The 55,461-nt window shown below is 71.5% G+C and carries 53 protein-coding genes (1 of these 53 only partly in view); 18 read left to right on the top strand and 35 right to left on the bottom strand.

The genetic code is table 11. The annotated features are described in order from the left end of the window. Positions 1-237 carry the beginning of a nicotinate phosphoribosyltransferase gene (gene pncB / locus N5D62_RS21565; protein ID WP_279759949.1) on the bottom strand. 999 nt of this gene lie to the left of the window's left edge, so only the first 237 of its 1,236 coding nucleotides appear in the window; its start codon is at positions 235-237; the stop codon falls past the left edge of the window. Positions 238-252: 15 nt separating this feature from the next. Further along, positions 253-1,086, bottom strand: coding sequence for a cysteine hydrolase (locus N5D62_RS21560; protein WP_279759948.1), 834 nt, complete (start codon positions 1,084-1,086; stop codon positions 253-255). Positions 1,087-1,293: 207 nt separating this feature from the next. On the opposite strand from N5D62_RS21560, the gene N5D62_RS21555 reads away from it, so the two are divergent. Beyond that, positions 1,294-1,965, top strand: coding sequence for an NUDIX domain-containing protein (locus tag N5D62_RS21555; RefSeq protein ID WP_279759947.1), 672 nt, complete (start codon positions 1,294-1,296; stop codon positions 1,963-1,965). A gap of 69 nt (positions 1,966-2,034) precedes the next feature. Here the strand turns inward: N5D62_RS21555 and N5D62_RS21550 are convergent, their stop codons facing one another. Both N5D62_RS21550 and N5D62_RS21545 read right to left on the bottom strand, forming a co-directional pair. Then, positions 2,035-2,406, bottom strand: coding sequence for a YciI family protein (locus N5D62_RS21550; protein ID WP_279759946.1), 372 nt, complete (start codon positions 2,404-2,406; stop codon positions 2,035-2,037). Further along, positions 2,403-5,165, bottom strand: a complete 2,763-nt coding sequence (locus tag N5D62_RS21545) for a GAF domain-containing protein (protein WP_279759945.1) — start codon at positions 5,163-5,165, stop codon at positions 2,403-2,405. Before N5D62_RS21545 ends, N5D62_RS21550 begins: the two co-directional genes overlap by 4 nt. A 167-nt stretch (positions 5,166-5,332) precedes the next feature. Here N5D62_RS21545 and N5D62_RS21540 point away from each other — a divergent pair, with 167 nt between their 5' ends. The 3 genes from N5D62_RS21540 to N5D62_RS21530 all read left to right on the top strand — a co-directional run bounded on the left by N5D62_RS21540 (position 5,333) and on the right by N5D62_RS21530 (position 8,423). Beyond that, positions 5,333-5,683, top strand: coding sequence for a VOC family protein (locus N5D62_RS21540; protein ID WP_279759944.1), 351 nt, complete (start codon positions 5,333-5,335; stop codon positions 5,681-5,683). A gap of 9 nt (positions 5,684-5,692) precedes the next feature. After that, the gene (locus tag N5D62_RS21535) at positions 5,693-6,193 is read left to right on the top strand and encodes an endonuclease V (protein ID WP_279759943.1); all 501 of its coding nucleotides are present in this window, start codon (positions 5,693-5,695) and stop codon (positions 6,191-6,193) included. 85 nt (positions 6,194-6,278) lie between these two features. Continuing rightward, positions 6,279-8,423, top strand: coding sequence for an acyl-CoA dehydrogenase (locus N5D62_RS21530; RefSeq protein ID WP_279759942.1), 2,145 nt, complete (start codon positions 6,279-6,281; stop codon positions 8,421-8,423). 43 nt (positions 8,424-8,466) lie between these two features. Here N5D62_RS21530 and N5D62_RS21525 read toward each other — a convergent pair whose 3' ends face one another. Beyond that, entirely contained in the window at positions 8,467-8,799 is a 333-nt protein-coding gene (locus tag N5D62_RS21525; RefSeq protein ID WP_279759941.1) for a YciI family protein, read from the bottom strand. 241 nt (positions 8,800-9,040) lie between these two features. On the opposite strand from N5D62_RS21525, the gene N5D62_RS21520 reads away from it, so the two are divergent. The 3 genes from N5D62_RS21520 to N5D62_RS21510 all read left to right on the top strand — a co-directional run bounded on the left by N5D62_RS21520 (position 9,041) and on the right by N5D62_RS21510 (position 10,674). Then, the gene (locus tag N5D62_RS21520) at positions 9,041-9,304 is read left to right on the top strand and encodes a hypothetical protein (protein WP_279759940.1); all 264 of its coding nucleotides are present in this window, start codon (positions 9,041-9,043) and stop codon (positions 9,302-9,304) included. A 6-nt stretch (positions 9,305-9,310) separates the two neighbouring features. Further along, positions 9,311-9,745, top strand: a complete 435-nt coding sequence (locus N5D62_RS21515; RefSeq protein ID WP_279759939.1) for a hypothetical protein — start codon at positions 9,311-9,313, stop codon at positions 9,743-9,745. A 233-nt stretch (positions 9,746-9,978) separates the two neighbouring features. Continuing rightward, positions 9,979-10,674, top strand: a complete 696-nt coding sequence (locus tag N5D62_RS21510) for an alpha/beta hydrolase (RefSeq protein WP_279759938.1) — start codon at positions 9,979-9,981, stop codon at positions 10,672-10,674. Positions 10,675-10,719: 45 nt separating this feature from the next. On the opposite strand, the gene N5D62_RS21505 is transcribed toward N5D62_RS21510, so the two are convergent. Both N5D62_RS21505 and N5D62_RS21500 read right to left on the bottom strand, forming a co-directional pair. Continuing rightward, complete coding sequence (locus N5D62_RS21505) at positions 10,720-11,289, bottom strand: YceI family protein (protein WP_279759937.1); 570 nt, start codon at positions 11,287-11,289, stop codon at positions 10,720-10,722. An 89-nt stretch (positions 11,290-11,378) separates the two neighbouring features. Next, the gene (locus tag N5D62_RS21500) at positions 11,379-12,170 is read right to left on the bottom strand and encodes an isocitrate lyase/phosphoenolpyruvate mutase family protein (protein ID WP_279759936.1); all 792 of its coding nucleotides are present in this window, start codon (positions 12,168-12,170) and stop codon (positions 11,379-11,381) included. 400 nt (positions 12,171-12,570) lie between these two features. Here N5D62_RS21500 and N5D62_RS21495 point away from each other — a divergent pair, with 400 nt between their 5' ends. Next, positions 12,571-14,730, top strand: a complete 2,160-nt coding sequence (locus N5D62_RS21495) for a TonB-dependent siderophore receptor (RefSeq protein WP_279759935.1) — start codon at positions 12,571-12,573, stop codon at positions 14,728-14,730. 25 nt (positions 14,731-14,755) lie between these two features. Further along, positions 14,756-15,880: a PepSY-associated TM helix domain-containing protein gene (locus N5D62_RS21490; protein WP_279759934.1), complete on the top strand. Its 1,125-nt coding sequence runs from the start codon at positions 14,756-14,758 to the stop codon at positions 15,878-15,880. 15 nt (positions 15,881-15,895) lie between these two features. Here the strand turns inward: N5D62_RS21490 and N5D62_RS21485 are convergent, their stop codons facing one another. Beyond that, positions 15,896-18,553: a hypothetical protein gene (locus N5D62_RS21485; RefSeq protein WP_279759933.1), complete on the bottom strand. Its 2,658-nt coding sequence runs from the start codon at positions 18,551-18,553 to the stop codon at positions 15,896-15,898. A 307-nt stretch (positions 18,554-18,860) separates the two neighbouring features. Between N5D62_RS21485 and N5D62_RS21480 the strand changes: the two genes are divergently transcribed. Then, the gene (locus tag N5D62_RS21480; RefSeq protein ID WP_279759932.1) at positions 18,861-19,949 is read left to right on the top strand and encodes a hypothetical protein; all 1,089 of its coding nucleotides are present in this window, start codon (positions 18,861-18,863) and stop codon (positions 19,947-19,949) included. A gap of 188 nt (positions 19,950-20,137) precedes the next feature. Then, complete coding sequence (locus N5D62_RS21475) at positions 20,138-21,202, top strand: tartrate dehydrogenase (RefSeq protein ID WP_279759931.1); 1,065 nt, start codon at positions 20,138-20,140, stop codon at positions 21,200-21,202. A gap of 76 nt (positions 21,203-21,278) precedes the next feature. On the opposite strand, the gene corA is transcribed toward N5D62_RS21475, so the two are convergent. The 7 genes from corA to N5D62_RS21440 form a co-directional block, all read right to left on the bottom strand. Next, a complete protein-coding gene (gene corA, locus N5D62_RS21470; protein ID WP_279759930.1) occupies positions 21,279-22,247 on the bottom strand; it encodes a magnesium/cobalt transporter CorA in 969 nt (322 codons plus the stop codon). A 59-nt stretch (positions 22,248-22,306) separates the two neighbouring features. After that, a complete protein-coding gene (locus tag N5D62_RS21465; RefSeq protein ID WP_279759929.1) occupies positions 22,307-22,762 on the bottom strand; it encodes a GNAT family N-acetyltransferase in 456 nt (151 codons plus the stop codon). Then, positions 22,759-23,850, bottom strand: a complete 1,092-nt coding sequence (locus N5D62_RS21460) for a Fic/DOC family N-terminal domain-containing protein (RefSeq protein WP_279759928.1) — start codon at positions 23,848-23,850, stop codon at positions 22,759-22,761. Before N5D62_RS21460 ends, N5D62_RS21465 begins: the two co-directional genes overlap by 4 nt. Before the next feature lie 135 nt (positions 23,851-23,985). Beyond that, positions 23,986-24,663 (bottom strand): ABC transporter ATP-binding protein, encoded by a 678-nt coding sequence (locus N5D62_RS21455; RefSeq protein WP_279759927.1) that lies wholly within the window; start codon positions 24,661-24,663, stop codon positions 23,986-23,988. Beyond that, positions 24,660-26,540, bottom strand: coding sequence for an iron ABC transporter permease (locus tag N5D62_RS21450; RefSeq protein WP_279759950.1), 1,881 nt, complete (start codon positions 26,538-26,540; stop codon positions 24,660-24,662). The genes N5D62_RS21455 and N5D62_RS21450 overlap by 4 nt, the downstream gene beginning before the upstream one ends. 13 nt (positions 26,541-26,553) lie before the next feature. Continuing rightward, on the bottom strand, positions 26,554-27,618 hold the full coding sequence (locus N5D62_RS21445) for an extracellular solute-binding protein (RefSeq protein ID WP_279759926.1): 1,065 nt from the start codon (positions 27,616-27,618) through the stop codon (positions 26,554-26,556). Positions 27,619-27,788: 170 nt separating this feature from the next. After that, positions 27,789-28,784, bottom strand: a complete 996-nt coding sequence (locus tag N5D62_RS21440; protein ID WP_279759925.1) for a LysR family transcriptional regulator — start codon at positions 28,782-28,784, stop codon at positions 27,789-27,791. A 150-nt stretch (positions 28,785-28,934) separates the two neighbouring features. On the opposite strand from N5D62_RS21440, the gene N5D62_RS21435 reads away from it, so the two are divergent. The 3 genes from N5D62_RS21435 to N5D62_RS21425 all read left to right on the top strand — a co-directional run bounded on the left by N5D62_RS21435 (position 28,935) and on the right by N5D62_RS21425 (position 31,662). After that, the gene (locus N5D62_RS21435; protein ID WP_279759924.1) at positions 28,935-29,189 is read left to right on the top strand and encodes a hypothetical protein; all 255 of its coding nucleotides are present in this window, start codon (positions 28,935-28,937) and stop codon (positions 29,187-29,189) included. A gap of 299 nt (positions 29,190-29,488) precedes the next feature. Further along, positions 29,489-30,739 carry a Fic family protein gene (locus N5D62_RS21430; protein ID WP_279759923.1) on the top strand — a complete coding sequence of 417 codons (1,251 nt, stop codon included), beginning with the start codon at positions 29,489-29,491 and terminating at the stop codon, positions 30,737-30,739. 77 nt (positions 30,740-30,816) lie between these two features. Continuing rightward, the gene (locus N5D62_RS21425) at positions 30,817-31,662 is read left to right on the top strand and encodes a phosphatase PAP2 family protein (RefSeq protein ID WP_279759922.1); all 846 of its coding nucleotides are present in this window, start codon (positions 30,817-30,819) and stop codon (positions 31,660-31,662) included. Here N5D62_RS21425 and N5D62_RS21420 read toward each other — a convergent pair. The 4 genes from N5D62_RS21420 to N5D62_RS21405 form a co-directional block, all read right to left on the bottom strand. Next, the gene (locus tag N5D62_RS21420) at positions 31,632-32,423 is read right to left on the bottom strand and encodes a metallophosphoesterase (RefSeq protein WP_279759921.1); all 792 of its coding nucleotides are present in this window, start codon (positions 32,421-32,423) and stop codon (positions 31,632-31,634) included. The two genes, N5D62_RS21425 and N5D62_RS21420, sit on opposite strands and share 31 nt — an antisense overlap. Continuing rightward, positions 32,420-33,412, bottom strand: a complete 993-nt coding sequence (locus N5D62_RS21415; RefSeq protein ID WP_279759920.1) for a diacylglycerol kinase family protein — start codon at positions 33,410-33,412, stop codon at positions 32,420-32,422. Before N5D62_RS21415 ends, N5D62_RS21420 begins: the two co-directional genes overlap by 4 nt. A gap of 102 nt (positions 33,413-33,514) precedes the next feature. Then, a complete protein-coding gene (locus tag N5D62_RS21410; protein ID WP_279759919.1) occupies positions 33,515-33,751 on the bottom strand; it encodes a type II toxin-antitoxin system HicB family antitoxin in 237 nt (78 codons plus the stop codon). Positions 33,752-33,889: 138 nt separating this feature from the next. Beyond that, positions 33,890-34,846 carry a LysR family transcriptional regulator gene (locus N5D62_RS21405; RefSeq protein WP_279759918.1) on the bottom strand — a complete coding sequence of 319 codons (957 nt, stop codon included), beginning with the start codon at positions 34,844-34,846 and terminating at the stop codon, positions 33,890-33,892. Between the two features lie 85 nt (positions 34,847-34,931). On the opposite strand from N5D62_RS21405, the gene N5D62_RS21400 reads away from it, so the two are divergent. Continuing rightward, positions 34,932-35,678, top strand: coding sequence for a sulfite exporter TauE/SafE family protein (locus N5D62_RS21400; RefSeq protein WP_279759917.1), 747 nt, complete (start codon positions 34,932-34,934; stop codon positions 35,676-35,678). Continuing rightward, positions 35,675-35,998, top strand: a complete 324-nt coding sequence (locus N5D62_RS21395; protein ID WP_279759916.1) for a hypothetical protein — start codon at positions 35,675-35,677, stop codon at positions 35,996-35,998. Before N5D62_RS21400 ends, N5D62_RS21395 begins: the two co-directional genes overlap by 4 nt. On the opposite strand, the gene N5D62_RS21390 is transcribed toward N5D62_RS21395, so the two are convergent. Beyond that, complete coding sequence (locus tag N5D62_RS21390; protein WP_279759915.1) at positions 35,943-37,814, bottom strand: methyl-accepting chemotaxis protein; 1,872 nt, start codon at positions 37,812-37,814, stop codon at positions 35,943-35,945. The two genes, N5D62_RS21395 and N5D62_RS21390, sit on opposite strands and share 56 nt — an antisense overlap. A 323-nt stretch (positions 37,815-38,137) precedes the next feature. Here N5D62_RS21390 and N5D62_RS21385 point away from each other — a divergent pair, with 323 nt between their 5' ends. Next, the gene (locus N5D62_RS21385) at positions 38,138-38,809 is read left to right on the top strand and encodes a PEP-CTERM sorting domain-containing protein (protein WP_279759914.1); all 672 of its coding nucleotides are present in this window, start codon (positions 38,138-38,140) and stop codon (positions 38,807-38,809) included. Here the strand turns inward: N5D62_RS21385 and N5D62_RS21380 are convergent. From N5D62_RS21380 to N5D62_RS21355, 6 genes are all read right to left on the bottom strand, one after another. Further along, the gene (locus N5D62_RS21380; RefSeq protein WP_279759913.1) at positions 38,778-39,593 is read right to left on the bottom strand and encodes a hypothetical protein; all 816 of its coding nucleotides are present in this window, start codon (positions 39,591-39,593) and stop codon (positions 38,778-38,780) included. The two genes, N5D62_RS21385 and N5D62_RS21380, sit on opposite strands and share 32 nt — an antisense overlap. 73 nt (positions 39,594-39,666) lie before the next feature. Next, positions 39,667-39,993, bottom strand: a complete 327-nt coding sequence (locus N5D62_RS21375) for a hypothetical protein (RefSeq protein WP_279759912.1) — start codon at positions 39,991-39,993, stop codon at positions 39,667-39,669. A gap of 75 nt (positions 39,994-40,068) precedes the next feature. Further along, on the bottom strand, positions 40,069-40,428 hold the full coding sequence (locus tag N5D62_RS21370; RefSeq protein ID WP_279759911.1) for a hypothetical protein: 360 nt from the start codon (positions 40,426-40,428) through the stop codon (positions 40,069-40,071). A 69-nt stretch (positions 40,429-40,497) separates the two neighbouring features. Next, a complete protein-coding gene (locus N5D62_RS21365; protein WP_279759910.1) occupies positions 40,498-40,818 on the bottom strand; it encodes a hypothetical protein in 321 nt (106 codons plus the stop codon). Further along, on the bottom strand, positions 40,815-44,822 hold the full coding sequence (locus N5D62_RS21360; RefSeq protein ID WP_279759909.1) for an RHS repeat-associated core domain-containing protein: 4,008 nt from the start codon (positions 44,820-44,822) through the stop codon (positions 40,815-40,817). The genes N5D62_RS21365 and N5D62_RS21360 overlap by 4 nt, the downstream gene beginning before the upstream one ends. 74 nt (positions 44,823-44,896) lie before the next feature. Further along, positions 44,897-48,331, bottom strand: coding sequence for an FG-GAP-like repeat-containing protein (locus N5D62_RS21355; RefSeq protein ID WP_279759908.1), 3,435 nt, complete (start codon positions 48,329-48,331; stop codon positions 44,897-44,899). Between the two features lie 234 nt (positions 48,332-48,565). Between N5D62_RS21355 and N5D62_RS21350 the strand changes: the two genes are divergently transcribed. Then, positions 48,566-48,901: a hypothetical protein gene (locus tag N5D62_RS21350; protein ID WP_279759907.1), complete on the top strand. Its 336-nt coding sequence runs from the start codon at positions 48,566-48,568 to the stop codon at positions 48,899-48,901. 39 nt (positions 48,902-48,940) lie between these two features. Here N5D62_RS21350 and N5D62_RS21345 read toward each other — a convergent pair whose 3' ends face one another. From N5D62_RS21345 to N5D62_RS21305, 9 genes are all read right to left on the bottom strand, one after another. Further along, positions 48,941-49,462 (bottom strand): hypothetical protein, encoded by a 522-nt coding sequence (locus N5D62_RS21345; RefSeq protein WP_279759906.1) that lies wholly within the window; start codon positions 49,460-49,462, stop codon positions 48,941-48,943. Continuing rightward, entirely contained in the window at positions 49,459-50,184 is a 726-nt protein-coding gene (locus N5D62_RS21340; RefSeq protein WP_279759905.1) for a hypothetical protein, read from the bottom strand. The genes N5D62_RS21345 and N5D62_RS21340 overlap by 4 nt, the downstream gene beginning before the upstream one ends. A 10-nt stretch (positions 50,185-50,194) precedes the next feature. Then, the gene (locus N5D62_RS21335) at positions 50,195-51,808 is read right to left on the bottom strand and encodes a GspE/PulE family protein (RefSeq protein WP_279759904.1); all 1,614 of its coding nucleotides are present in this window, start codon (positions 51,806-51,808) and stop codon (positions 50,195-50,197) included. Between the two features lie 38 nt (positions 51,809-51,846). Then, positions 51,847-53,067, bottom strand: coding sequence for a type II secretion system F family protein (locus N5D62_RS21330; protein ID WP_279759903.1), 1,221 nt, complete (start codon positions 53,065-53,067; stop codon positions 51,847-51,849). Between the two features lie 43 nt (positions 53,068-53,110). Then, complete coding sequence (gspG, locus tag N5D62_RS21325) at positions 53,111-53,560, bottom strand: type II secretion system major pseudopilin GspG (protein WP_279759902.1); 450 nt, start codon at positions 53,558-53,560, stop codon at positions 53,111-53,113. Positions 53,561-53,574: 14 nt separating this feature from the next. Then, positions 53,575-54,036 (bottom strand): type II secretion system protein, encoded by a 462-nt coding sequence (locus N5D62_RS21320; protein ID WP_279759901.1) that lies wholly within the window; start codon positions 54,034-54,036, stop codon positions 53,575-53,577. Next, a complete protein-coding gene (locus tag N5D62_RS21315; RefSeq protein WP_279759900.1) occupies positions 54,023-54,481 on the bottom strand; it encodes a prepilin-type N-terminal cleavage/methylation domain-containing protein in 459 nt (152 codons plus the stop codon). The genes N5D62_RS21320 and N5D62_RS21315 overlap by 14 nt, the downstream gene beginning before the upstream one ends. An 8-nt stretch (positions 54,482-54,489) precedes the next feature. Next, entirely contained in the window at positions 54,490-55,032 is a 543-nt protein-coding gene (locus tag N5D62_RS21310; protein WP_279759899.1) for a type II secretion system protein, read from the bottom strand. A gap of 2 nt (positions 55,033-55,034) precedes the next feature. Further along, positions 55,035-55,461, bottom strand: a 427-nt coding sequence (locus tag N5D62_RS21305) for a cohesin domain-containing protein (protein WP_279759898.1), incomplete at its 5' end; no start/stop codon positions are given.

Here is a 55,461-nt window from a genome sequence, read left to right as displayed (position 1 = left end):
GAAGCGCAGCCCGCCGAGGTAGGCCAGTTCCTCGTCGCTGAAGCTCAGCGTGCAGAGATGGTCCAGTTCCCGGTTGACCGCGTCGCAGAGCTCGCTCAGCGGGAAGGCCGGCGTGTTGCGGCAGACGAAGCGGTACTCGGCGTCATTGGCGGGAAACGCATGCAGCAGCGTCTGCCACATCGTGAACTTGTAGAGGTCGGTCTCCAGCAGCGAGCGGATGACAGGGGTGTCGGTCATGGCGTCGTCCCCTTCTCAGGCCGACAGCGCGCCGAGCGCCTGCGCCACCGTCATCGACCGCACGCCGAGCGCCTGGGCGCGTTCGGCGAAGGCCCGCGCGCCGGCCTCGAAGCCGCCGACCGGGCTCATCGCGTCCTCGAGCAGCACGACGCGGGCGAGCCGCTCGGGGCTCATCTCGGCGAACAGGTCGTCCGCCGTCGCGGCGACGCAATGGCTGCTGGCCTCGCCGGCAATGAAGGTCAGACCCGGGAAACCGACGATGCGGTCGACCAGCGCGCGGTTGGTCTGCGTGCGGGGATCGCCGGCGACCGGCACTTCGGCGCGCACGGCGCTGTACTGCTCGGTCATCGGGTTCAGGCCCTTGAGCACCTTCTCGACGGTGCGCAGGCGGGTGGCTTCCCAGCGGCCCAGCGCCGCGGCCAGCTCGCCGTGGATGTTGTGGCCCCAGCCGCCGACGACGCAGTGCGTCGGCCACACCATCAGGATGTACTTCCTCGGGCTGGCCTCGAGCGCGTCGAGGTAGGCCAGCACCGCGTCCCGCAAGGCCGGGTCGCGCGGCGCGAAGCGCCCGGCGCGGACGTCCCCGGCCTTGATCTGCGTGAACGGGGCGACCGGCTGGGCTGCGCCATCGGCACCGGCTTGTTGCCAGAACGCGGGGCGTTCGATCGCGTAGACCGGGTGCGAGTCCAGCGTCACCACGATGTCGTCGATCACGCCACCCGCCTGGTCCACCAGCGCCGCCAGGCGCTGCAGGTCCGCGTCCGCGCCGGTCACCGGCAGCGCGGCGCCGGGGATGTCGCAGAAGTCGTTCTGCGGGTCGACGATCAGCAGTTGGGCGGACTGGGTCATGAGCTACTCCGTTCGTGTCGTTCGGGATGTCGTGCCGCCAGCATAACCGACTTCGTGCCGTTTTGCACTAAGCGATGCAACAGGCCTTCGGGTGAATGCAACGAGGCGTTCCGCCTGAAATCATCCACGGATCGCGGACCGTTTGACGCCGTCGTCGCCGGATCGTCATAATTCGTGCCCTAGCGCACTAACCAGAAGATCGCCGCCGTGGAGTTCGAACGCCCCATCGTCACCGTCGACATCGTGTTGCTGACGCTGCTGGACGGCGTGCTGCACGCCGGGCTGACGCAGCGGGACAAGGCGCCGGCGCTGGACGCCTGGACCCTGCCCGGCGGCTGGGTGCACACCGACCGGGACCAGGATGCCGACGATGCCGCGGCGCGCATCCTGCGCGAGAAGGCCGGCCTGGTGTCGCCTTACCTGGAGCAGCTCCGGACGTTCTCGGGGATGCATCGCGACTCGCGCGGGTGGTCGCTGTCGGTGAGCTACTACGCGGTGGTGCCGGGCTCGCTGCAGGCGGCCGGCGAGCGCTTCCGCTGGGCGGCCGTCGACGGCCTGCGCTCGCTGCCCTTCGACCATGCGCAGATCCTGCGCACGGCGGTCGAGCGGGTGCGATCCAAGACCTTGTACTCGTCGCTGCCGGTGCACCTGATGCCGGCGGAGTTCTCGCTGGGCGAGCTGCAGCGGACCTACGAGCAGGTGCTGGGCGCCGAGCTCGACAAGCGGGGCTTTCGCCGCCGCATCGAGGAGCTCGACGTGATCGAGGAGATCCCAGGCGCCTTCACTAGCGGCGGCAGCCACCGGCCTGCGCAGCTGTACCGGAAGAAGGCGCACGCGCCGGCGCTGAAGGTGGCCGCCAGCAACCTCGCCGTGGGGTGAGGCCCGCGATCCTCCCGACGGCAAGCGGTCCTTGCCCGGGAGGGTCCCCGGGTCCGGCCGGGAGTCCGGTCAGGGGGCGAGGTAGAAGTCCATCGGGATCAGCTCGACCGCCCAGCCGCCCTCCTCGCCCAGTTGGGCGGCCGGGTGCATGGACGCCAGGCGCAACGCCTCCTCGGGGCTGTCGGCGTCGATGATGAACAGGCCGCCGACGACTTCCTTGGCCTCGGTGTAGGGCCCGTCGGTGACCTGCGTCTTGCCGCCGCGCGGACGCAGCGTCTTCCAGGTCTCCAGGTCGCCCAGCGACGCCGAGACCAGCATCTTGCCGGTGGCGCGCATCTTCTCGTCCAGGGCGGGGCACTGGCTCACCAGCGCCTTGACGTCGTCCGGGGACATGTCCGCGAACTTTTCCGGGGTGAAGTAGGCAAGGCCGAGGTATTTCATGACGGGTCCTTCGAGGGGTTGATGTCAGGACGACGATCGGGCGGCGCCGGATTCGACACGGACAGCCCCATGTCCTGGATGGCGCGCACCAGCGCGGAGAAGTCGACCGGTTTCCGGAAGTGGGCCTCGAACCCGGCGTCGAGCGCGCGTTGGCGATCGGCCTCGCCGGCGAAGGCGGTCAGCGCGATCGCGCGCAGTCCCGGCGCCGGCGATCGAGCGCGCACGCGCGCGATCAGCTCATGGCCGGTCATCTCCGGCATGCCGATGTCGGAGATCAGCAGGTTCACGCCCGAGTCCGGCAAGCGCGCCAGCGCCTCCGCGCCGCTGCCGGCCTCCAGCACCTCGGCGCCGTGCAGCGCGAGCGCGCGGGCGACCATCTCGCGCACGGCCTCGTCATCGTCGACGACCAGGATGCGGGCGCCCGCCAGCGAGGTCCGGTCGGCCGCGCCCGCCTCGGGCGACGCGCCGGCGAAGTCCCGCACGCCGATGACTGGCAGGGTCACGACGAAGCGGGCGCCGCGGCCCTCGCCCGCGCTCTCGGCCCGCACCTGGCCGCCGTGCAGCTCCACCAGGTTGCGCACGATGGACAGGCCCAGCCCCAGGCCGCCATGGCGCCGCGACATCGAGCCGTCGGCCTGCCGGAAGCGTTCGAAGACGAAGGGCAGGAAGTCCGGCGCGATGCCGATGCCGGTGTCCTCGACGACCAGGTCCGCGCGCTGCTCCCCGCCGCGCAGCTGCACCCGGACCTCGCCGCCGCGCGGCGTGAACTTGATGGCGTTGGAGACCAGGTTCGCCACCACCTGCTGCAGCCGCGCGGCGTCGCCCATCACGGTCGCGCCGGCCTCCACGGTCACCTCGGTGGACAGGCGCACGCCGGCGCGCTCGGCCGCCGGCGCCAGCAGCTCCACCGCCGCCAGCGTGAAGCTCGCCGCCGACACCGGCGCGACCTCCAGGCTGAGCTTGCCGGTGGTGATGCGGCTCATGTCCAGCAGGTCCTCGATCAGCTGGGCCTGGGCCCGGGCGCTGCGCTCGATGACGTCGATGCCGCGCTTGAGCTCGGGCGGCTCGTCGCCGAGCTTGCGGCGCAGGATGTGCACCCAGCCGGTGATGGCGCTCAGCGGCGTGCGCAGCTCGTGCGACAGCGTGGCCAGGAACTCGTCCTTCACCAGGCCGGCCTGCTCGGCGGCGAGCCGGGCGGTGCGCTCGCTCTCCAGCAGCCGGGTGCGCTCGGCCATCGCCTCGCGCGAGGCGGCGTAGAGCCGGGCGTTGTCGATGGCGATCGCCGCCTGGCTGGCGATGCCCTCGGCGAGCCGCTCGCTGCGCTCGGTGAAGACGCCGACCTCCTCATGGCCGAAGAACAGGCCGCCCAGCACCTCGCCGGAGCGGCTGATCACCGGCACCGCCAGGTAGCTGCGCACCGGCAGGTGGCCGGCGGGCTTGCCGTGGTGCGGCGCCCATTGCCCGTAGCGCGGATCGGCCATCACGTCGTCGAGCCGGATCGTCGGCTCGCCGCGGAAGGTCGGGCCGAAGAGCGGCGTCGGGCGCGGATGGCCGAGGCGCTCGAAGTGCTGGCGCTCCGCGCCGGACAGCGAATACAGCAGGTAGGCCTCGCCCTGGTCGTCGATGCCGTTGTAGAAGAAGGCGCCGAAGCGCGCGCCGGTCAGCTGCGTGGCGGCATCGGTGACGCGCTGCACCAGCGCGCCGATGTCGAGCTCCGCCGCGAGCGTCGCGCCGGTGCGGTTGAGGATCTCCAGCGTGCGCGCCTCCTCGCGCAGGGCGGCCTCGGCGCGGGTGCGCTCCAGCGCCTCCCAGCAGCGCGCCACGACGACCTTGACCAGCGCGACCTCGTCGTCGGTCCAGTGCCGCGCCACGCTCTGGTGGACCGCCATGGCCGCGACGAAGCGGCCGTCCTTGTGCAGCGGCACGCAGATCACCGACTGGATGCGGGTGCGCGCGTAGGCGCCGCGGTCGTCGTTGGCGGTGACCGGGTCGCGGTCGACGTCGTGGTTGACATAGGCCTGGTCGGCGCGCATCAGCCGCAGCACCGCCTGGCCGAAGTCGGCGAAGCGGTAGGTGCCGACGATGCTCGGCACGCCGTCGTTGAAGTCGCCGATCAGGTCGAAGGTGTCCTCGTCGGCGCGGACCGTGGCGTAGGCGCAGCGGTTGGCGCCGAGGTAGCGGCCCAGCCGCTCGGCGGTGAAGCGCATCACGTCGGCCGGATCGACGAGCGTGCGCGTGCCCTGCGCGAGGTCGTCGAGGAAGGCCAGCCGCCGTGACACCAGCACCTTCTCCGTCGTCTCGGCGAAGGTGACCAGCACGCCGGCGGCGCGGCCGGTCTCGTCGCGCACCGCGCTGTAGGAGAAGTTGAAGTAGACGTCCTCGGGGTAGCCGAAGCGGTCGATGGTCAGCTTGAAGTCGTCGAAGCCCACCGGCGAGCCGGCCAGCACCTGCGCCCACATCGGGCCGATCGTGGGCCAGATCTCGGCCCAGGTGTCGGGCGCGCGGCCGCCGAGCGCCGATTCGGCCTTGGCGCCGAGGATGGGCAGGTAGGCGTCGTTGAAGACCTGCGTGTAGCCGTCGCCCCAGGCGAGGTACATCGGCAGCCGGCACTCCAGCATCGTGGCGACCACCGCGCGCAGCGCGCCCGGCCAGCGGTCCATCGGTCCGAGCGGCGTGCGGCTCCAGTCGAAGTCCCGCACGCGCGCGGCCATGACGCCGCGGATGGGGTCCAACGCGGCAGTGGCATGAAGGGGGTCCATGGCGCTCCATCGGTTGGCCGGGCCGCCGGTGCGGCACGGCATCGGGCGGGGGCAGGACGGCGCAGTGTAGGCGCGCGCCGCGCGGTGCCCGGTCCGCCACTACCATGCGCAGCTTCGGGCCGGTCCTCGACCGGCCGCCACGCCACGCCGTTCATGCAGGGAGCCGTATGAAGGTCAACCGAATCGTCGCCAACGTGTCAGCCTCGGATCCGTCCGCGGTGGACGAGTTCTACCGGGACCTGCTGGGCCTGGAGCTGGCCATGGACCATGGCTGGATCCGCACCTACGCGGGGACGGCGAAGATGACGGTCCAGGTCAGCTTCGCCAGCGAGGGCGGCGCCGGAACGCCGGTGCCCGACCTCTCGATCGAGGTCGACGACCTGGACGAAGCCCTGCGCCGTGTCGGCCAGGCCGACATCCCGCTGGAGTACGGCCCCGCCGTCGAGCCCTGGGGCGTGCGGCGGTTCTTCGTCCGGGACCCGCTCGGCAAGCTGGTCAACATCCTTCAGCATGAATGAGGATCGGACATGAAGCTCTTCGTCGCGGTCCATCTGGACGGTTCGCAAGCGACCGCCGCCGCCGTGGCCTTCGAGGACTGGAACGCCGCGGAAGCCACCAAGACCTACCTCTCCCCCATCGCCCAGGTCGACAAGGCCGTCCGCGGCGAGCTCGACCTGCGGGCGCTGCCCTGCGTGATGCAGCTGCTGGCCGAGCACAAGCTCGAGCCCGAGCTGCTGCTCATCGAGGGCTTCGTCCATCTGGACGGCGATGAGACGCCGGGCCTGGGCCAGCACCTGTTCCAGGCGCTGGGCGGCCGGGTGCCGGTCGTCGGCGTGTCCAAGAAGGGCCTGCCGGGGCTGTCGGCGCAGTTCGAGGTGATGCGGGAGGACGAGACGCCGCCGCTGGTGGTGACCAGCGCGGGCCTCGACATCGGCGCGGCCAAGGTGCGGCTGCGCTCGATGCACGGCAGGAAGCGGGTCCCGACGCTGATGAAGCTCGCGGCGCGGCTGGCCAAGAACGCCGAATGACGCGACGGGGCGCGGCCTCGCGTCCTACGCGCTGCCACGCTCCAGGCTGACGCCGCCGCCCGGCCCGCGCGCCTAGGCTCGGAGCATGGGACTCCACCGACTGATCGGGCGCCTGGCGATGGCGCCCTTCTCCAAGGCCCTGCCCGCGATGGGCGACACCGAGCGCGCCGCCCTGGAGGCCGGCACCGTCGGCTTCGAGGGCCAGCTCTTCGCCGGCCAGCCCGACTTCGACGCGCTGATCGCCCAGGGACCGAATCGCCTCATTGACGAGGAACGCCGGTTCCTCGACCAGGAGGTCACCACGCTGGTCGGCATGCTCGACGACCACGCGATCGACCAGGCCGGCGACCTGCCGCCCGAGGTGTGGCAGTACCTGCGCGAGCACCGCTTCTTCGGGATGATCATTCCCAAGGAACACGGCGGCCTGGGCTTCGGCCATTACGCGCATGCCGAGGTCGTGACCCGCATCGCCACCGTCAACACCGCCTGCGCGGTGACGGTGATGGTGCCCAACTCGCTGGGGCCGGCGGAGCTGCTGCTGCGCTACGGCACGCCGGAACAGCAGCGGCACTACCTGCCGCGCCTGGCCGACGGCCGCGAGCTGCCCTGCTTCGGCCTGACCTCGCCCTACGCCGGCTCGGACGCCGCCTCCATCCCCGACCGCGGCGTGCTCACCGAACGCGTCGTCGACGGCAAGACCGTGCGCGGCTTCAGCGTGTGCTTCGACAAGCGCTACATCACGCTCGCGCCGGTGGCCAGCGTGGTGGGGCTGGCCTTCCAGGCGGTGGACCCGTCGCGGCCCGAGGGGCAGCAGGAACTGGGCATCACCTGCGCGCTGCTGCCGGTGCCGACGCCGGGCATGGACATCGGACGGCGCCATCGCCCGATGGACTCGGCCTTCATGAACGGACCGATCCGTGGCGAGGACGTCTTCGTGCCGATGGACTGGGTCATCGGCGGCGAGGAGCGCGTCGGCCAGGGCTGGCGCATGCTGATGGAATGCCTTGCCGCGGGCCGCGCGATCTCGCTGCCGGCGCTGGGCGCGGCGATGCAGCAGACGGCGCTGTTCGTGGTCAACGGCTACGGCCAGGTGCGCGAGCAGTTCGGCCTGCCCATCGGGCGCTTCCACGCGATCGCGGGCATCACCGCGCAGATGGCCGCGCGGCTCTACGCCACCGACGCGGCGCGGCGCTACACCGCGGCGGCGCTGGATGCCGGCGAGCGCCCCAGCGTGGCCAGCGCGATCCTCAAGGTGCAGTTGACCGAGGCCGGCCGTCGCGCGGTCAACGACGGCATGGACGTGCTGGGCGGCAAGGGCATCATCGCGGGCCCGCGCAACCTGCTTGGGGTCGCCTACCGGCACGCGCCGATCGCGATCACGGTGGAAGGCGCCAACCTGCTGTCGCGGGCGCTGATCATCTTCGGCCAGGGGGCGACGCGTTGCCATCCGTTCGTGCTGGAGGAGATGGCGGCCGTGCAGGCGCAGGATCCGGAGCGGCTGGGCCGGGCGCTGATGGGCCACGTCGGCCATGTGATGCGCAACCTCTGGCGCAGCCTGGCCCGCGCGCCGCTGCGCGGGCGGGTGCCCGACGACCTGCGCGGCGAGGCGCGGCTGATCGCCTCGCTGTCGGCGCGCTACGCGTTGACCGCGGACCTCGCGATGGGACTGCTGGGCGGCAAGCTCAAGCGGATGGAGCTGCTGTCGGCGCGGCTGGGCGACGTGCTGTCGGCGCTGTACCTCGCGGCGGCCTGCGTGTGGCGCTACCAGGTCGAGAACGAGCCGGCGATGCGGCCGGTGGCGCGCGCGGCGATCCGGCTGCAGCTGCATGACGCCGCGACGCTGCTGCGCGAGCTCTACGCCAACCTGCCCTCCGGCGTCCTGCACGCGGTGGCACCGATGCTGCTGCACGGCACCGGCCACCTCGCGCCGCTGCGCGACCGCGAGGCGCTCGCGCTGGCCGACGCGCTGCGCAAGGAGCCGGTGCTGATGCAGCGGCTATGCCCGGACGTCTCGGCGCCCAAGCGGGGCGGGCTGCTCGACCTGATGCGCGCGCTGGAGACCGCCCGCCAGCTGGGCGACGAGGTGCCCGCGCTCAACAAGGCGCTGCGACGGTCCGGCTCGCTGGAGGAGGTGGCGCGGGGATCGCGCGATCCGGAAGCTGCCCTCGCCTACCTGCGGGCCGCGGACGAGGTGATCCGCGTCGACGAGGACGACCCCGCCGCGCCTTAGGGCGAAGCGGGGTCCCTGCCCGTCCTGCCGGGCGTCGACGCCGTCAGGGCATGTCCCGCAGCGGCCAGACCTCCACGACACCATGGGCCACGGCGCAGGGCGTCTTCGAGACGAGCTCGATGGCTTCCTGCAGGTCCTTGGCCTCGATGACAGCGAATCCGGCGATCGGCAGCGTGCTGCGCAGGTAGGCGCCGGACGAGGTCAGGACGCCGGTGCCGCCAGGGTTGCGGACCTGCACGGGCGAGCCGGCGATGCCGATCAAGGCGCCGTCGGCCTTGAGCCGCGCGTCGTGCGCATGCGCGGCGTCGCGAACGGCCGGGTCCGTCCGGTTGTATCCGTCCTCGTCGCCATATCCCACGGTGATGAACTTGGCCATCGATGCCTCCGTTTGAAGCCGATCACGGATGGGAGCAAACCGGATGCCTTGGAGGAGAGAATGCGCACCGGCGGCCCGCGGAGTGCGGGACCAGGGGCTTGTTCGACCACGGCGCCTGCGCGGCCGCGAGCGCCGCGCAGGCGATTCCGAACTCCACGCAAGTCCTTCAGCAGTAGAGCCGGACAACGAATCAAGACTGATCCCGGGAGACCCCATGCCCCTTCGAGGCCTTCTTTTGACGATGGCTGCCGCCCTGGCAGCCGGATGCACCGGCGGCGCGGACCGCGTGGAGGTGACGATCCTTCCTGACAAGTACGTCGTCGGTGCCGTGACGTCCGAGTTGGCGACGCCCGCGGTCGACGAAGTCGTCCGGCTGAAGCCTCGCGAGGTGCACATCCATGCCTGCACGTCGACGCCGTCGAGCCGCATCATTCAATTCAACGTGGAGTTGAATGCGCGACTCGAGGCGAAGAGGACGCTGTCGCTGACCGCGCCAGGCTGCTGACGCGACATGTCGGACGCTCCCCCATCCCATCGTCGCTGGCGTAGCAGCTGGCTCGCCGTTCTCGCTGGCGTCGTCGTCCACTTCGGCACCGCCACGCTGCTGGTCTACGTCCTCCTCTTCGCAGCGGACTTGGCCAGCACCATCGTCGACCCTGCTCATCTCGACTGGCGGCATCGTCTGAACGACGCGTCGACTGGCGGCTGGTACGTCCTCCAGGCCTTCAGTTTCCTGAGCGGCGTCGCCGCCGGACTGGCGGCGGCGGCGCTGTCGCCGCCCCGGTCCCGGGTCGCCTTGGGCGCCCTGCTCTTTCTAGCCTTGCTCTCGGTGTTCTTCGCGCAGCTGCCAAGCCCCCACTCGATCCTGGCGATCGGGATCTGGGCGTTGGCCACGCCCCTCGGGCTGCTCCTGGGGCATCGAATTCACCGCCAACTCTTGCACTGACGGCCGCCCCTCCCGCGTCGACCGAGCGGGCCGCCTCCCCCCCACCCAAGCAAGAGTCCTGCCACGGCGATGGTTTCGCCATCGTGGCCGTGTCCCATGACTTTACTTGAAGCCTCAACTATCGAGGCCTACTGTTGTTCCGCAGTGCTTTAAGCCTAAAGCAAATCTGCAGCGGACGGCCCCGATGGCTGCTCGCCTTCACAACTTCGATATCCACGAAAGCGAGATCCATCATGAACGCACTGGCAGTCAGCATCGTCCTCATCCACGGCGGCTTCGTCGACGGCTCCGGCTGGGAGCCCGTCTACAACATCCTCAAGAAAGACGGGTACTCGGTGACCATCGCCCAGCATCCCACGACGTCCCTGGCCGACGACGTCGCCTATGTCCGGCGCCTCATCGCGCAACAGGAAGGCCCGGTCCTGCTCGTCGGCCACTCGTACGGCGGCGTGGTGACGACCGAGGCCGGCAACGACCCGAAGGGCAAGGGCCTGGTCTACATCGCGGCCTTCGCGCCCGACAAGGGCGAGTCCGTCGACTCCCTGATCAAGAACCCCGTGCCCGGCGCGCCGGTGCCGCCGATCCTCCCGCCCAAGGACGGCTTCCTGCTCCTGGACCAGGCGAAGTTCGCGGCCTCCTTCGCGGGCGACCTGCCCGCCGACAAGGCGGCGTTCATGGCCGCCTCGCAGGTGCCCTGGGGCGTCAACGCCCTGGCCGGCGCGGTGACGCAGGCCTCGTGGAAGTCCAAGCCGAGCTGGTACCTCGTGGCCAAGGACGACAAGATGATCCCGCCGCCGGCGCAACGCGCCATGTCGCAGCGCGCGGGCGCCACCGTGGTCGAGGTGCCGGGCAGCCACTCCGTCTACGTGTCGCAGCCGGAAGCCGTCGCGGCGCTGATCCGCCAGGCGGCCCAGGCGACCACGAAGTAAGCCTCACGGCGGACCGGGCGCGTTCCCACGCGGCCCGGTCCCGCTTCACTCCTTCGCCACCGCCTCCACCTGGATGCGCAGGTTGACCTCCATCTTGAAGCCGTAGTCCTTGCCCGCGCCGAGGCCGAATTCCTCGCGGTTGAAACTGCCCGACGCGTCCGCGCCGCAGTAGTCGCGCTTGAGCATCGGATGCGGCACGCACTTGAGCTGGTGCACCGTCAAGGTCATCGGCCGGGTCTTGCCGTTCAGCGTCAGTTCCCCCACCACCTGCGACGGCACGCCCGCCTTGGCGCCCTCGAAGCGGCCCTTGAAGGTCGCGTCCGGGTTCTTGTCGACGTTGAAGAAGTCCTTCCCCTTCGCCCAGCCGTTCATCGCGTCCAGCCCGAAGTCGATGCTCGACAGGTCCATCTTCACGTCCACGCTGCCCGCGCCGGTGGCCTTGTCGTACACGATCGTCCCGGCGCTCTTGTTGAGCTTGCCGCGCCAGTAGGACAGGCCCATGTGGTCGGCCTCGAAGCTGGGATAGGTGTGCGCGGGGTCGATGTCGTAGGTCGTGGGCGCGGCCTGCGCGGCGACGGCGGCGAACAGGGCGGAAACGAGCAGCAGCGATTTCATGATCGGTCCTTGTGAGGAAGCTTTGGCAGGGGCGCCACCCTGACGACGAGCCGGGCCGGCGATTTTCGACAACAGGTCTTCAGGCGGCTTCAGCGTTCCAGGTAACCGAAGGTGCCGTGGTCCCGGACCTCCTCCGCCGCCAGCCGCGCCGCCTTCATCGCATGCCGGAACAGCGACATCGCCAGGCTGACCCGCTTCACGCCGGCCTCGCCGAGCTCGCGCACGGTGAACGAGCGCCCCGGGATGCCGGCCATGAAGTTCACCGGCCTGCTCACCGACGCGCACACCCGGCGCACCGCGTCCAGGTCCGGCAGCAGCGGCGCGAACAGCACGTCGGCGCCCACCCGCTCGAAGGCCTGCAGCCGGCGGATCGTGTCGTCGAGGTCGTCGATGCCGTGCAGGAAGTTCTCGGAACGCGCCGTCACGACGAACGGGAAGGGCAGCGCCCGCGCCGCCTCGACCGCCGCGGCGACACGCGCCACCGCCAGGTCGAAGTCCAGGATCGGCCCGCCGCCCTCGCTCGACGAGTCCTCGATCGAGCCACCCGCCGCGCCCGCCTCCGCCGCCAGGCGGATCGTCAGCGCGCAATCCTCCGGCCGGTGGCCGAAGCCGTTGCCCAGGTCGGCGCTCAGCGGCAGCGGCGTCGCGCCCGCCAGCAGGCGCACATGGGCCAGCGTCTCGTCGCGGGTCAGTTGGCCGTCGCGCTTGCCGACCGCCTCGGCCGCCGCGGCGCTGGAGGTCGCCAGCGCGGCATACCCCGCCGCCTCCAGCATCCGCGCCGAGGCGATGTCCCAGGCGTTCGCGATGACGAAAGGCTCGGGACGCTCATGCAGCGCGCGCAGCGCGGCGGCCTTGTCGGCCAAGCTCGGGGAAGTGCTCATGGAGGGCCTCGTCGGGGGAACAGAGGCCCGGATGCTAGGCCGCGCTCCTGTCGCCCGCTGGCAGGAACCGGACGCGTCCCTGGAAAGCAGCGCTCACGGACCCACCCCGCCTCTCCCCTTCCTCCTCCCTCGCCCCTTCTTCCCTCCCCGCCTTTCCCCCGCCTCCCCTCGGACTCCCGTCGCCTTGCCCTTGCCGGCCCCCCCTCAGGGTGGCGTCCACGCCACGGTTTCGCCGCTCTTCCCCAGGAGGCTCGCCCGGCGCGCGCGTCCAGCGCACGAAATCCGAACCCAGGGATGTTGCGAACTATTCGCATTTGCTAACGTATCGCGTTTCGCGTCGCCGAGGGCCCCTCGTCCAGGCCCTCGCTCCCCCACTTTCCCCGTCTCCGGTCCTCCCCTCATGTCCTCCACCGCCTCCCGCGGCGCCGCCCCGCGCCTGTCCCTCGTTGCCCTGTCCGTCCTGGCGCTGCTGGCGCCGCTGGCCGCAAGCGCCCAGACCGCCGCCGCCGCGCCGGCCGACGCCGCGTCCGCCGCCGGAACGAGAAAGCTGCTGGACGAGGTGGTCGTCACCGGCGTGCGCAAGAAGACCTTCGCGCCGACGACGGTGCAGGTCGGCGCCTTCCGCGACCAGGATCCGCTGGACGTGCCGCTGACCAACAACGTGATGCCGCGCGACCTGCTCGACGCGCAGGCCGCGCAGGGCCTGTACGACGCGCTGAAGAACACCGCCGGCGTGACCCGCTCGCAAGTCAGCGGCTCGACCTACGACAACCTGTCGATCCGCGGGATCATCGTGGAGAACCGCGGCAACTACCGCCTCAACGGCAACCTGCCGGTGGTCAACCTGATCGACATCCCGCTCGAGAACAAGGAGCAGGTCGAGGTCCTGAAGGGCGCGTCGTCGATGTACTACGGCATGGTGCCGCCCTCGGGCATCGTGAACTTCGTGACCAAGCGCGCCGGCCCCACGCCGGTGACCTCGCTGACCACCACCGTCAACGACCACGGCGGCATCAAGGCCCACGTGGACATCGGCCGCCGCTTCGGCGCCGACGACAGCATGGGCCTGCGCTTCAACGCCGCCACCAGCAAGGAAGAGACCGGCATCGACCGCTACAAGGGCGATCGCGGGCTGGTCGCGCTCGCCTACGACTGGCGCGCCACCTCCTGGGCCAACCTGAAGGTCGACGTCGAGCATTACCGCAAGAACGTCAGCGAGCAGGCCGCGATCTCGCTGCCCACCGCCGTCAACGGCGTGATCTCGCTGCCGCGCGTGCCCGACAACAAGACCAACCTCGCCGGCGACTGGGCCCGCTACGACGCCGAGGCCACCAACGTGCTGGTGCGCGGCGACTTCGCGCTCAGCGACGACTGGGTGCTCAGCGTCGAGACCGGCCGCGCCAAGACCTCGCGCGACCGCAACTACACGACCTTCGGGAACTACAACAACCAGACCGGCGCCGGCACGCTCAACGTCTCCGTGCTCAAGGGCCAGGCCTACACCAACACCAACCACCGCGTGGAGGCGATCGGCCGCTTCGACACCGCCGGCATCGGCCACGAGTTGACCTTCGGCGCCACCTACAACCGCCGCGAGTCCGACGGCTGGGTCAACGGCACCGCGACCGCGCCGCAGAACCTGTACGCGCCGGTGGACATCGCCCCGGTCAGCCCGACGCTGAAGCAGGCCGGGTATCCGTCCGAGATCAACGACCGCGGCCTGTATGTCTTCGACCGCGTCTCGATCGGCTCGCAATGGCAGGTGCTGGCCGGCCTGCGCAAGACCTTCTACCGCAGCGAGGCGAGCAACCCGTCCACGCCGGTGCCGACCTACCGCGCCGACAAGGTCACGCCCAACGTGTCGGTGATGTGGAAGCCGATGAAGGACCTGAGCGTCTACGCCAGCGCGCTGCGCGGCCTGGAGGAGACCGGCACCGCGCCGTTGAACACCGACAACGCCGGCCAGGTGCTGGCGCCCGCCGTCAGCAAGCAGCACGAGATCGGCGTCAAGGCGCGCCTGGGCAGCGTGCTGGTGCAGACCGCGCTGTTCCAGACCGACCGCGCGCTGGCCACGACGGTCAACCGCGTCTACCAGGTCGGCGGCGAGACCCGCTACCGCGGCCTGGAGTTCTCGGCCAGCGGCGAGATCGGCCGCGACTTCGCGCTCGTGGTCTCGGGCATCGTCCTGGACGCCGAGATCACCAAGGTCGGCTCCGCCAATCCGCTGGAACTCGGCAAGACGCCGGAGAACACGCCGAAGAACACGCTCAGCCTGTTCGGCGAGTACCGCGTCCCCGCCGTGCCCGGACTGGCGCTGAACGCCGGCATCTATCACGTCGGCAAGCGCGCGGTGAACAACGCCAACCAGGCCTGGATCTCGGGCTACGAGACGCTGTCGCTGGGCGCGCGTTACCAGACCACGCTGCTGGGCAAGGCGGTCAGCCTGCAGGCCAACCTCGACAACGCCACCGACAAGGACTACTGGAGCACCGCCGGCAACAGCCTGCTGGGCGTCGGCGCGCCGCGCACGCTGCGCCTGACGGCCAAGGTCGACTTCTGATCGACGGCGACGGAGCCCCTCGGCCATGGCCTTGATGACCGCCCGCCGCGCCTGGATGTGGCTGCACCGATGGACCGGGCTGACGCTCGGGATGCTGCTCGCCGCCGCGGCGCTGCTGGGCACGCTGATGACGGTGCTGCGGCCGCTGGACGAGGCGATGCATCCGGAGCTGTTCCGCGCCCTGCCCCGCGTGGCGGCGCAGCAGTCCGGCGCCACCGACATCGCGCCCGCGCCCGAGGCGTCGAGCACGCCCTTCGAGACCGTGCGGCGCCGCATGGCGACGGAGTTCGGCGCGAAGTCGACGATGACGATCCGCCCGCCACGCGAGGACGGCGAGTCCATGCGCGTGCTGGTGCGCGGTCCGGGCTGGGAGGGCACGCTGTACCTGGACCCGGTCACGCTGGCCGAGCTCGGCCGGCGCGGCGAGGCCGAGGGCCTGGCCAACACCGTCTTCGAGCTGCACAGCGCGCTGCTGCTCGGCGACACCGGCAAGGCGGTGCTGGCCTTCACCGCGCTGGCCTACCTGGCGCTGCTGGTGACCGGACTCATCCTGTGGTGGCCGATGAACGCGGCGCAGTGGCGGCATGCGTTCAAGCTCAAGCTGGACAAGGGCACGACCCGCGGCCTGTTCGACCTGCACCGCTTCGGCGGCGCGGTGCTCGGGCTGCTGGTCGCGGTGGCGGTCGCCAGCGGCGCCTGGATGGCGTACCGGCCGATCGGCGGCTGGGTCAACACGCTGGTCGGCGACGCCGCGCCCAAGCCGCCCAAGGTCGGCAAGGACCACGGCGAGCGCGTGCCGCTGGACGTCATCGTCGCCGAGGGCCGCGCGCGCTGGCCCGATGGCCAGCTGGGCTACGTCCAGCTGGGCGCGTCGGACACGCGGCCGGTGCGGCTGCGCTTCCGGCTGCCGGGCGAGCCGCATCCGAACGGGCTGTCGTCGATCTGGGCGCATCCGGTGGACGGGCACGTGCTGGGACAGCAGCGGTGGGACCAGCTCGACCTGGCCGGCCGGTCGACCGCGTGGATCTACCCGCTGCACGCGGGGGAACTCTTCGGGATCGCGAACCGCGTGATCACCGGCCTGGTCGGGCTCGTGCTGTTCGGCATGGGCGTCACCGGCGCCTGGCTGTGGTGGCGCCGGCGGCGCTGAGCCGCCGCGCCGCCCTCAGCGGATCAACTCGTCGATCGCCGCCGCGACCGCGTCGCTCCCCGGCCCCGGGTCGAAGTAGTGCGTGTGCGCGCCGCTGCCGACCGAGAAGTCCTTGCGGATCCCGTCGTCCATCGCCACCGCGCCCGGCGCGTAGAACTCGGAGCGGTGCTCCGCGCCCTCCGCCGGCGCCCAGATCCAGCGCCCCACGTAGTCCCCCGCGGCGAACGCGTTGGTCCACCGGTCCACGCCGAGCTGGTCGAGCTCCGGCCCGGTCCGCACCCAGTGGTAGAGGTCGGGAAAACGTGCCGCGTACAGCTGCCGCAACGGGCTCCCCGCGGTGAACAGCCGCAAATCGATGTCCCGCAGCCATTGCCCGAGCCGCCCCGCCCGGCTGTCCGGATCCTGCCGGGCCCGGAAGGTCAGGTAACGCAGCAGGTCCGCGGTGATCACCGTGCCCTGGCTGTGCGACACGATCACTACCCGCGTCGCACCGTCGCGCTTGAGCTGCTCCAGCAGCGCGACATACCGCGCGAAGATCCGCGCCCGCGGGATCGCGTCGCGCGGGAACTCGCGCAGGTAGTTGTCGACGTCCAGCATCGCGTCCAGCGGCGCGCGCAGCCACGGCACGTACTTGGACAGCGTCCGCCCGAACAGCGTCAGCGCCCCCAGCGCCGACACCGACCCGATCACGAAGGGCCCGAGCAGCGATTGCGACGCGAAGCCGGTGCCGGCGATCGCCTGCTTGAGGTCGGCCGCGGTGAACGGCGGCACCAGCCGCAGCAGGTCCAGCAGGTAGACGCCGCCGATGTAGGTCGTGACCAGCGCGCTGACGATCGCCAGCAGCGCGATGAAGTCCTCCAGCCGCCCATAACCGCCGGTCAGCCAGCGCCCCAGGTTGCCCGCGGTCCCGACGCCGCGCCGCACCTCCGCCAGCACGCTGGGCACCAGCGTCACCAGCACGTAGGCCACCAGCGCCAGCAGCAGCATCGCCAGCAGGAAGAAGGTCGCGGTGCTGTAGACGTAGCGCAGCGTCAGGAAGCTCTCCGCCGGCAGCGCCCGGTACACGTCGGCCACCCGGTGCTGGAAACCCCAGCCGTCGGTGCCGACCTCGAACTGCAAGTCGAACAGCCACGGCCGGTAGCCCCATTTGCCGGCAGCCCGCTCGAGCACCTGGTGCCCGGCCGCCCAGATCACCATGCCCACCGCGGTGAACGAGGTCACGGACACGAACAGCCCCAGCCGCGCGGTGGCGACGCTGGCGCGGGCCGCGTCGCACAGCCCCGCCTGCCGGACGCCGTACCAGGTCCACGGCACCAGCAGCGCCGCCGCGGCGATCCACCAGACATAGGTGCCCAGCAGCATCACCTCGAAGGCGCGCAGCGCGGCCGCCGTCCACCAGACCCACGGATCCTGGTGCGGCGCGAGCGGCAGCGGCGAGGGCGACACCGGCGCCTGCGGCGCGTCCGCCAGCATCACGCTCGCCACGGTGCCCAGGCTCACCGCCAGGAAGACCAGGCCGACCTGGCGCGTCGAGACGAAGCGCCGGTCGGCCAGCTTCAGCCCGGCGTCGCACAGCAACGCCAGCGCGACCAGCACGGTGACGCCGAGCACCCAGGGCGCCGCCACCAGCTTCAGCGCCGCGCCGGAGGCCAGCGCCATCAGGGCCAGCAGTCCCCGCCCGGGTCCCGAGCGCACATGCCGATAGCACATCCACCAGAACGCCAGCGCCGGCAGCGCCACGGCGATCAGGGTGCGGACCTGCTCGGCGGTGTCGCCGCGGACATCGTCGTTGAGCACCGACATCACCACGATGAAGGTCCCCATCAGCAGCGTCTGCAGGAACAGGTTGGACAGCAGGTGCGCGAAGGACCAGTCCAGCGCCGTCTGCAGCCGGCACAGCCGCGCCCAGCGCCGGCGGACGTCCACCAGCGCCGCGGCCTCCTCGGGCGTGGCGGTCGCCGCCGTGGTGTCGGCCGCGTGGCGCGCCTGGTCGATCGTGTCGCGCGCCAGCTTGGACAGCCGGAACAGGATGGTGAACAGCTCGGTCAGGATGGTCGGGAGCGCGCTGGACAGCCGCGACAGGTCGGCCCAGTACATCTCGTGGAAGTCCACCCGGCCGGTGCGGCGCGTGGCGGTGTCCTCGCGGCTCATCCGGATGCGGCGGGTCTCGAAGTGCTCGTCGGGCGACTTCCCCCGCTGCGCCTTGAACAGCAGGTAGTCGGTGAAGGCGATGCCCTGGTCCGGCACGCCGTCGCGCGGGTCGCCGGGCGCCCGGGCCACGCCCTTGGCGGAATGCGCGGGCTGCACCATGGCCTGGTAGCGCAGCGCGCGGCCGCGGTCCGCCTCGCCGTCGCGCGCCGCCCGGTCCATCCAGCCGGTGCGCAGGAAGTCCGACCGCAGCGATTGCCGCAGCGCCTTCATCCCGGTGGGCCGGTCGTCCGGATCGCGCGACGCCGGCACCCGGCCCTCGAGGACCGGCACCGCCATCCATCGGCAGTCGCAGGTGGCGTCGCCGTAGCGGACGCCGGCGGGCGCGCGCGCCGTCATCAGCGCCGTCAGCGCGCGCACCGTCTCCCCGGGCGCCTGGTCGGCGACCCCGTGCACGGCGACCACGGCGACGCGATGTTCGGTTGCCGCGTCCGCCGCCCCTGGCTCCAGCGTGCGATCGGTCATGGCGATGGCCTCGAGGATCTCGAGCCCCTGGCGGTGTCGAGGCCCCCAGGATGGTGCGAGCCGGCGCGGGTGTCATCCCCCATGAATGGGACAGGGCCGGCCCGCCCGGGCCGGTCCGCCGCCCCTGCCGGCGTGGGGGACCGCACGCTGCGGCACCCCGGGCCGGCAGCTTTTGCCGATGGCGGCGCCGTCGGGCAAGACCCGGCCCCGGCTCGCCGCCGGGGCGTCCCCGAGGGGGGCGACGGCCCGTCCGGGCCCCAGGAACCTCCCCTGCCCCACGCCCTGCGACACCGCCTTCCCACTTCCGGTGCCCCCCGACCTGATGCCGCTGTACCACCTGCCGCCCTCGCCGGTGTCGCCCTCGCTGGCGACCCTTCCGCCCGCGCCCGCCGGCGCCTCCCCGTCCGACGAGGACACCGCCGCCCCCACGCCGCCGCCGGGCCTCCAGGCCCTGGAACGGCGCTGGGCCCGCTCGGTCGCGGCGCATGCGCTGTGGTCGCGCCAGGCGCCGGTGGTGCCGCTGCTGCTGGACTGGCTGCGCGACGCCGACCCCATCGCCCGCGCCCTCGGCCCGGCCATGTGGCGGCACTTCGCACAGCATCTGTTGCAGCACGCCAGCACCCGCGACCTGCGCGCGATGGGGCTGGACGAGCGCGTCGAGGCCCGGGTGTGGACCTCCTGGCCGGAATGGCGCACGGCGGGCTTCCGCATCGCCGACGCGCCGGGCCGGCTGCACCGGGCCGTCGTCTGGTGGGAGGACGGGCGGCTGCCCGAGTACCCCGAGGACGGCGGCGTGTTCCAGGCGCCCTACGGCGCGGCACTGTGGCTGGACGGCCGGCTGATGCCCTATCCGCAGGAGCTGACCTTCGGCTGCTCGATCAACGGGTCGGGCGAGTGGATCGACGATCGCTACTTCGTCGTCGACGTCGACGGGCCGCCGGAGCACCCGGACTACGTCGAGGAGAAGGCCAACGGGCGCGGGTCGGTGCTGAGCCTGCTGGTCGTCGACGCCCGGCACCGCAGCTGCCACCTGCTGAACCCGCGCGCCCATGAGCCCTGGCTGCGCCCGCGCATCAGCGTGCAGGCCGACGGCCGCTGGCGCATCGACCCTGGCATCGATCCCGACGCCGAGACCGCGACGGCGACCGACCTGTACGACGAGGACGCCGACCGGCCGTCGGTGCCGTCGCGGCTGATGCTGCCGTCGGACCTGCCGCCCGCGTCGATCGAGGCGGAGGTGCCGGACGACGAGGCCGAGCCGCGCTCGCTGGCGCCGGCCTGGCGCCACGTCGTCGACGCGTGGAACGCGGACGGCGCCCGGCTGATCGGGCTGCTCGGCGAGATGAACTACGAGCTCGCGCTGGACAGCTTCCGCGACGCCGCGCTGGGCTGGTAAGCCCGCGCCGGTCATTCGCCACGCGATGGGCGGGACTCGCCGCCTGGGGCCCCGCGACGCGCGCCGCCCCCGTGGTCGGAGAGCCCCCCTCAGCGCGGTGCGAGCCTCGTCGTCATCGATGCCGGCGGGCTTGGCCGCGCGAAGGCGACGCGTAGACTGGCCGCCGCCTCCCCGTTGAAAGCACGACCATGAGCAAGACGTACAAGATCGCCGTCATCCCCGGCGACGGCATCGGCAAGGAAGTGATGCCCGAGGGCCTGCGCGCGCTGGACGCCGCGGCCAGGCGCTTCGGCCTGCGGTTCGAGTTCACCGGCATCGACTGGGCCAGCTGCGACTATTACCAGCAGACCGGCCAGATGATGCCGGACGACTGGAAGGCGCAACTGCAGGACCAGGACGCGATCTTCTTCGGCGCGGTCGGCTGGCCGGCGACGGTGCCGGACCATGTGTCGCTGTGGGGCTCGCTGCTGAAGTTCCGCCGCGAGTTCGACCAGTACATCAACCTGCGGCCGGTGCGGCTCTTCGAGGGCGTGCCCTGCCCGCTGGCCAACCGCAAGCCGGGCGACATCGACTACCTGGTCGTGCGCGAGAACACCGAGGGCGAGTACACCAACCTGGGCGGCGTGATGTACGCCGGCACCGAGCGGGAGATCGTGATCCAGGAGTCGGTGTATTCGCGCTTCGGCGCGGACCGGGTGCTGAAGTACGCGTTCGAGCTGGCGCAGGCGCGCGAGCGCCGGCACCTGACGGTGGCGACCAAGAGCAACGGGATCGCGATCTCGATGCCGTGGTGGGATGGGCGCGCGGACGCGGTCGGGGCGGGGTATCCGTCGGTCACGGTGGACAAGCAGCACATCGACATCCTGTCGGCGCGTTTCGTGCTGCAGCCGGGGCGCTTCGACGTGGTGGTGGCGTCCAACCTGTTCGGCGACATCCTGTCCGACCTGGGTCCGGCGACGACCGGCACGATCGGCCTGGCGCCGTCGGCCAACCTGAATCCGGAGCGCGACTTCCCGTCGCTGTTCGAGCCGGTGCATGGCTCGGCGCCGGACATCTACGGGCAGAACATCGCCAATCCGGTCGCGATGATCTGGTCGGGCGCGCTGATGCTGCAGTTCCTGGGCGAGCAGGCCGCGCATGACGCGATTCTCTCGGCGATCGAGCGGACGCTCGCCTCGGGCCCGCGCACGCGGGACCTGGGCGGCACGGCGAGCACGACCGAGATGGGCGAAACGATCGCAGCGCTGATCTGACCACCGCCCCGCTTCGATCAACCTCCAGCCTTTGAGGCCCCCTTTACCGCACCGCGGGAGAGGGGCACACGCGGGCTCAAAGCCAGCCGGCCCTGCGGAATCGCCAGAAGAGCAGCCCGCAGGTCGCGGTGATGACGCCGAGGGCGGCGGGGTAGCCCCATCGCCACTTGAGCTCCGGCATCACCTCGAAGTTCATGCCCCAGATGCCGGCGAAGGCCGTCGCCGCCGCGAAGATCCCGGCCCAGGCGGCCAGCCGCTTGGTGATCTCCGAGTCCTCGATCGCCGCCATCGACAGGTGCACCTGGATGGCGGTGGTGGCGGTGTCGCGCAGCGAGTCCAGCGCCGACTGCATCCGCTCGAGGTGGTCGTAGACGTCGCGGAAGTACTCGCGGGTGTCCTCGCAGATCGGCGGCACGCGGCCGCGCACCAGCTTGCCGACGGCGTCGAGCAGCGGCGACACCGCGTGCTTGACGATGGTCACCCGCTGCTTGAGCGCGTAGACGCGCTTGATGTTCTCGCGGGTCACGCCGGGCTCGAAGATCTGCGACTCGATCGCGTCGAGTTCCGCCTCGAGCGCCTCGATGACCGGGAAGTAGCGGTCGACGACCGCGTCCATGATCGCGTACATCACGAAGCCGGGACCGCGCTTGAGCATGTGGGGCTCGCGCTCGGCGCGGGCGCGCACGCCCAGCAGGCTCTGGGCGACGCGGTTGCGGATCGACAGCACGAAGTTGGGGCCGGCGAAGATCGAGACCTCGCCGGTGCAGAGCTCGTCGGTCGGCGTGAACTGGACGGTCTGCATGACGGCGAACAGCATGTCGCCGTACTCCTCGACCTTGGGCCGCTGCTGCCCATGCAGCGCGTCCTCGACGGCGAGCTCGTGGAGGTCGAACTCCTCCTTCATCGCCAGGACTTCCTCGGGCGACGCGTCGCGCAGGGCGACCCAGACGAAGCAGTCGGGCAGCTTGAGGTAGTCGCTGATCTCTTCCGGCCGGATATCGGCCAGCCGGCGGCCGTCGCGGTAGGCGACACAGTTGATGAGCATCGGGCGTCTCGCTTGTTATGGAATGCGGCGTGATCCGCCCGAGGGTAGCCCGGGCGGGATCAAGATGGCATCAAGAGAAACAGCACCTCGTCGCCGTGGCCGTCGCGCTCACCGGTGGGCCGCCAGCCGAGGTGGCGGTAGAAGCCGTGCGAGCGGTGCGCCGGGTTGTCGGAACAGCCGAGGAACAGCCGCCGATGGCCCATCCCTTGGAGATGCGCGACGGTCCGCGCCAGCAGCGCGCGCCCGAGGCCCTGGCCTTCGTGCGCCGGCAGCAGCGCGAGCACGACGATCTCGCCGGTGCCGGCGTCGCCGAAGCAGTAGCCGGCGAGCTGCCCGTCCGCCACCGCGACGAAGCCGGGCAAGGTGCCGTCGCGCACCTGGCCGGACCACGACGCTTCGGTGATGCCGAGCTCGGCGAGCCGCGCCGCGGAGATCGCGTTCTCGCGGGTGCGGCCGCGCAGGTCGATGCAGGCGGCGATGTCGGACGGGATGGCGGGGCGGATCGGGAGGCTCATGGGGGCTCGTGATTCAACAGCTCGAGACAGGCGGTGTACACGAAGATCCGGCCGCCGGCGGTTCCGCACAGTTCACGGACGATGCCGAGGTCGATCAGGGCGCCGACCGCCCGATGCAGTCCCTCGGGTGCCAACGCCGTCTTCTCGACGAGCGTCTCCTCGCTCGCGACCGGGCATCCGCTCAAGACGCGATGGACGAGGCGGACGTCATTCAGACTCGCCCGTCCGGGCTGGAGACGCTCGCCGTCCATCGTCGTGAGCGCCGTCAACGACAGCGCCATGTCGAAGGCCTGCGTGGCCGCGATGCTCACCCCCGTCGTGAAGAACCACAGCCACTCTTCCCAATCCCCGTGCAGGCGGACGTTCTGCAGAAGCTCGTAGTAATCGTCGCGATGCGACCTGAAGAAGAGCGACAGGAAGAGCACCGGCTCGCACAGGATGCCCTCACGCACGAGGATGAGGGGAATCAGCAGTCGTCCCAGGCGCCCGTTGCCGTCGAGGTAGGGATGGATCGTCTCGAACTGCAGGTGCGCCAGCGCCGCCTTCGCGAGCGGTCCATGGCGCCGCGGCTGGTCGTTGAGGAACTTCTCGAGATCGGACAGGCAGTCGTTCAGGCGATGCGCGGGCGGCGGCACGAAGACGGCCTTGTCCGCGCGCGGACCGCCGATCCAGTTCTGCGTCCGGCGGATCTCGCCGGGCGCCTTGCCCGTGCCGCGGCCATGGCGCATCAGCGTCGCATGCATGTCGTTCATCAGCCGCGTGCACAGCGGCATGCCCGCCTTCAGTTGCGCGAGCCCCTGGTCGATCGCCGCGACGTGGCAGGAGACTTCGCGCGCATCGTCGATCGGGACACCCGGCGCGCCGTCGGCCTCGTAGAGCATCAAATCCGACAGCGAGGACTGCGTGCCCTCGATCCTCGAGGACATCACCGCCTCCTTGCGCGCGTAGCTGTACAGCAGCGGTGCCGCGTCCGGCATCACCAACGCCGCGCCATCGAGCCGACCGAGCCGCACGAGCGCCTCGTCCAGCCGATCCTGGAGGTCCGTGTCGACGATCAGCGAAGGGCGCGGCGGCAGCGGCGCCGGCACGAACGCCTGGCACGGCGCGCCGCCGGCGATCGAGTATTCATAGGTTCCGGCCAGTCCACGTCGCATCGCGCGCTCCTTCGAAGGAAAGCCCGTGATGCTCCGCGCGGAGGCGATCCGCGCAACGGCAGATTGGCGCTATGCCGCTACCCGTGCAGGTCGCCACTCGACCAGCCGGCCGCCCGCCATCACGCCGATCCAGTCGCCCATCGCCTCCGCCTCGGCGGCGTCGTGGGTGACCATCAGCGCGGTCTGGCCGGCCGCGCGCAGGATCGCGCGCACCTCGGTGGCCAGGCGGTCGCGGGTCGCGGCGTCCAGGTTGGAGAACGGCTCGTCGAGCAGCAGCAGCCGCGGCGACGGGGCCAGCGCCCGCGCCAGCGCGACCCGCTGCTGCTGGCCGCCAGACAGCTCGTGCGGCATCCGCGCGCCGAGCTCGTCCAGGCCGACCAGCGCCAGCAGCTCGCGCACGCGGCGCTCGCGCGCCTCGCCGGGCAGCCGGCGCAGGCCGAAGCCGACGTTCGCCGCCGCGTCCAGGTGCGGGAACAGCGCGATCTCCTGGAACAGCAGGCCGACGCCGCGATGCTCCGGCGCGACATGCGTCATCGGCCCCGACAGCGTGCGTCCGTCCAGCGCGATGCTCCCCGAGCTCAGCGGCTCGAAACCCGCGATCGCGCGCAGCGCGGTGCTCTTGCCGCAGCCCGACGGGCCGAGCAGGCAGGCGATGCCGCCCAGCGGCAGCGACAGCGACAGGCCGCGCAGCACCGGCGCGCCGCCGGGATAACGGACATGGAGATCCTCGAGCGCGAGCGTGGTCATGTCGCCTCCTTCGTCGGGATGAACGCGGCCGACGGACCGTCCGCGTGAATGTCGATCGAGGCCGAGGCAAACCCGGCGGACGGCGCCGGCACGACGGGCGTCGCCGGTGCCGCTGGTGCGGTCGTTGCTGTCGGCGCTGTCGTTGCTGTCGGTTCCGTTGGTGCCGTCGTTGCCGTCGTTGCCGTCGGTGCTGTCGGTGCTGTCGGTGCCGCTGGTGCTGTCGGTGCCGTTGGTGCCGTCGTCGCCGTCGGTGCCGTGGGATCGCGGCTGAGCAGCAGCACCGCCGGCAGGCCCACCGCCACGATCAGCAGCGCGGCCAGCGCGCCGTGCTCGTAGCTGCCGCGCGCGGCCTCGGCATAGAGCAGCGTGGGCAGCGTCTCGAAGTTGGCCGGCCGCAGCAGCAGCGACGCGGGCAGCTCCTTCATCACGTCGATGAAGACCAGCAGCGCGCTCGCCGTCAGCGCCGGCCGCAGCAGCGGCAGGTGCACGCGGCGCAGCGTGCCCAGCGGCGACTCGCCCAGGCTGCGCGCGGCCTGCTCCAGCGCCACCGGGCAGCGCGCCAGGCCGGCCTCGATGCCGCCGATCGGCAGCGCCAGGAAACGCATCGCGCAGGCCGCGACCAGCACCGCGCCCAGGCTCATCAGCGGCAGTCCCGGCAGCCCGAGCGCGCCGGCGATCCAGCCGTCCAGGGCCAGCGCCGGCGGCAGCAGGCCGATCGCCAGCACCGTTCCCGGGATCGCGTAGCCGATCGCGGCGCTGCGCAGCCAGGCCGCCCGGCCGCGCGCCGCGGTGCCGGTGCGCCGCGCCGCCCAGGCGATGACCAGCCCGGCGCCGACGGCGATCGCGGTCACGCCCAGCGCGAGGCCGGCCGAATTCATCGCGCCGGCGAGCACCTCCGCCGACAGCCCGTGGCCTTCCGCCGCCCGTTTCCACGCGAGCACCGCCAGGTGCCCCGCCGGCAGCACGAAGCCGATCAGCACCGGCAGCGCGGCCGCCGTCGTCGCGAGTGCGGCGCGCCAGCCGCGCAGACGCCGCCGCGGCGCGGCGCCCATCGTCCGGACGGCGCCGGCCAATTGGCGTCGCCGCCCTTGCCGTTCCAGCCAGACCAGCAAGGCCACCACCGCCAGCATCGCGCAGGCGATCTGCGCCGCGGCGCCCAGGTCGGAGCGCGTCACCCAGGTCGTGTAGACCGTCGTCGTCAGCGTCGTCACGCCGAGGAACTCGGACGCGCCGACGTCGTTCAGCACCTCCAGCAACACCAGCCCGACGCCGACCGCCAGCGCCGGCCGCGCCATCGGCAGCGCCACGCGCCGGAACGCGCCCCACGGGCCTTCGCCGAGCAGCCGCGCCGCCTCCATCAGCCGCGCGGGCTGCGTCGAGAACATCGCCCGCATGCTCAGGTAGACATAGGGATAGAGCACCGCCGACAGCACCAGCACCGCGCCGCCCATCGAGCGCGCATCGGGCAGGCGGAACTGCCGCGGCGAGTCGAACCCCAGCAGCGCCCGCACCGCGCCCTGGAACGGGCCGATCGGATGCAGCAGGTCGACGTAGCTGTAGGCCGCGATGTAGGTGGGCACCGTCAGCGGCAGCAGCAGCGCCCAGTGCAGGACGCCGCGGCCGGGGAAATCGGCGCGGGTGACCAGCCAGGCGCAGCCGGTGCCGACCACCGCCGTCAGCGCGCCGACGCCGACCAGCAGCAGCGCCGTCTGCGCCGCGGCGCGCGGCAGCACGTGCGCGGCCAGGTGGGACCAGTGCGACACGCCGGCGCCCAGCGCCGTCCACGCGAGCGCGGCCAGCGGCGTCAGCACCGCCAGCGCGATCGCCGCGGCGGCCGCGCCCCAGACCGGGCCGACCGCGGGCGGCCGGCCGAACACGCCGCTCACGCCGTCACTGGTCGAAGGCGACCTTGTCGATCAGCAGGCTGGCCTGCTTGCGATGGCGAGCGATCTCGGTCAGCGGCAGCGGATCGGCCTTCAGCGGGCCGATGGCCGACTGGATCAGCGGATCCAGCGCCACGCCGGCGCGCACCGGGTACTCGTAGTTGGTCTGCGCGTAGAGCTGCTGCGCGGGCTCGGAGACCAGGAACTCCATCAGCGCCTGCGCGGCGGCCTTGTTCGGCGCGTGTTTCGCGACGGCCGCGCCGCTGATGTTGACGTGCGTGCCAGCGCCGCGCGCGGAGAACGTCGGCTTCAGCACCTGGATGCCGTCGCCCCACTTGCGGGCGTCGCTGCCCGGCTTGGCGGCCTTCATCTGGCCGACGTAGTAGGAGTTGGCCAATCCCACGTCGCAGATCCCGCCGAGGATGTCGCGCGCCACGTCGCGGTCGCCGCCGGTGGGCTTGCGGCCCAGGTTGGCCTTCACGCCGCGCAGCCACTGCTCGGTCTTCGCCTCGCCGTCGTGGGCGAGCATCGCGGCCACCAGCGCGGTGTTGTACGGGTGCTGGCCCGAGCGCGTGCAGACCTTGCCCTTCCACTTCGGGTCGGCCAGGTCCTCGTAGCGGATCGCGGCCGCCTTCAGCGACGGATCCGCGTACAGCACCCGGGCGCGCATCGACAGCGCGGTCCATTGGCCATCGGCGGCGCGCAGGTTGGCGGGCACGGCCGATTCGATCTCGGCCGACTTCAGCGGCTGCGTCACGCCGCCCTCGACCAGGTCGATCAGGTTGCCGACATCGACGGTCATCAGCAGGTCGGCCGGCGAGCGCGCGCCCTCCGCCTTCACCCGTTCCAGCAAGCCGTCCTTGACGAAGACCGTGTTGACCCGCGTTCCCGTCTTCGCGGTGAACGCCGACAGCAGCGGCTGCACCAGCGCGACCTCGCGCGTCGTGTAGAGCGTCAGCTCGCCGCCGGCCTTGGCGTTGGCCTGGGCCAGCGCCGGCGCCAGCGCGGCGGCGGCCATGGCCACCGCGGCGGCGGCCTGGAGGGGACGGAGGGCAAGGTCGGAGCGGCGCATCGTCGTGTCTCTTTCTCGATCGTCCGGGGCGGACGGGGAACCGAATCGCGTCGATGAGAATTCTTCTCATCTGCGGAGGCCGCACTGTAGGGGCCCGGTTCGCCGGTCGACAAGGAGACAAAAGCTGCGAGGCGCCGCAGGAATCGCCGTCCCCGCGTTTCAGCCTGCCTTCAGGTGGCGCCGTCCTGCGGCAGCGCCCGCACGCCGGCGGCGACCACGTCCGAGATCTCGCTGATGACCTGGCGCAGCCAGCGCTGCGCGGGGTCAGGCTCGGCGCGGACATGCCAGACCTGGCTGATCTCGATGCCGCGCAGCGGGAACGGCAGGTGTCGGCAGGCGAGCTGGCCGGCGAAGCCGGTGGCGGGGACGAAGCTGTCGGGCAGCACGGTGAGCAGGTCGGACTGCTGGACGGCCATCGCGCCGGTGAAGAAGCTGTTGACCGTCATCGCCACCGTGCGCTTGCGGCCCATCTGCGCCAACGCGTCGTCGACGAAGCCATGCGGCCGGCCGGCGAAGCTGACCCGCAGGTGCGGCGCGGCGCAGTAGGCGTCCAGCGTCAGCGCGCCGGGCGCGGCCAGCGGATGGTCGGACCGCATCACGCAGACGTAGCGGCTCGCGTAGAGCGGCTCGCGGCGGAAGGCGGCGCTGTCGTCCTCGACCTGCAGCTGCTCGGTCAGCTCGGGGAAGAAACCGACGGCGAGGTCGGCCCAGCCCTGCTCCAGCAGCTCGCGGGGGTCGCGCGTGGTCAGCGGCACGACGCGCAGGCCGACATGGATGCCTTCATCCAGGAAGCGCCGCGCCAGTTGCGGCACGACCAGCGCGGCGGTCGCGTCGGCCATCGCCAGCGTGAAGCTGACGGTGTTGCCGGCGGCGCGCGGGTCGAAGACCTGGGGTTCGAGCGCCTGCTGCAGGCTGGACAGCGCGCGGCGCACCACCGGCCAGAGCGCCTGGGCATGCGGCGTGGGCTCGACGCCGGTGGAGGTCGGGATGAAGAGTTCCTCGTGCGTCGCCTCGCGCAGCCGGCGCAGCGCGTTGCTGACGGCGGGCTGGGTGATGGCCAGCCGGTGGGCGGCGCGGGTGACGTGGCGCTCCTCCATCACCACGTCGAAGACGCGCAGCAGGTTCAGGTCGAGCGTCCGGAAGTTGACGGGGCGGGGGGCGGTCATGCGGCGGGATGCTAATTCCGTCACGGGGCATTTCCGCCAGTGATGACCCGATTCCGAAGCGCAATTGGCGGGGTCTACGTAAAAACCGCAATATCTCGACCACGGCGCCAGGACCTTCGTCCGGTGCCTCCAAACAGAAGGGAATCCGCCATGACCACCACCACGCTGAATGTCCACCTGATGGCTGCCGACGCTGCCCGGGTCCGCACCGCCAACGCGGCCGGCGAGCGCCTGGTGAGCCTGGCGCTGCGCGCCGGCCGGGGCGTCGTCGAGTTCGTGCACGCCGTCGCCGAGCTGCGTCCCCGCGAGACCGTCCTGCGCGCCGCGGCCGAGCAGTCGGCCGACCGCCCGGACCTGGCCTTCTCGCTGCGCCGCGTCGCGCGCAACGGCTGGATGATGTATTGAGCACCGTGTTTCTTCAGGACGTCTGACCCACGTCCGCTCCTGCAGGGAAGGCCGGGCCGCGAGGTTCGGCCTTTTTCCTTGGCGGGTCGGATCCGGCGCGTCAAACGCCCGCGCGCCGCTGTTGCGTCCGCGCCGCGAAACGGATGTCGGACGACATCGCCGGCGGCCTCCAGGCGGGGGCGCGAGTCCGGGTCGGTCAATTCGGTTGCTCGTCCCGCGCCGGCCATCCGCGTTTTGGCGGGATCGGCCGATCCGCCTCGCACCATCGACGCCTTGTCGTTGGAAACGCGAGGTGTGAGATGAGCGAAGCGATGGTGATGAAGGACGTCGTGCGGCCCGGGGCGCCGTATGGCCGGATGAACGACCAGCCGATGGCGGCATGCCTGCTCAAGGAGCCGGCGGACTCGACCTACCTGGCGCCGCGGCCGAAGCCGCCGGCGTGGTCGCCCGGCTCGCTTCGCCTGATCGGGTCCTTGAGCCTCCCGCCGTCCCGGCGCGAGCCCGCCGTCTATCGGCGCTCGTTCATCGACGACTACGTGCCCAACGAGTCCAGCCTGCTTCCGGCGGCGCTGGCCCGCCAGCTGCACGCCGCGGCCTTCTGGCGAGAAACGCTCCCCTACGGCACCTGCGGCGCGCGGATGATGAACGAGTTCCTGCTGGACTTCAGCTGGTCGTCATCGCGGCTCGAGGGCAACCCGCTCTCGAGGCCGGAAGCCGCGGAGGTGCTCGGGCGCCCCAGGCCGGGCGCTGGCGACGCGCTGCCCGCGAGCAAGGACGAAACGATGGTGATCAACCATCAGCTCGCGATCGACGTCATGCTTCGGTACGCCCGCCCCGCCGGGCTCACGCGCCGCCTGGTCGAGCAGATGCATGCCGCGCTCATGAGGAATCTCCTGGGGAATCCCGACGACCTCGGACGGGTCCGGAGGCACAAGGTCGAGATCGAGCACAGCGTCTACAGCCCTTGCGCCATTCCAGCGCTCCTGCAGGAGGTTCTGGAACACGTCGTCGCCAAGGCCTCGGTCACGCGAAACCCGGTGGAGGCCGCCTTCTTCCTGTGGGTCAACCTCGCCTATCTGCAAGCCTTCGCCGACGGCAACAAGCGCACCAGCCGGCTGAGTGCGAACGTGCCGCTCCTCCTCGCGAACTGCGCACCGCTCACCTTCGTCGACGTGGATCGCTCCGATTACGCGACCGCCATGCTCGGGGTCTACGAACAGGGCGATCTCTCCGCCGCGATCGATCTCTTCGAATGGACGTATCGCCGATCGATGCGCCGGTACCTGACGATGCTCGAACGGCAGCCAGGACCAGATCCCCACCACCAGCGGCACTACCACGCGATCACGCAAGCGATGCAAGCCGTGGTCATCGACCGGAAGTCCTTGCCGGCGGCGGTCGCCGAGTTACGGCTGCACGCTCCTGACGACGCTGTCGTGTCGCGGATCCTTCGCCAGGCGCTGACGGCCCTGCACGAGAGCAGCGGCGCGGCCTACCGCCTGAGCCCCGAGCAAGTCATGTCCTGGATCGCCGGCGGCCGTCCTCACTAGGCCCTGCCGATTCGGCGATCCCGCCCGCAGGTCGGACGGTGCGGCGCCCGGTGGGTGCCGCCCGCACAATGCCGGCCATGCTGAACGTCTCTGCCCTCGAGGCGGCCTCGTACGCCGGCGCGCATGCGCTGGCGATCTACGCCGCGCTGCTGCTGCTTCTCCTCGCCATCACCTGGGCGACCGCCCGCGTGCTGCTGCCCGACCGCGGCGACCGCACCGTCGCGCTCGAACCGCTCTCCCCCGTCGCGCTGGTCCTGCGCTTCGCCATCGGCTTCGCGTTCATCGTCGGCGGCGCGATGCTGTTCGCGGAGATCGCCGAGGCGGTCCACGTCGAGCACACGCTCGGCCAGCTCGACGAGGCCTTCATCGTCGCGATGATCGACCGCGTCCCCGACGCGGCGCTCCACGCCTTCTACCTGCTGACCTTCCTCGGCAACCGCGAGACGCAGATCGCCATCGGCGTCCTGGGCGCGATCGGGCTGCTGGCGCTGCGCCGGCGCGGGCTGGCGCTGGGCTGGTCGCTCGCGCTGCTGGGCAATGCGGCGCTCAATCCGCTGCTGAAGCACGTCTTCGAACGCGCCCGCCCCGTCCACCCGACCCACTGGCTCACCGAGGACGGCTTCAGCTTCCCCAGCGGCCACAGCTCCGGCACGGTCATGACGATGGGCATGCTGGCCTTCCTCGCGGTGCGGCTGCTGCCCCGGCGCTGGCATGTGCCGGCCTGGATCGCGGCGGCGGCGCTGGCCTTCTCGGTCGGCGCGAGCCGCGTGTTCCTGCGCGTGCATTTCCCCAGCGACGTGCTCGCCGGCTTCGCCTCCGGGTCGGCCTGGCTGACCGTCTCGATCGTCAGCATCGAGCTCGCGCGCTGGGCGCGTCGCCGGCGCGGCGCGCGTCAGGCCAGCGCGGTCGAGCTGACCCGCTGAAAGACGCCCGCGGTCTCGTCGACGTCCCAGCGCTCGACGACCGCCATCCGGCCGGGACCCGTCCGGATCACGTTGACCGAGTTCGGGATCCCGCCGCGCACGCGGGTGCTCAGCGCCGTGCCGGCCTGCACCGCCCACAGCCGGCCGGGCAGGCCGCGCAGCACCTCGTGCAGCGGCAGCACGTAGGGCAGGTGGATGTGGCCGCCGATCACCGCGTCCGCGCCCGCCTCCGCCCATCGCCGCATCGCCTTCATGTGCCCGCGCAGCAGGTTGCCCACGTCGGAGCGGCGCGTCACCGCCACCGGCTGATGCACCGCGATCAGCCGCGCCTGGCCGGGCCGCGCGCGGGCGATCCGCTCGGCGGTGCGTTCGATCTGGCGATCCGACACCTCGCCGTTCTTGTGCCGGTAACGGCGCGTGGTGTTGAGCGCGATCACCAGCAGGTCATCGGTCTCGAACTCGCTGTCCTCGGCCGGCCCGAACGCGCGTTCGTAGCGCTGGTACGGATGCAGCAGGCGCGTGTGCAGCGCATACAGCGGGATGTCGTGATTCCCCGGCACGGCCAGCCGCGCCGGCACGGCGAGCTTGTCGACGAAGGCCTTCGCCCGCGCGAACTCGATCGGCCGCGCGCGCTGGGTGATGTCGCCGGTGAGCAGCAGCAGGTCCGGCTTCAGCTCGCCGCACAGGCGCTCGAGCGCGGCGGTCGCCATCGGGCGCTCGGTGCCGAAATGCGGGTCCGACAGCTGCAGCACCACCGTCATCCGCCGGCCTCCATCGGCGCGGCGTTCGCCTGCGCCTGGACCCGCTCTTCGGCCAGGCCCTCGGGACGGATCAGCATCAGCGGATGCGGGGCGACCTCGAAACGCAGCGGCAGCTGCATCCAGAGCACCTCGCCGTCGGTGGCGACCTTGACGCGTCGCGCGCCGAAGCGCCGGCTGCGGACCGTCAGCGAATTGAAGGCGAAGTTCACGATCTGGTCGGCGTCGCGCAGCCGGCCCATGGCGCCGCGCATCAGCAGCTTCAGCAGGCCCCAGCGGCCGACCGGCTTGAGCATCACGCCGGCGAGCGCGCCGCGGTCGATCGCGCGCGCCTCGGGCAGGCCGACCTGCTCCATCTGCAGCGCGTTGTTGCCGACGAACACCGTTGGGGTGCGGACGTTGCGCGACTGGCCGTGGAGCTCGATGGTCAGGCCCAGGCTGCGATGCCCGCGCAGGATGGTCGCGAGCACCGCGCCGGCGGCGACCAGCCGGCTGCGTCCGAACTGCTGCTTCCAGACCTCGCGGTCCTCGAGCGATTGCGGGTAGAGGCCCAGGCTCGCGTTGACGATGAAGACGCGGTCGTTGAGCCGGCCGACCTGCACCGGCACGGCGCGCTCGGTCAGCAGCACGCGCAACGCGCCGTCGAGGTCGGCGGGAATGCCGTGGGTGCGGGCGAAGTAGTTGAAGGTGCCGCGCGGCAGCACGCCGAAGGCGCAGCCGCTGCCGAGCACCGCCTGCGCGACGCAGTTGATCGTGCCGTCGCCGCCCGCGGCGACCACGACGCCGCCGGCCTCGCGCGCGCGCCGGACCGCTTCGCGGGCGATGCCGCCGAGCTCGCCGGGCGCCGTGACCGGCATCAGTTCGCAGACGCGGTCCGCGGCCCGGCAGGCGGCCTCGACAGCCGGGCCGACTTCATCCCGGTCCCCACGGCCGGAGGCGCGATTGAACACGACGAACAGCGGCGGGGATCGGGACGCGACGGACTCGGTCATGGGCGATGAGGCGCCTCGACGGCGCGGCGGATCGGAAGTCGGAACGATAACCGGCCGGGCAAGCAGCGGTCCCGCGCCATCGGACGCATGGCCGGCCACACGCTAGGCTCGACAAGCAGCAATGAGGTACTCGTTCTCTTGTGCCGGTGTCGGCTGCGGAAGAGCGAGGCTTTCACACCTGTAGAGCGCAACGACCTCGTCCAGTGCATCCATTGCTTCCATCAACGCGTGCGTCACATCCTCGCCCTGCGTGATCAGCTCGGGGAGATCCCGACAGGTCACTACGAAACCGCCCTCAGCATCTGGTTGCAGATGCACCGCGTACTGCATTGGCGTCATCGTTCATTCCGTATGAGGATTTGGGGAGGGCTACTGTCACCTCGATGTGCCGAGCCTTCAATGACCAGAACTCGTGGGCTCCGCCATCTGGCTCGCCACTCCTGTTGATCGACACAACGAACGATCAGGAGCAGCGTTCTATCTCGCCCCGATGACCGGCGCCATCAGCATCTCGATCAACGCCCGCACCCCCGGCAGCGAGGGCGCCTGGCTGGAATGGCACAGCATCAGCGTGCGGCGCGCCCAGGGCTCGTCGAGCCGCGCGATCCGCAGGCCGTCGGAGAGCTGGCGCAGTGCCGCCTCGCGCGGCATGACGGCCACGCCGGCCCCCGCCTCGACCAGCCGCGCGATCGCGTCGAAGCTCGACACCCGCACCCGGTGGTGTGGCACGCGGCCGCCGCGCGCCGCCTGCGTCTGCAGGAAGCGGCTCAGCCCGCTGTCCGCGCCGAGCCCGACGAACGGCTCGTCCAGCAGGTCGACGAAGCGCACCTTCGCCGGTCCCCTTCCCCGCTTGGGCGCGGGCAGCAGCGCGATCAGTTCGTCCTCCAGCCACGGCCTCGCCGCCAGGCCCGTCGTGTCGACATGGCTGGCGACGATCGCGACATCGGCCACGCCCTCGCGCAACGCCTGCAGCGCGGCATCGCTCGACATCTCCTGCAGTTCGACGTCGATGTCCGGATGCGCGGCGAGGAAACGCCCGAGCCGAGGCGGCAGCGCCTCCGCCATCGCCGCCGTGTTGCCGAGCAGCCGCACCGTGCCGCGCAACCCATGGCCGAAGGCCGACATCGCCACGTGCAGCGAATCGAGCTCCGCCAGCACCCGGTGCGCCTGCCGCGACAGCGCGCGGCCCGCGTCCGTGGCGACGGCGCCGGTCTTCGAGCGGTCGAGCAGCCGCACGCCGACGCGGTGCTCCAGCGCCTTCAGCCGCGCGCTGGCCGCGGCGAGCGACAGGTTCATCGCGGCCGCGCCGGCGGTGATCGAGCCCGAGGCGACGACCGCCTCGAACAGCTGCAGGTCGAAGGGATCGACGCGGTAGTCCAGCGACCGGGCGGCGGCGCGGCGGGCGGCAGGCAGGGGGGAACGGGCTGCGGTCATCGAGGGCCATCCTCTTGCGAACGCGAAGGATATCCGCCGCACATCGAGATCGACAGCGCCTCGGTGCCCCCGGAAGATGCGCCGCATGGACACCCCTTCCTTCGCGGCGCTCGCGCCCTGGCTCGGCATCGGCCTCGTCTTCGTGCTGGCCGGCGGCGTCAAGGGCATCACCGGCATGGGCCTGCCGACGGTGGCGATGAGCCTGCTGGGCCTGTGGATGGCGCCGGCGCAGGCCGCCGCGCTGCTGGTGATGCCGTCGCTGGTGACCAACGTCGCGCAATGCCAGGGGCCGGCGTGGCGGAAGCTGATCGCCACGCTCTGGCCGGTGTGGCTGGGAATGATCGCGACGACCGTCTGGAGCCCGGACCTGAGCACGCTGGCGCCCATCGACGCGCGGCTCGCGCTCGGGGCGATCCTCGTCGTCTACGGCCTGTGGGGCCTCTGGAAACCGGTCGTGCCGCAGGTGTCCCGCGGCGCATGGGGCATCGGCCTGGCCGCCGGGCTCGCGACCGGCTTCGTCACCGCGTCGACCGCCGTCTTCGTGCTGCCGCTCGTGCCCTACCTGCAGGCGCTGCGCCTGGACAAGGACACGATGATCCAGGCGCTCGGCCTGTCCTTCACCGTCGCGACGCTGGCGCTGGCCACGCGGCTGCATGCCTTCGAAGGCGGCACCCTGCTCTCGGTCCCGGCGTTCGTCGCGCTGGCGGCCGCGGTCGGCGGGCTCGTGCTGGGCGCCGCGGTCCGGGCGCGCATCAGCGCGGCGACCTTCCAGCGCGCGTTGTTCCTCGTGTTCATCGCGCTCGGCGCGGCCAACCTGTGGCGCGCGCTGTGAACGCCGGCGCGGACCACGACGGACGCTGCGCGCTGGCCGCGCTGCTGGAACGCGCCTACCGTCTCGCGCTGTGGCTGCAGGACGCGGAACGCGCCGCCGGTGTCGAGCCGGCGCACCCGGCCGAGGGCGCCGAGACGACACCGTCGGCCTTCGCGATCCAGGTCGCCTCGTCGGAGCTGGTCGACGTGCTCGACGAAGCCCGCGCCTGGCTGGTCGCCGAGGCGCGGACCCAAGCAAGGGCCGAGACGACGCCCGCCGTCCCGCTCAGCTCAGCCGGAACGCCGACGCCAGTTCGTTCATCCGCTCCGCCTGATCGTTGAGCGACGCGGCCGACGCGGCGGCCTCCTCGACCAGCGCGGCGTTCTGCTGGACCATGCGTTCGACGTCGGTGAAGGTGCCGCGCAGCTGCTGCAGGCTGGTCGCCTCATCGGCGATCTCGTGGGCGATGCGTTCGATCTCGGCGCTGACCGCGCCGATGCCGCGCTCGATGCCGGTGATCGCCTCGCCGGCGGTCAGCACCTCGGCCTGGCCGCGCTCGACGCGCGTGACCGATTCGCCGATCAGCACCTTGACCTCGCCGGCCGCGTCGGCGCTGCGCTTGGCCAGGTTGCGCACCTCGGCCGCGACGACCGCGAACCCGCGTCCTTGCTCGCCGGCGCGGGCCGCCTCGACGGCCGCGTTCAGCGCCAGGATGTTGGTCTGGAACGCGATCGCGTCGATCACCGAGACGATCTCCGACATCCGCTTCGAGCTCGCGCCGATCGAGCTCATCGTGTCGACGAAGCCCTGCACCAGGCGGCCGCCGGCGGCGGCGCTGGCGCTGGCCTCGTCAGCCAGCGTGCGGGCCCGCGCCGAGGCCTGCGCCGTGCCGTCCAGCGTCTCGGACAGGCCCTGCACGTTGCTCGAGGCCGCCTGCACGCGCGCCGCGGCGTTTTCGCTGCGCACGCTGAGGTCCTGGTTGCCGGCGGCGATCTCGTCGGCGGCGCCGTGGATCTCGCCGGAGGCGACCTGCATCTGCGTCACCAGCCCGCGCAAGCGGTCGCGCATCGAGCGGATCGCATCGAGCATCCGGCCCAGGTCGTCGTTCGTGTGCCACGACGATTCGGCCGTCAGGTCGCCCTGGGCGATGCGCTCGGTGAGCTGTTCGGCCTCGTGGATCGGACGCCAGACGCCGAGCAGCGTGCGCCAGAGCAGCAGTCCCATCGCGGCGAGGCCGCCGATGACCACGATCGACGTCAGCAGCAGGCGGTGCGCGACGGCCGACTCGCTGTCGTCCAGGCGCTGGGACAGCGTGTCCATCACGCGCGCCGACAGCTCCGACTGCAGCACGGCGCCCTTCTTCAGCGTCGCGACCAGCTGATCGAGCGGGTAGTTCACGTCCTTGGCCGAGGCGTCCAGCGCCTCCAGCACGACCTGGCGCTGCTGTTCGACGCGCCGCAGCGTCTCGGCGTAGTCGGCGGCGCGTTCCGCATCCGCGGCGGCGGCTTGCCGCAACGCCGCGTTGAGCTGCCGCAGGTCCGCGCGATAACGGCCGGCGGCATTGCCGACCGCGGCGACGTCGTCGACGGCGGCGGCAGTGGCGATCGCGCCCAGCTCGGCCAGCGTGTCGGTCAGCTGCGGCGCGACCTGCAGGCCGGCCACGACGTTGAAGTAGGTCGCGCCCTCGGGCTGCATCACCAGGCCGGACTGCGCGTTCAACTGCGAGACGGCGTCGAACAGGCCGTCCATCAACGCGCGGTATTGCGGCGACTGGACCTGCAGCATCTGGTTCACGCCCTTGCCGTGCAGCGCCTTGAACTGCTCGCGCAGCTGGTTGGCCTGCGCGATCAGCGCGTCGCCATTGCGGACCGGGGCGAGCTCGACGACGACGGCATCGAAGGCCTTGTCCAGCTTGGCCGCGGCGGCCTCGCGGGCGGCGGCCTGCTCGGGATGCGAGGACGCCGTCGCGGAGGCGAGGCGGTGTTCGGAGAGATCGGCGATCACGCGTTGCCACGCCTGGTGGGCGGGCAGCGCGGTGCGCTGGGTCTGCACGGTGCGCAACGCACCGAGGAGGTTGAGGCCGAGCTGGGCGGTCGGCAGGAGGCAGACGGCGCCGCACAACAGGGCGACGGCGACGAGGCGGTGCTTGAGGGACATCGGGCGGGACCTGGGGAGGCCGGTACTTCAGGGCGCCGCGAGTCTTGCAATGGATGGTTACAGTTCCGGGAAAACCAGGAGCGCCTCCGAGGAGGCGACCGGGAAGCGGGGTTTTTTAACGCTGGCGCGGGAGCGCGTGGCGGCAATCGCACCGACGGACGCGGGCCTCGGCAACGGGCGTGCCGGAGGGCGTGCCGGGATGTCGCGGGAACGCGGTCGTGCTGTCCCTGGAAACGCGCCGGCGGCGCATGGACGGGTGGCGAGGCCTCTCCTACCGTTGGAGGCGCGGTATTTCAGCCATCCACCGCACAGGGAGAGATTCAATGAAGACCTTGCTCAAGCGAATGGCCGGCACTCGTTTCGCGCGCGCGCTGGCCTGCGCCGGCGTGCTGCTGGCCGCCGGGACGTCGGCCATGGCCGAGGAGTTCCGGTACGTCTACATCGGGAACGACATCCCGATCCATTACAGCCATTTCCTGCTGCCGCCGGAGTCGCCGTTCTACGACTACTCGACGACGGGCCGGATCATCGTGGAGGTGGTCGACGACGCGCCGCTGACCGCGGGCACGACGCTCAGCGACGTGAACTGGTTCCGGCTGTCGGTGCAATCGGACAAGGACCCGGGGCACCACTTCGCCATCTCCACGCCGCTGGTGCCGGGAGGCACCGTGTGCTGCAGCGTCTGGCACGAGCTGTCGGGCGACCTGAGCATCGGCGGCGTCGATGCCAGCGGCCGGCCGACCAGCTGGAACATCTGGCTGCAGGACTACTACATCCTGCCGACGGGGCGGCACGACGTGACCCGGATCGCGACCTCGAACGCGCAGGACGGCTTTTCCGCGGGGAACCAGGACGGTTTCGCCGCGGGCGGCGCCGGACTGGGCGGTGGCACCTGGCTGGTGATGCCGGTGCCGGAGCCGTCGACCTACGCGCTGATGATCGCGGGGGTCGGGCTGCTGGGGGTCATCGCGAGGCGGCGGTCGCGGGTGGGCTGAGGCCGTCGTCGGCCTCCTCGATCCAGCGCGCGATCGCGGCGAAGACGACCAGGCCGAACCGGATGTTGAGCCAGGTGTCCCGCCTCGCGTCACATTGACGTAGGTAGTGGCGCCCGTAGGGCATGACGACGAACTCGAGGCCGAAGCGGCCTCGAGGCGCGCCGCCATCGTCGGTCGTCAGCAGGGAGAGGTCCAGGTAAGGCTTGCCGGCGCCATGCGTGGCCTCGACAACACCGCGCACGGGCCTGCCGACGAGTCGGCCGAGCGGCATCTCGAAGCGATCCTTGCGACGGCCCCGCGCTAGGGTGACCGGCAGGCCCAACGCGGTCGCCGACGCGCGCACATGGTCCTGCAGGTCGGCGCGCGTGGCGTCTGGCGCGACGGACGCGATGCCTTCGATGAGGTGCCGCCGCTCCTGCTCGACCTGGTCCATCGAGCGGCGCTCCGAGGCCTGCATGCCGACGGGGTCGACATGGGCCTTCGATGCGAAGACCGAGAGCCGTGGATCGATGGAGGCCGGCAGGGTCGCGGCGCAGCGGGTCTCGATCCAGGTGGCCTGGCGGACCATCGCCACCGTCATCTCGTCGAGCAGCGGAGAGACGTAGTCCCGCAGCGTCCGGTCGCGCGCCTGCCAGAGCCACGCGACGCCGTTGACGGAGAGCCTTTCGAGCAGCACCTCGGACAGCACGTCCGAGATGGGCGGCAAGGCCTCGGGAAAGTCCGCGCCGAGGTGCTCGATCACATGGAGGATCCGCGCCGGAACGGCCATGCCGGCCGCCGTCAATGCGTCGACGATCGCCCGCTGAAGTGGGCATTTCACGCCCATGTGCGGGGGACGCCAGGCTCGTCGAACCGAATCACATGTAGATCTCGTTGACGTCCTCGCCGTCCGGCCAACGCGTGCAGGTGCCCGTCCCGACGACGCTGATCGGTTGCTGCGAGGTCCGCGCGGCGAGCAGCAGCGCCAGCTGGCGCTTGCCGGCGGGCGAGTTCTCGTCCTTGATCATCCAGTAGTCGCCAGTGTTGCAGCCCGGCCGCTCGACGCGCGGGCCGTCCAGGACGAAGTAGACAAGGCCGTCGGAAGCCCGCAGGGTCACGGTCTTGATGCGGCCCGACTGGCTGCCGGCGAAAGCCGACGAGGCGGTCAGCAGCGCGAGCGCGCCGATGGCGAGGAACTTGGTCATGTGTATGTCCTGAATCGGTGGCGGAATGAATGTCAGGATTGCATCGACAGGCAGCGGTTGGTGACAGGGCTCGCTTCAATCCGCCATCTGGATGAAGTACGCGCTCGGCTGATTGCTCCAGGAGCCGATCTGCGAGCATGACGTCAGCGCGGGGTCGTTGTAGTAGATGGTCACCGGCTTGGCGGCCAGGCGGTGGACGAGCAAGGTGGCGTAGAAGCCCTTGCAGGCCGTCGTGTTGATCTGGAAGTTGCCCTGCGCGGTCGAGCTGCAGATCGTGTGGATGTTGGTCCCGTTGGCGATCACGACGGCCCGGTTCTGGTCGTAGCCGAGATAGCCGATCTGGCCGGTGCAGGAGATGGCGTTCGCCGCCAGCGGATTCAGGACGAGGACGCTCGCGGCCAGGCCGGCCAGCGCGCGTCGGGCGCGGGTATCCATGGTTTCCTCCCTGGGCTCCTCGAGGAGCGAATTCTTCTGGGCGCGCATCATCGCATCGATGCGTGACGGCTAGACGTAGACCGGCGCCGGCTGCCGGCGGCACGACAACATCGCCTCGTGGCTGACGTACGTCCACGACAGCACGACGAAGGTCTGGCTGTCCATCTCCAGGATGTACTGGCACTTGTTGAAGTGGCTGTAGATCATCACCCGGCGATGTCCGTCGTCGCTGACCAGCTTCCGGGACGACGCGTTCAGCGCCAGCCGCGACTCCCCCACGTACACGCCGATCATCGCGTTGAGCTGCGGCTCGATCGAGAAGGTCGTGGCGCAGCCCGCCGACGCGGCGATCCAGGCCGCGACGACGAACCGGCGCCCGATCGGTGTCACCGCTTGTGCCCCTTGGTCACGATCGGCAGCGTGTGGCTCTGCTCGATGATCGGCCCGGCCGCCAGCGGCGCCGCCAGCATCAGGCTCGTCGTGTAGTTCGTCGCGAAGTCCACCCACTTGTCCCAGCCCAGGTAATGGTTGGCCTTGAATGCATTGCCGATCATGCCCTCCCCGTTGAGCACCTGCTCCGGCGTCAGGACATACCACCAGTAGGAGTTGGCCTTGTCGTGCGGCCCCGCGAAGGACTCCAGCACCATGTCCGTGACGCTGCCATTCGAGTAGGGGATGCCGAAGACCGACCCCGGCCCCGCCTGCCAGCACCCCAGGACACTGCATTTCCCGTACTTCTCGTCGGGTGACGCCAGGTCGTACACGCGGCCGCCCGCGAGCTTGAACTTGTCGCCGAACATGCCGCGGCTCAGGGTGTCCCCGCCGTCGTTGTTGCCGTTGATGCGCGACTGCTCGATCATTTCCTGGCGCAGCGTGTAGTTGATGTAGGACATCGCCGAGGTCAGCGCGCCCGAGCGCAGGCCGTCCCAGAAGCTGCCGCCCTGCACCGCGCTGCCCACGCCGCTGGCGACCGCGGTGGCCGCCACGCGCGACACCGAATACCCCGAGCCGAACGCCGCGCCCACGCCACCGGTCACCGCGCCGGCGACCCCGGCCCGCAGCGCCTTGCCCACGTTGCCCTCGGTCGCCACCAGCGCGCCGGCGAAGCCGCCGGCCGCGCCGGCCACCGCCCCCGCGGTCCAGGAACTCATCGCCGACGCGTACGCCGACGCATACGCATGCTCGAACGCCAGGAACGCGCCCTGCGCCGTGCTGCTGCTGGCCGCGGCGGCCGTCGCGGCCTGGTAACCCGAGGTCGCCGCGACATTCGCGCCGTACTGCTCCAGCGCCCACTGGCCGGTGTAGTACGCCACCACCACGATGATCACCGTGCGGATGATCTTGTTGTTCCAGATCTTCTTCCAGAGCTTGGACAGGAAGGAGTACCCCGACGGATCGGTGCACACCAGCGGGCTGTTGTAGCAATAGCCGTAGCGGTCGTAGTTCTGCAGGTTCAGCATGTCCTGCACGAACGGATCGACCTGCATCATCCGACCCAGCGTCGGGTCGTACAGCCGCCCGTTCATGTGGACGATGCCGAAGTCGTCCAGGTGCTCATGGCCGGTGAAGCCACGGTCGGTGCCGGGTCCGCCGTCCGTGCGCCAATCCACCACCAGGTTGCCGTAGGGGTCGTAGCGGCTGTCGGTGTAGCGGCGCTTGCCGAAGGGGTCGTAGGCATAGCGCGCGGTGACGTTGCCGGCGTGGTCCGTCGTCGCGATCAGGCTGCCGAGCTGGTCCTTGTGCCAGTACTCCAGCTTGCGCGCGGCGACCGATCCCGCCACCGGCGGCGCCGTCGCCGCCGCGTCCAGAACCGGCAGCGCGCCCGCGGTCACCAGCACGCCGATCACCTGGCCGCCGGCGTTGAGGTAGTGCCGGTTGCTCGGCGTGCCGTCGGCGGCGACCTCGCGCTCGAAGCTCAGGCCGCCCGCGTTGTCCGGATGCAGGTACCAGGTGACCCGGCCGGCCTTGGTCTCCTTGATCCGCTGATGGCCGTCGTCATATTTCCAGCTGCTCGCCGGGCCGGCGCCCGAGATCGCGTCGGCCATGTTGAAGCTGGTGTAGCTCACCGTCCGCCACTTGCCGCCGCTCGCGGACGTGGCGTTGCCGTTGAGGTCGTAGCCGAAGTTCTGGCCCTGGTTCTGGACGCCCAGCACCGCATGCGGCCGGCCGTTGGCGACGCCCTGCGCGCCGTAGCTGTAGTTGCCGACGTCGCTCTTGGACAGCAGCAGGCCCAGCGCGTTGTACTGCAGCGAGACCGTCCGCCCTCCGCCGCCGCCGGACACCGCATAGGCGGTCAGCCGTCCCAGCGCGTCGTACGCGAAGCCGTCGGACACCTCCACCACGCCGGTGTCGCCGATGCGGTCCAGGCGGCTGGTCAGCAGGCCCACGCTGTCCCAGACATAGGACTGGTTGACCACCGAATTGGCCGCGCCCGGCCCGGCGGTCAATCCGGTGACGCGCCCGGTCTGGCTGTCGAAGAGCCCGCGCGTGGCCACGCCGTTGCCGTAGGTCGCCTGTTCCTGGCGGCCCCAGGCGTTGAACGCGTTGGCGGTCCACAGCACCGTGCCCGCCGCCAGCGTGGCCCCGTTCATCACCGCCTGCGTGTCCAGCTTCACCGTGTTGAGGAAGCCGCGCGCGGTGTACTCGTAGCGCAGCGTCACGCCGGTCGGATAGGTCTGCGTGAGCACGCGGCCGGCGGCGTCGTAGCTGACCGCCGTCGCCGCGCTGAGCTCGCCCGCGACGTCGGTCCGCTGGCTCGCCACGCGGCCCACGCCGTCATACGTGATGCGGCGGCTCACGCCGTGGCTGGTGCTGCTCTGGCAGAGCTTGCCGTTGCCCTTGGCGCAGCTGTCGTAGACCCAGGCGCTGGTGTACTCCGGCTCCGCGCGGCTCACCATCCGTCCGAGCGCGTCGTAGGCGAAGGTCGTCCACCCCGCCACCGCCGGCGCGGTGCCGGCCGAGGCCACGGCCGGGCATCCCTGCGGCGCATGACCGCCGCGCATCGCGGACGTCTGCTGCGCCTTCAGCTGACCCAGCGCGTCGTAGCAGTAGACGGTCACGCCGCCGTCCGGATCGTTGATCGAGACCTTGCGGCCGCCGGTGTCGTACTCGACCACGATGCGGTTGTTCAACGGATCGCGGGTGACGACCAGGTTGCCGAAGGCGTCGTACTGCTGCAGCACCTGGGCGCCCATCGCGTCGGTGCTGCGCACGATCTGGCCGTCCAGGCCCTTCTCGTCGATGCGTTGCCGGCCCTTGTCGTCGATGGCGGTGACCCGGTTGCCGTCGAAGGCGAAGCTGGTGCGCGCCATCTGCCGCGATCCGCGCCCCGGCACGCCCACGGTGCCGCCGTTGCCGCCGGCCTGCTGCGCCGTCGCCGGTTCGGCGGTGTGCACCGTCACCGCGCGGCCCAGCGCGTCGTACTCGGTCATCGTCAGCCCGTAGGCGCCGCCGCCGGTGATGGACGCGCCCGTGGCCAGGAAATACGGCTGCGTCGAGGTCACCGCCACGCCGAACGCGTTGTAGTCGGTGTCCTGCACGACCAGCCGCGACGTGCCCGCGAAGGCGCCGCCGTCGAAGCCTTCCGCCACCGTCCGGATCTTGCGGCCCGCGCGGTCGTAATAGATGCGCCCGAAGCCCGACACCGCGGTGCCGCCCACGCGCGTCACCGTGTGTTCGTAGCGCACCGCGTCGGCGGGCTCCTCGCCCGCCTGCGGCGACGGGATCGCGGGCGAGCTGCCGTTGTGGCAACCGGCGCTGTTGAGCGGCGCGTTGCCGGTGGTGGCCGCCACCAGGCCGCCCGCGCCGGGGTCGTAGACCTTGGTCCAGCAGTAGTAGACAGCGGTCGCGGTGCCGTCCTGGCGGGTCTCGAGCACCTTGCGGCCGAGCTCGTCGAGGGTCCACGACGTCGCCACGCCGTTGGGCCCGGTCATCTGCGTGGCCACGCCGAACCTCGGGTCGTAGACCCGCGTCTCGGGATGGCCGAGCGCGTTGGCGGCCGACGTCGAAAACGCGCCCAGCGGCACGACGACATTGGGCACGCCCGCGACGGTCAGCGTCTGCGTGCCGTAGTCGGCGGTGGAGCCCCGCGCGGGAAACTGCGCCAGCGTCGACGCGCCGGCGCAGCTCGAGGTGGTCTTGGCCGTGCGGTTGCCGAAGGCGTCGCTGTAGGCGTAGGTCGTCGTCGCGCACAGGTTGGGCTGGTCCGGCTCGACCGTCTCGCTCTCGAGCAGCCCGTTGGCCTTGTAGGTGAAGGCGCTGGTGCGGATGTAGCTGTAGGGGTCCGCCTGGGCGGCGGTCATGCCCGCCAGGGCGATCGCGGCGAGCGCCGCCGAGCGCCAGGCGCCACGGCCGCCCTCGGACCGTCCGGACATCGCGAGCCGAAGTGCACGCATGTTTGCTCTCCCTGGTCCGACGCCGTCGGACATGTGGTTCTTGTCGAGGTTCCGTCGGGGGGCGCGTCGCGCGCTCAGTCGTCCAGCAGCAGTTGCAGGATGGCCGAGAGCACCGCCGGATTCGCCGGCGGGTTGACCGCCTGGCTGCCGCTGGTGGCCGTGGCCGTCGGCGAGCTGCCGGCGCTCGCGGTCAGCGTGTCGACGAGCCTCGGCACCGCGTTGGCCACCGTCGCGCGGCTGAGCCGGCCCAGGATCCAGTTGTCGCCCGAGATCTTGTTGGCGCAACCCGCCGAGTCCGGCGCGCAGTAGGTGTTGGTGCTCGTGCGCGTCGCGGTCTGGCCGGGCAGGCCGGCGACCGAGCCCGAGGTCGTCGCCACGACCTGGGTCGCGTCGCCGAAGTCGTTGTAGTCGCTGACCGTCGTGACCACCGGCAGCGCGGTGCCGTTCAGGTCCCAGCCCGATTCGATGCTGCGCCGCAGGTAGGGCCGCGTGACCTTGGCGGCCGTCGCGCAGGGCGCGTCGATCGTGGCCGAGTCCGGATTCGCCCCCGACGTGCGGTCGCAGTAGAAGTTCTCCGTCTGGCTGAGCAGCGCGGCATTGGGGCTGCCCCAGCCGCCGCGCCGGGTCTGCGTGCGCTTGGCCACGCCCGCGTAGGGCTCGGCGAGCAGGAAGTCCGTCCAGATGCTCACCGGCTCGCCGTTGGCCGCCGGGTTCTGCTGCACCGTGCGGCGGAAGCCCAGCAGCCCGCGGCCGTCCACCGCGGCCTTCATGCCGAGGTAGCCGAACTCCGTCCGCACCGTCTGCGCGCCGGCGCCCGACTCCTGGTCGAGCGACGCGACGATCTGCCCGGCCATCATCACGTCGGCCAGCGGGTACTGCGCGCGGTCGGGCGTCCCGGCGTCGTTGACGACGCGACCGCTGCCCATCGGCTCGTAGTTCACCGTCGTCTTCAGCCCCGTCGGCGAGATGAAGCTCACCAGCCGGTCGGGCGTCGCGGTGTCGGACAGGACGAACAGCTTGTTCTTCTTGCTCAGGTCGCTCAGGTCCGGCGCGTTGCGCGAGATCCGCAGGAACTCCACCGAGCCCAGCCCGCGGAAGTCGCCCATCAGCAGGTCGTAGGTCCCGTCGCTCTGGCCCAGGATCATCGAGTTCATCTCGCCCAGCGCGCTCATCGGCGCCTCGCCGAAGGTGCCGTCGCCGTTGGACAGGTACAGCCGGTTCAGCGCGGCGTTGTCGTGCCAGCGGATCAGGTCGTCGCGGCCGTCGCCGTTGACGTCGGTCGCGTAGACGCCGAAGTTCTGGCCCACCACGTTCTTGCCGTTGCTGCCCAGTTCCTGGCCCGCGGCGCGGAGGTTGAAGTTGGACACGCCGCCGGAGTAGCTCGCGTACGCCACCGTCAGCTGGTTGCCGGTCGCGGTGATGGCCGCCTTCAGGCAGTCGGCGCGGCCGTCGCCGTTGAAGTCCAGCGGCGTGGTGCAGGTGTCGTCGCCGAGGTAGCCGCCGTCGCTGAAGTTGCCGCGGCCGTCCGAGACCCAGTTGCGATAGTTGCCCGGCGCGCCGGCGGCGAAGAGGTCGGACAGCCCGTCGCCATTGGTGTCCCGGACGAAGGACCAGGAGTTCAAGCCACCGAACCGGCCCGGGTCCGAATACAGCGGCGTGTTGTCGACGTTGGACGGCGTCAGCGCGAAGCGGCCGTCCGGTTGCGCCAGGTAGACCTTGGTGCAGCCCGCGCAGCCGGGCATGACGTCGGGCGGCATGTAGTCCTCGAGCGGATCGGTCGGGTACTTCGCCTGCAGGACCGTCGTCACGATGTCCAGGCGCCCGTCGCCGTTGACGTCCATGAAGTAGTAGGTGGCGCCGTCGGACCAGCCGCGGCCGGTGCGCGGCGTGTCGTTGCAGATCACCGCCAGCGCCAACGCGACGTCGTGCATGCCCGGGGCCGTGCCCGCCGACGCGACGGCGCCGCAGTAGTCGCGCGTCTCGATGTTGGACACCTGGCGCTTGAACGCGATCTGCGCGTTGCCGGTGTCCAGCAGCTGCTGGACGGCGAAGGTCCCGCCGCCCTGGTTGATCAGGAACTCGGCGCGCGGCGTCTGGCCGCACGAGCCGCCGCTCGCGTTGCGGTCGTTGAACACGCGGACGATGTCCACGAGCCCGTCGCCGTTGGCGTCCGCCACCGTCGACGACACGCAGCCGTCCGCGCGGTTCAGCGCGCCCGCCGAGGTCAGCGAGGTCGTCACGCCGCTGAAGCCGCCGTCGCCGTTGCTCTGCAGCAGCTGCGTCTCGCCGGCGTTCTCGGCCCAGCGGATCAGGTCGGTGCGGCCGTCGCCGTTGAAGTCCCCCGCCATCACGCCGTACTTGCTGTCCATCGAGGAGAGCTTGGTCGACGCCAGGTTGAAGCTGGTCGACGCCACCCGGTAGGCGCTGCCGGGGGCGTAGTTGAAGCGCGCCGGCGGCATGCAGCGCGTGCCGGCCTGATCGACGCACTCGGCGATCGCCACCACGCGCGCGCGGCCGGTCAGGCCGCCGTTGGCGTAATCGATCCGCACCCGCTTGACGAAGACGCCGCCCGTGGGCGTGACGCCATCGGGCACGAGCTCGGCCGCCGGCGCGTTGACGTAGGTGTCGATCGCGTCGAGCCGGCGCCGGCTGATGTTCTTGGCGCCCTGCTGGTAGGACTCGGCCGCGTCCAGCAGCCGCTCGCTGTAGCGGAACACCACCTTGTTGCGGGGGCGCTGGGCGCCGTTGCCGGTGTACTGGATCTCCTTGACGTTCCACTCCCGGCCGATGCCCGCGCCGCCCCAGATCTTGCTGCCCCAGGCGACCTCGCGGTTCTCGTACTTGAAGTCGATGTAGTTGCCGACGGCATCGCTGATGCGCGCGACGGCCCACACCATCGCCGCCGTCTTGCCCTGCGCGAGCACCGAGGCCTGGGTGTTGGCATCGGCCGCCGGGGAGTTGCCGTACTCGTAGACCTGGCCGGACTTGGTCCACACCTTGAAGTGCTGCGGGCCGTTGGCCGTGTCGCTGCCGGTGGTGCCGTAGGCGCGCACCCGCACGAAGCTGTCCTTCTCGGTGCGGTACTCCCGCCAGCCGCTGGACAGGCCCCGGGCGTCGTCGACCTGCGGGAACGCGACGACGTTGCCCGCCGCGTCCGTCTGGATCAGCCGCTGGCCGTCGAGGCACAGCTTGTCGGCCGGGCCGAACACCACGCCCTGCGGCTGCCCGTCGGTGTAGCGCGTGCCGGGACAGCGCGTGATCGTCGAGATGCCCTGCAGCGACCAGCCATGTCCCACCGGACCGTTGAGCCCGCCGCCGGCGTACATGAGGCTCAGGTTGGGCTGCATGCCGCCGATGCCGGGCGGCACGGTGATCGCCTGCCCGTACGCGGGGTTGCCGGAACTCGAGACGCTGACCTGCGCGAGCGCGCCGGTCGCGGCGAGGACGCTCGACAAGGCGCCAGCCAGCGCCAGCCCGACGCGCCGAGGCGCGCTTGCCATCCGATCCATGTGATCCCTCCCTGGGAGCGGGCCGCGCGGGGAAGCGCCGGCTCGATCGCCTCCTCGCGCAACTGCGGACGCTTGGGGAGGCGGATGGCGGATCCTAGGCCGACGGGATCCCGGCGGTATTAGGGAACCCTCCTCCCCCTGACGGGGGACACCGATCAAATCGCCATCCAGCGGTGCCAGTCGTTGCCAAAATCCGCGCCGGATTTTTCAAACACGACACCCCAGGGAGTTCTCATGAAACGCGCATTGATCCGTTCCACCCTCGCCGCGCTGGCGCTCGGCGCCACGCTGCATGCCCCGCTGGCGCAGGCCGGCGTCCACTGCACCGAACGCGTGAGCATGGCCATCCTGCACAGCAACGGCGGCATCTTCTTCCAGACCGACAACACCTGCAGCAACGGCTGGTGCCAGATCAACTGGGGCACGCCGGAGAAGAACAAGAACGCCCTGGCGATGATGCTGTCGGCCAAGCTGGCCGACCGGCCGCTGACCTTCTACTGGCCCACGCTGGACAACTGCAGCGCGAAGAATGCGGTCTACGGGTCGCCCGACTACATGGTGCTGTATTGATCGGCAGCGGCGCGCGGGCCGGCTCCGGCCCCGCGCCGCTCACGACCAGGTCGACCGGATCACCGCCTGGCGCCGCGTGCCCGACGCCTCGGCGCGCACCAGCGACCAGCGCTGCACCGTCTCGCCCTCGTTGAGCAACTCCAGATAGGCGAGCAACGCCTTGTAGTCGTCGAACTCCAGCGTCACGTCGGCGCCGCCGCGCGCGGCGTTGAGTTCGATGCCGGTCACCCGGACGCCGTCGACGGCCACCGTCTCCAACGCGCGCAACACCGGCTGCATCGGGAAGGCCGCCGTGCGGGCGACGGTCAACGCATCGCGCGCGTAGCTCGGCGGCACCGCCGACGCGGCCGCTCGGTCAGCCCGCTCGCGCAGCGTGGCCTGCAGCCGCGCCGTCTCCTGGGCATCGCGCGCGGTCGCCGCGGCCAGGTCCTGCCGCCGCTCCCACGCCCGCCAGGCACCGACGCCCAGCCCCGCGGTCACCAGCGCGCAGGCCACGGCCCAGGCGGTCAAGGCCGCCAGCGGCCGTCGCGCGGGCGCGAACTCCACCTTCAGCGCCCTCATGCCGAGGCCTCCTTGCTGAATGGCAATGCCTCGGCCACGCCCTGGCCTGGCAAGGCGCCGCCCTCGAATTCGACGAGCGACACCGACTCCGCCGGCCAGTCATGCGTGACCAGCGCGCGGTTGAGCACCGCATCCGCCGGCTCGCCGTCGAGCGTGTAGGTCTGCGCCACGCGATACGTGTCGCCCTCGGCCAGCAGCAGCACCAGCGCCTCGCTGTCGGCGACGGCCAGGCCGTGCCGGCCGCCAGCCGCCCCCGCAGCCGGCGACGGCGATGCAGTGGCTGACGCTGACGCGGCGCGCGCCGCGTCGATCGCCATCGCCCACCACGGCCGCACGCTCTCCAGGCGACGTCCGGCCAGCGATTCCAGCCCACGCAACCACGCCGCGTCGATCGCGACCGCCAGGCGCGGCGACGCCTGACCGGCATCCAGCCACACCGGGCTGTCGGACGGCAGGCCGGTCGACTCCTCGACCAGCGAGGCCGCGATCGCGGCCCAGTCGGCCTCGCCGGTGACGCCCTCGACCTCCGGCAGCAGGTAGGGCCGGCACACCGCGCCGCTGACCGCGACACGCAGCCGCGTGCCGGCCGGCACGTCCTTCCAGCCGGCCGCCAGCGCGGCCAGCGCGGCCTCGCGGCCGTCCACGCGCGCCGACGCCATCAACACCCCGCCCTGCGCCAGGCGCACCGCGCCCTCGCCGGCATAGGCGATCGCCGTCCGCACCCCCGCGCGCCTACCAGCCCACCACACGCTTGATCTCCTCGGAACTCGTCTCGCGCCGGCTCACCATGTCGGCGCCCAGCTGCGACAGCGTCCTCACGCCCTGCCGGTACACATGCTCCCGCAACGCCGACACCGGCGCCCCGGTCGTGACCAGGTCGCGGAAGCCGTCGTCGATCGTGTGCACCTCCGCGATCACGCGCCGGCCCTTGTAGCCGGTGCCCGCGCAGGCATCGCAGCCGACCGCCCGCGGCATCGTCTCCGGCCGCGGATGGCCGGTGTCGAGGAACCACTGCTGCTCGCGCGCCACCGCCGGCCGGTCGGCCACGCAGTGCGGGCACAGGCAGCGCACCAGCCGCTGCACGATCACGCCGTTGAGCGCGGCCATGAAGCCGAACATGTCCAGGTCGAAGTGCTTGAAACGCCCGGTCACGTCGAACACGCTGTTGGCATGCACCGTCGTCAGCACCTGGTGGCCGGTCAGCGCGGACTGCACCGCGATCTCCGCCGTCTCCGCGTCGCGGATCTCGCCGACCAGGATGCGGTCCGGGTCATGCCGCAGGATCGCGCGCAGGCCCTTGGCGAAGGTCAGGCCCTTGCGCTCGTTCACCGGCACCTGCAGCACGCCGGCGAGCTCGTACTCGACCGGGTCCTCGATGGTGACGATCTTCTCGATGCCGTTGTTGACCTCCGACAGCGCCGCGTAGACCGTCGTCGTCTTGCCGCTGCCGGTCGGCCCCGTGACCAGCAGCATGCCGTGCGGCAGCCCGGCCAGCTCGCGGATCATCGCGGCGCCCGCGGCGTCGAAGCCCAGCAGGTCCAGCGACACCTGGTCCGCCGGATCGCGCAGCTGCGCCTTGTCCAGCAGCCGCAGCACCGCGTCCTCGCCGAACACGCTCGGGATCACCGACACCCGCAGGTCCAGCTCGCCCACGCCCAGCGCGACGCGGAAGCGGCCGTCCTGCGGCAGCCGGCGCTCGGTGATGTCGAGCTGCGCCAGCACCTTGATGCGGGAGATCGCCTCCTCCGCCTGCCGCGTGCCTTCCATCCGGCCATGCGGCATCAGCACGCCGTCGCGGCGCAGCCGCACCGTCACGCCCTGACGGTCGCATTCGAAGTGGATGTCGCTGGCGCCGACCTCGTAGGCGCGGCGCAGCGCCTGGTCGACGAAGGCCACCACCGGCCCCTCCGGCGCGTCGCTCCCGGCCTCGCCGGCGGGCGCGGCGGTCGCGCCGCACCACTCGTCGAGCTGCGCGCGCGTCGCCGCGATCGCGGGCACGCGCCGGCCCATTGCCTGCGCGGCGCGGCGCAGCGCGTTGTCGTCCCAGGGGTCGGCCATCGCCAGGCGCAGCCGGTCGGCGTCGCCGTCCAGGCGCACCGGCACCGCGCGCAGCTGCCGCGCCAGCGCCGCGCCGGACGCGCCGAGCAACGCCAGGTCAGGCACCGCGCGCTGGCCGGCCGCCAGCATCTCCATGCCGCCGGTCTCGCGCAGCAGCGCGCCCAGGCGGTCGCGCCACGCGGCGTCGCGCAGCAGGTGGTCGAGCACGGACTCGGCGCCGGCCGGGGCGGCCTGGCGCCGCGCGGCCTGCAGCGCGGCGCGGAAGTCCTGGCGGGGATCGGCGGTCATCGGCGGAGGTCTCTCATCGGAAGTCGGGGGATCGGCGCTCAGCGGATGCTGCTGGCGATGTCGAAGATCGGCAGGTACATCAGCACCACGATGCTGCCCACCAGCAGCGACACGAGCAGCAGCATCAGCGGCTCGACGATGCGCGTGGCGCGGTCCATGAACGCCGCGAAGCTGCCGGCATGCCGCTCGGCGATGGTCTGCAGCACGCGCTCGAAGTTGCCGGAGCGCTCGCCCACCGCGAGCAGGCGCTGCGTCACCGTGTCGGTCAGGCCGGATTCGGAGAAGGCGGTGGACACGCGCACGCCGCGCGTCAGCGCGGCCCGGGCGGTGCGCATCGACTCGTCCATCGCCTCGCCCAGCGCCAGGCCCTCGCAGCGCAGCAGCGTCTCGTCCAGCGTGTAGCCGCCGCGGAACATCACCGTCATCGAGTGGTACAGCTTGGCCAGCCGGAACTCGCGCAGCGCGCGCCGTACCGGCGGGATGACGCCCGCGGCGCGCATCGCCGCGCGCTGGATCGCGCCCTGGCGCCAGGCCACCACGCCGAGCGCCACCAGCGCCGCGGCCGCGGCCAGGATGCCGACGCGGTGTTCCCGCACGAAGCCGCTGGCGACCGTCAGCAGGTGGGTGGACCAGCTCATCTCGCCATGCAGGTCGGCGTACATCGAGGAGAAGCGCGGCAGCACGACCACGATCAGGAAGCCGCTGACCAGCAGGCCCAGGCCCAGCACCAGGCTCGGGTAGATCGCGGCGCTGACGACCTTCTTGCGCAGCGTCTCGACCATCTCGTGGTACCGCAGGTACTCCGACAGCGCCTCGGCCAGCGAGCTGCTGCGCTCGCTGGCGCGCACGCTGGCCACCAGCACCATCGGGAAGCGGCCCAGCGCCTCCATCGCCACCGACAGCGCCTTGCCGCGATGCAGCTGCGCCAGCAGCGCGGACTGCAGCTCGGCGCGCGCGCGGTCCTCGCCGGACTGCGCCTGCAGCGTCTCGATCGCCTCCACCACCGTCATCCCCGCCACCAGCAGCGTGCGCAGCTCCTGGCACCACCAGGCGATGTCGAGCGCGCGCGCGCGGGCCCCGGCCGCGCCGCTTCCCTCGCCCTCGGCGCGCAGGCCGGCGGGCTCGCGCACCGGCTCGGCGGCCAGCACCTTGCGGCCGTCGGGCAGGCGCGCGCCGAGCGACTCGCGCGACGGCGCCTCCATCAGCTCCTCGCTGACGGTCATGCGCACGGGATCGAGCAGGCGGACGCGAAGCTTCATGCCGGTCGGGGACGTCGTGATCGGAAGCGGCGGGACGGCGGCCTCAGAGCTGGATGTCGGCGTCGTCGCCGGTGCCGCCGGCCACGCGGTCGCGGCCGAAGCTGAACAGCTCGTAGTCCTTGCCCGGCACCTGCGAGGGCAGCTTGTACTGGTAGGGCATGCCCCACGGGTCGTTGGGCAGCTCGCCCTTCAGGTAGGGACCGCGCCAGCGCGGGTCGTTGACGTCGCTGCGCACCAGCGCGGTCAGGCCCTCGGTCGCGTCGGGATAGCGGCCCATGTCGATGCGGTAGGCCTGCAGCGCCTTGTCGATCGCGTCGAGCTGCGCCTTGGCCGTCGTCACCTCGGAGCGCGAGATCTGGCTCAGGAAACGCGGGCCGACGATGCCGGTCAGCAGGCCGATGATCAGGATCACCACCAGCAGTTCCAGCAGCGTGAAGCCGCGGACGCGCCGGGCGGCGCGGGCAGGACGAAGGGAGGGAGCGATGTGCTTCATGTTGCTCAGGTCTCTCATTTCTCGGAGTCCACGACGAACTTCCAATCCGAATAACGCCGGGCCGGCGCCAGCAGCAGCCCCGGGCGGCGCACCGCGGCGTCGATCAGCGGCTCGTCCTCGCTGAGGCTGTAGACGCCGCGCACGCGGCCGTCGTCGCCGCGCACCACGCCCCACTGGCCGGTGCCGCCGACCGGGTCGGGATAGAGCCGGCGCAGGTGGCGCACGGTGCCGACGAAGCGCTGGTCCATCAGCAGCTCCTCCAGCTCCTGCGGCAGCCGCTTGTCGGTGCCGGGCGAGCTGCGCCGGTAACGCTCCAGCGCCTGCACGTACAGCGTGCCGATGCGCAGCAGCTGCTGTTCCTTCTCGCGGCGGGACTCGTTGGCCCAGGACTGCGCGGTCACCGACAGCGCCATCGACGCCAGCGCGATCAGCACCAGCACCGCGACCAGGCCGTAGCCGCGTTCACCACGACGCATAGCTGCTCCCGTCCGGGGCGATCTCGCGCGCGCCGCTGCGCACGTCGGAGACGCCCTCGCCTTCGGCCTCGCCGGCGCGCGGCGGCACCGCCACCCAGGTGTCCGCGCGCTGCGTCACCGGGTCGAGCGGGATCGCGCGCAGGTAGCGGCGCTCGACCAGTTCCGGCAGCTCCTTCGGATAGCGGCCCTGGTCGCCGTAGAACTTGTCGATCGCGTCGCGCATCGTCTGCAGGTTGTGGCGCAGCGCGACGTCGCGGGCGCGGTCCACATGCTGCACGTAGCGCGGCGCGGCCACGCTGAGCAGCAGCGCCAGCGCGGCCAGCACCACCAGCAGCTCGATGACGGTGAAGCCGCGCGCCGCGCCACGACGGCGCGCGACGGGTCGGGCGCCCGAGGCGGCGGCGCTCGGGCAACGGGCTTCGGCGTGGGGCGCGGCGCGGGGCATCACGGTCCTCACCATTGCTTCAGCGGCACGCCGTTGAGGCCCTTGGCCGGCGAGTTGGAGTGCACGTCGTAGACCTCGGCGCCGGGTTGCGGGTTGTCCGCGTCGGACTGGTAGCCGCGCAGGCCCCAGGTCTGCTCGGCCGGGACGCCTGGCTCGCCGAACGGATCGCGCGGCACGCGGCGCAGGAAACGGATCGTCTGGCCCTGGCGATCGGCGCGCGCGTCGGCCACCTCCAGCGTCAGCTCCTTCAAGGTCGCGGGATACGGCGGCCGGTCGCTCGGCCCGAGCACCGCGCCGCTTTCGCGCGCGACGCGGTAGGCGTCCAGCGCGTCGCGGATCTCCCAGAGCGCGCGCTTGAGCTCGCGCTCCTTCTCGCGCTGCGCCGTCATCTCCGCCATCGGCAAGGCCAGCGAGGCCAGGAAACCGAGGATCGCCAGGCACACCAGCAGCTCGATCAGCGTGAAGCCGCCGGCGCCGCGCCGGAACGCGCGCGCGCCGTCGCCGCCGCGCGCAAGGCGCGGTCGGGCAACGGGCACGCGGCGCGTCGTCATGGTCACTTCACCTCGATGACGGCGGGCGCCGGCAGCGTCGGGCGATCGCCGTTGGGTTCGAGCGAGACCGGCTGTGCCGTGCCGACGCGCACCTCGGCGCGGCCGGCGGCCGTGGTCTTGAAGCGCAGCTTGAAGACGCTGCCGGCGTTGTCGCCGGGCGTCGCGGTGGCCTGGTTGCGCAGCACGCTCAGGTTCAGGCGGCCGGGCTCGACGCGCTTGCTGAAGCTCGTCACCGCGCCGCCCTTGCGGAAGTACTCGTCCTCCTCGGCATCGACCAGCGTCAGCTTGTCGGCGCTGTACTGCAGCTCCGTCATGAGGCCGCGCAGGTTGGCGTCGCGCAGGTCCAGTCGGACCTCGACCGTGTCGCCGACCTTGGCCTGCGCGGGCGCGGCGAGGGACAGCGAGGGCATCTTGCGCGTCGGGAAATCG

The organism is Mitsuaria sp. GD03876 (genome assembly GCF_029840635.1).
GTDB lineage: Bacteria > Pseudomonadota > Gammaproteobacteria > Burkholderiales > Burkholderiaceae_C > Roseateles.
The sequence above is the reverse complement of the archived record's forward strand: the minus strand, read 5'-3'. Positions and strand labels throughout refer to the sequence as shown.

What these genes read in the sequence shown, in the direction of transcription:
- N5D62_RS21475 (WP_279759931.1), top strand. Translation starts at nt 20,138, where the DNA reads ATGAGCAAGACGTACAAGATCGCCGTCATCCCCGGCGACGGCATCGGC.
- N5D62_RS21505 (WP_279759937.1), bottom strand. Translation starts at nt 11,289, where the DNA reads ATGAAATCGCTGCTGCTCGTTTCCGCCCTGTTCGCCGCCGTCGCCGCG.
- N5D62_RS21465 (WP_279759929.1), bottom strand. Translation starts at nt 22,762, where the DNA reads ATGAGCCTCCCGATCCGCCCCGCCATCCCGTCCGACATCGCCGCCTGC.
- N5D62_RS21500 (WP_279759936.1), bottom strand. Translation starts at nt 12,170, where the DNA reads ATGAGCACTTCCCCGAGCTTGGCCGACAAGGCCGCCGCGCTGCGCGCG.
- N5D62_RS21360 (WP_279759909.1), bottom strand. Translation starts at nt 44,822, where the DNA reads ATGCGTGCACTTCGGCTCGCGATGTCCGGACGGTCCGAGGGCGGCCGT.
- N5D62_RS21520 (WP_279759940.1), top strand. Translation starts at nt 9,041, where the DNA reads ATGGCTGCCGCCCTGGCAGCCGGATGCACCGGCGGCGCGGACCGCGTG.
- N5D62_RS21350 (WP_279759907.1), top strand. Translation starts at nt 48,566, where the DNA reads ATGAAACGCGCATTGATCCGTTCCACCCTCGCCGCGCTGGCGCTCGGC.
- N5D62_RS21445 (WP_279759926.1), bottom strand. Translation starts at nt 27,618, where the DNA reads ATGCGCCGCTCCGACCTTGCCCTCCGTCCCCTCCAGGCCGCCGCCGCG.
- N5D62_RS21420 (WP_279759921.1), bottom strand. Translation starts at nt 32,423, where the DNA reads ATGACGGTGGTGCTGCAGCTGTCGGACCCGCATTTCGGCACCGAGCGC.
- N5D62_RS21550 (WP_279759946.1), bottom strand. Translation starts at nt 2,406, where the DNA reads ATGAAATACCTCGGCCTTGCCTACTTCACCCCGGAAAAGTTCGCGGAC.
- N5D62_RS21510 (WP_279759938.1), top strand. Translation starts at nt 9,979, where the DNA reads ATGAACGCACTGGCAGTCAGCATCGTCCTCATCCACGGCGGCTTCGTC.
- N5D62_RS21390 (WP_279759915.1), bottom strand. Translation starts at nt 37,814, where the DNA reads ATGTCCCTCAAGCACCGCCTCGTCGCCGTCGCCCTGTTGTGCGGCGCC.
- N5D62_RS21560 (WP_279759948.1), bottom strand. Translation starts at nt 1,086, where the DNA reads ATGACCCAGTCCGCCCAACTGCTGATCGTCGACCCGCAGAACGACTTC.
- N5D62_RS21410 (WP_279759919.1), bottom strand. Translation starts at nt 33,751, where the DNA reads ATGACGCCAATGCAGTACGCGGTGCATCTGCAACCAGATGCTGAGGGC.
- N5D62_RS21335 (WP_279759904.1), bottom strand. Translation starts at nt 51,808, where the DNA reads ATGACCGCCGATCCCCGCCAGGACTTCCGCGCCGCGCTGCAGGCCGCG.
- N5D62_RS21405 (WP_279759918.1), bottom strand. Translation starts at nt 34,846, where the DNA reads ATGACCGCAGCCCGTTCCCCCCTGCCTGCCGCCCGCCGCGCCGCCGCC.
- N5D62_RS21485 (WP_279759933.1), bottom strand. Translation starts at nt 18,553, where the DNA reads ATGACCGATCGCACGCTGGAGCCAGGGGCGGCGGACGCGGCAACCGAA.
- N5D62_RS21400 (WP_279759917.1), top strand. Translation starts at nt 34,932, where the DNA reads ATGGACACCCCTTCCTTCGCGGCGCTCGCGCCCTGGCTCGGCATCGGC.
- N5D62_RS21425 (WP_279759922.1), top strand. Translation starts at nt 30,817, where the DNA reads ATGCTGAACGTCTCTGCCCTCGAGGCGGCCTCGTACGCCGGCGCGCAT.
- N5D62_RS21330 (WP_279759903.1), bottom strand. Translation starts at nt 53,067, where the DNA reads ATGAAGCTTCGCGTCCGCCTGCTCGATCCCGTGCGCATGACCGTCAGC.
- N5D62_RS21525 (WP_279759941.1), bottom strand. Translation starts at nt 8,799, where the DNA reads ATGGCCAAGTTCATCACCGTGGGATATGGCGACGAGGACGGATACAAC.
- N5D62_RS21545 (WP_279759945.1), bottom strand. Translation starts at nt 5,165, where the DNA reads ATGGACCCCCTTCATGCCACTGCCGCGTTGGACCCCATCCGCGGCGTC.
- N5D62_RS21515 (WP_279759939.1), top strand. Translation starts at nt 9,311, where the DNA reads ATGTCGGACGCTCCCCCATCCCATCGTCGCTGGCGTAGCAGCTGGCTC.
- N5D62_RS21375 (WP_279759912.1), bottom strand. Translation starts at nt 39,993, where the DNA reads ATGACCAAGTTCCTCGCCATCGGCGCGCTCGCGCTGCTGACCGCCTCG.
- N5D62_RS21535 (WP_279759943.1), top strand. Translation starts at nt 5,693, where the DNA reads ATGAAGCTCTTCGTCGCGGTCCATCTGGACGGTTCGCAAGCGACCGCC.
- N5D62_RS21430 (WP_279759923.1), top strand. Translation starts at nt 29,489, where the DNA reads ATGAGCGAAGCGATGGTGATGAAGGACGTCGTGCGGCCCGGGGCGCCG.
- N5D62_RS21440 (WP_279759925.1), bottom strand. Translation starts at nt 28,784, where the DNA reads ATGACCGCCCCCCGCCCCGTCAACTTCCGGACGCTCGACCTGAACCTG.
- N5D62_RS21320 (WP_279759901.1), bottom strand. Translation starts at nt 54,036, where the DNA reads ATGCGTCGTGGTGAACGCGGCTACGGCCTGGTCGCGGTGCTGGTGCTG.
- N5D62_RS21490 (WP_279759934.1), top strand. Translation starts at nt 14,756, where the DNA reads ATGGCCTTGATGACCGCCCGCCGCGCCTGGATGTGGCTGCACCGATGG.
- N5D62_RS21345 (WP_279759906.1), bottom strand. Translation starts at nt 49,462, where the DNA reads ATGAGGGCGCTGAAGGTGGAGTTCGCGCCCGCGCGACGGCCGCTGGCG.
- N5D62_RS21415 (WP_279759920.1), bottom strand. Translation starts at nt 33,412, where the DNA reads ATGACCGAGTCCGTCGCGTCCCGATCCCCGCCGCTGTTCGTCGTGTTC.
- N5D62_RS21315 (WP_279759900.1), bottom strand. Translation starts at nt 54,481, where the DNA reads ATGCCCCGCGCCGCGCCCCACGCCGAAGCCCGTTGCCCGAGCGCCGCC.
- N5D62_RS21455 (WP_279759927.1), bottom strand. Translation starts at nt 24,663, where the DNA reads ATGACCACGCTCGCGCTCGAGGATCTCCATGTCCGTTATCCCGGCGGC.
- N5D62_RS21310 (WP_279759899.1), bottom strand. Translation starts at nt 55,032, where the DNA reads ATGACGACGCGCCGCGTGCCCGTTGCCCGACCGCGCCTTGCGCGCGGC.
- N5D62_RS21355 (WP_279759908.1), bottom strand. Translation starts at nt 48,331, where the DNA reads ATGGATCGGATGGCAAGCGCGCCTCGGCGCGTCGGGCTGGCGCTGGCT.
- N5D62_RS21540 (WP_279759944.1), top strand. Translation starts at nt 5,333, where the DNA reads ATGAAGGTCAACCGAATCGTCGCCAACGTGTCAGCCTCGGATCCGTCC.
- N5D62_RS21370 (WP_279759911.1), bottom strand. Translation starts at nt 40,428, where the DNA reads ATGGATACCCGCGCCCGACGCGCGCTGGCCGGCCTGGCCGCGAGCGTC.
- N5D62_RS21435 (WP_279759924.1), top strand. Translation starts at nt 28,935, where the DNA reads ATGACCACCACCACGCTGAATGTCCACCTGATGGCTGCCGACGCTGCC.
- gspG (WP_279759902.1), bottom strand. Translation starts at nt 53,560, where the DNA reads ATGAAGCACATCGCTCCCTCCCTTCGTCCTGCCCGCGCCGCCCGGCGC.
- corA (WP_279759930.1), bottom strand. Translation starts at nt 22,247, where the DNA reads ATGCTCATCAACTGTGTCGCCTACCGCGACGGCCGCCGGCTGGCCGAT.
- N5D62_RS21495 (WP_279759935.1), top strand. Translation starts at nt 12,571, where the DNA reads ATGTCCTCCACCGCCTCCCGCGGCGCCGCCCCGCGCCTGTCCCTCGTT.
- N5D62_RS21385 (WP_279759914.1), top strand. Translation starts at nt 38,138, where the DNA reads ATGAAGACCTTGCTCAAGCGAATGGCCGGCACTCGTTTCGCGCGCGCG.
- N5D62_RS21530 (WP_279759942.1), top strand. Translation starts at nt 6,279, where the DNA reads ATGGGACTCCACCGACTGATCGGGCGCCTGGCGATGGCGCCCTTCTCC.